Origin of the sequence: Photorhabdus heterorhabditis (assembly GCF_018448905.1) — a bacterium.
GTDB lineage: Bacteria > Pseudomonadota > Gammaproteobacteria > Enterobacterales > Enterobacteriaceae > Photorhabdus > Photorhabdus heterorhabditis.
On sequence record NZ_RCWA01000003.1, the window covers coordinates 173,015 to 218,707 of the forward strand.

Annotated in this window: 40 protein-coding genes, 3 tRNA genes, 4 pseudogenes and 1 other annotated feature; of the genes and pseudogenes, 29 read left to right on the plus strand and 18 right to left on the minus strand. The window is 40.5% G+C overall.

The genetic code is table 11. The annotated features are described in order from the left end of the window. The first annotated feature begins 237 nt into the window (after positions 1-237). Positions 238-337, plus strand: a sequence feature (Trp leader region). 26 nt (positions 338-363) lie between these two features. Genes EAE89_RS03140 through trpA form a run of 6 tightly spaced genes read left to right on the plus strand, consistent with a single transcriptional unit; the run spans position 364 to position 6,925 of the window. After that, positions 364-1,932, plus strand: a complete 1,569-nt coding sequence (locus tag EAE89_RS03140; RefSeq protein ID WP_054475322.1) for an anthranilate synthase component 1 — start codon at positions 364-366, stop codon at positions 1,930-1,932. Then, on the plus strand, positions 1,932-2,510 hold the full coding sequence (locus EAE89_RS03145) for a glutamine amidotransferase-related protein (RefSeq protein ID WP_054475319.1): 579 nt from the start codon (positions 1,932-1,934) through the stop codon (positions 2,508-2,510). The genes EAE89_RS03140 and EAE89_RS03145 overlap by 1 nt, the downstream gene beginning before the upstream one ends. Before the next feature lie 13 nt (positions 2,511-2,523). After that, complete coding sequence (trpD, locus tag EAE89_RS03150) at positions 2,524-3,522, plus strand: anthranilate phosphoribosyltransferase (protein ID WP_054475318.1); 999 nt, start codon at positions 2,524-2,526, stop codon at positions 3,520-3,522. A 2-nt stretch (positions 3,523-3,524) separates the two neighbouring features. After that, entirely contained in the window at positions 3,525-4,886 is a 1,362-nt protein-coding gene (gene trpCF / locus EAE89_RS03155; protein WP_214085361.1) for a bifunctional indole-3-glycerol-phosphate synthase TrpC/phosphoribosylanthranilate isomerase TrpF, read from the plus strand. Positions 4,887-4,928: 42 nt separating this feature from the next. Then, the gene (trpB, locus tag EAE89_RS03160; RefSeq protein WP_054475314.1) at positions 4,929-6,119 is read left to right on the plus strand and encodes a tryptophan synthase subunit beta; all 1,191 of its coding nucleotides are present in this window, start codon (positions 4,929-4,931) and stop codon (positions 6,117-6,119) included. Next, entirely contained in the window at positions 6,119-6,925 is an 807-nt protein-coding gene (gene trpA / locus EAE89_RS03165; RefSeq protein WP_149616478.1) for a tryptophan synthase subunit alpha, read from the plus strand. The genes trpB and trpA overlap by 1 nt, the downstream gene beginning before the upstream one ends. A gap of 59 nt (positions 6,926-6,984) precedes the next feature. Here the strand turns inward: trpA and ompW are convergent, their stop codons facing one another. Then, positions 6,985-7,626: an outer membrane protein OmpW gene (gene ompW, locus EAE89_RS03170; protein WP_054475312.1), complete on the minus strand. Its 642-nt coding sequence runs from the start codon at positions 7,624-7,626 to the stop codon at positions 6,985-6,987. 431 nt (positions 7,627-8,057) lie between these two features. Between ompW and EAE89_RS03175 the strand changes: the two genes are divergently transcribed. Beyond that, positions 8,058-8,822 carry a YciC family protein gene (locus EAE89_RS03175; protein ID WP_054475311.1) on the plus strand — a complete coding sequence of 255 codons (765 nt, stop codon included), beginning with the start codon at positions 8,058-8,060 and terminating at the stop codon, positions 8,820-8,822. Positions 8,823-8,900: 78 nt separating this feature from the next. On the opposite strand, the gene EAE89_RS03180 is transcribed toward EAE89_RS03175, so the two are convergent. From EAE89_RS03180 to EAE89_RS03190, 3 genes are all read right to left on the minus strand, one after another. Then, on the minus strand, positions 8,901-9,437 hold the full coding sequence (locus tag EAE89_RS03180; protein WP_214085362.1) for an Ail/Lom family outer membrane beta-barrel protein: 537 nt from the start codon (positions 9,435-9,437) through the stop codon (positions 8,901-8,903). A 487-nt stretch (positions 9,438-9,924) separates the two neighbouring features. Further along, a complete protein-coding gene (locus EAE89_RS03185) occupies positions 9,925-10,326 on the minus strand; it encodes an HVO_A0114 family putative DNA-binding protein (RefSeq protein ID WP_149616477.1) in 402 nt (133 codons plus the stop codon). Between the two features lie 450 nt (positions 10,327-10,776). Beyond that, positions 10,777-12,489, minus strand: a complete 1,713-nt coding sequence (locus EAE89_RS03190) for a SulP family inorganic anion transporter (RefSeq protein ID WP_214085363.1) — start codon at positions 12,487-12,489, stop codon at positions 10,777-10,779. 225 nt (positions 12,490-12,714) lie between these two features. Between EAE89_RS03190 and EAE89_RS03195 the strand changes: the two genes are divergently transcribed. After that, positions 12,715-13,251 (plus strand): septation protein A, encoded by a 537-nt coding sequence (locus EAE89_RS03195; RefSeq protein ID WP_149616476.1) that lies wholly within the window; start codon positions 12,715-12,717, stop codon positions 13,249-13,251. Between the two features lie 77 nt (positions 13,252-13,328). Next, the gene (gene yciA, locus EAE89_RS03200; protein ID WP_054475301.1) at positions 13,329-13,760 is read left to right on the plus strand and encodes an acyl-CoA thioester hydrolase YciA; all 432 of its coding nucleotides are present in this window, start codon (positions 13,329-13,331) and stop codon (positions 13,758-13,760) included. Between the two features lie 58 nt (positions 13,761-13,818). On the opposite strand, the gene tonB is transcribed toward yciA, so the two are convergent. Continuing rightward, positions 13,819-14,508: a TonB system transport protein TonB gene (gene tonB, locus EAE89_RS03205; RefSeq protein WP_214085364.1), complete on the minus strand. Its 690-nt coding sequence runs from the start codon at positions 14,506-14,508 to the stop codon at positions 13,819-13,821. A gap of 101 nt (positions 14,509-14,609) precedes the next feature. Next, positions 14,610-14,792, minus strand: a complete 183-nt coding sequence (locus EAE89_RS03210) for a YciY family protein (protein ID WP_214085365.1) — start codon at positions 14,790-14,792, stop codon at positions 14,610-14,612. Positions 14,793-15,144: 352 nt separating this feature from the next. On the opposite strand from EAE89_RS03210, the gene cls reads away from it, so the two are divergent. The 8 genes and pseudogenes from cls to EAE89_RS03250 all read left to right on the plus strand — a co-directional run bounded on the left by cls (position 15,145) and on the right by EAE89_RS03250 (position 22,373). After that, positions 15,145-16,605, plus strand: coding sequence for a cardiolipin synthase (gene cls / locus EAE89_RS03215; RefSeq protein WP_149616474.1), 1,461 nt, complete (start codon positions 15,145-15,147; stop codon positions 16,603-16,605). Between the two features lie 112 nt (positions 16,606-16,717). Continuing rightward, complete coding sequence (locus EAE89_RS03220; protein ID WP_054475296.1) at positions 16,718-17,047, plus strand: HI1450 family dsDNA-mimic protein; 330 nt, start codon at positions 16,718-16,720, stop codon at positions 17,045-17,047. 252 nt (positions 17,048-17,299) lie between these two features. Beyond that, positions 17,300-17,449, plus strand: a pseudogene (locus EAE89_RS03225) (IS4/Tn5 family transposase DNA-binding protein); the annotation flags it as partial. A 7-nt stretch (positions 17,450-17,456) separates the two neighbouring features. Continuing rightward, positions 17,457-17,846 (plus strand): annotated as a pseudogene (locus EAE89_RS03230) (transposase); the annotation flags it as partial. Positions 17,847-17,942: 96 nt separating this feature from the next. Continuing rightward, positions 17,943-18,328, plus strand: a pseudogene (locus EAE89_RS03235) (transposase); the annotation flags it as partial. A gap of 476 nt (positions 18,329-18,804) precedes the next feature. Then, the gene (locus EAE89_RS03240) at positions 18,805-19,314 is read left to right on the plus strand and encodes a ThiF family adenylyltransferase (RefSeq protein ID WP_214085366.1); all 510 of its coding nucleotides are present in this window, start codon (positions 18,805-18,807) and stop codon (positions 19,312-19,314) included. Positions 19,315-19,735: 421 nt separating this feature from the next. Continuing rightward, positions 19,736-20,620, plus strand: a complete 885-nt coding sequence (locus EAE89_RS03245) for an MFS transporter (protein WP_214085367.1) — start codon at positions 19,736-19,738, stop codon at positions 20,618-20,620. After that, on the plus strand, positions 20,610-22,373 hold the full coding sequence (locus EAE89_RS03250; RefSeq protein ID WP_149616471.1) for an ABC-F family ATP-binding cassette domain-containing protein: 1,764 nt from the start codon (positions 20,610-20,612) through the stop codon (positions 22,371-22,373). The genes EAE89_RS03245 and EAE89_RS03250 overlap by 11 nt, the downstream gene beginning before the upstream one ends. A 152-nt stretch (positions 22,374-22,525) precedes the next feature. Here EAE89_RS03250 and oppF read toward each other — a convergent pair whose 3' ends face one another. The 7 genes from oppF to EAE89_RS03285 form a co-directional block, all read right to left on the minus strand. Continuing rightward, positions 22,526-23,527, minus strand: coding sequence for a murein tripeptide/oligopeptide ABC transporter ATP binding protein OppF (oppF, locus tag EAE89_RS03255; protein WP_054480412.1), 1,002 nt, complete (start codon positions 23,525-23,527; stop codon positions 22,526-22,528). Next, entirely contained in the window at positions 23,524-24,522 is a 999-nt protein-coding gene (gene oppD / locus EAE89_RS03260; protein WP_054480413.1) for an ABC transporter ATP-binding protein, read from the minus strand. The genes oppF and oppD overlap by 4 nt, the downstream gene beginning before the upstream one ends. A gap of 9 nt (positions 24,523-24,531) precedes the next feature. Continuing rightward, on the minus strand, positions 24,532-25,440 hold the full coding sequence (oppC, locus tag EAE89_RS03265; protein ID WP_054480414.1) for an oligopeptide ABC transporter permease OppC: 909 nt from the start codon (positions 25,438-25,440) through the stop codon (positions 24,532-24,534). Positions 25,441-25,454: 14 nt separating this feature from the next. Beyond that, entirely contained in the window at positions 25,455-26,375 is a 921-nt protein-coding gene (gene oppB / locus EAE89_RS03270; protein ID WP_054480415.1) for an oligopeptide ABC transporter permease OppB, read from the minus strand. Positions 26,376-26,461: 86 nt separating this feature from the next. Then, complete coding sequence (gene oppA / locus EAE89_RS03275; protein ID WP_054480416.1) at positions 26,462-28,102, minus strand: oligopeptide ABC transporter substrate-binding protein OppA; 1,641 nt, start codon at positions 28,100-28,102, stop codon at positions 26,462-26,464. Positions 28,103-28,237: 135 nt separating this feature from the next. Then, the gene (locus EAE89_RS03280) at positions 28,238-29,875 is read right to left on the minus strand and encodes an ABC transporter substrate-binding protein (RefSeq protein WP_054480417.1); all 1,638 of its coding nucleotides are present in this window, start codon (positions 29,873-29,875) and stop codon (positions 28,238-28,240) included. A 565-nt stretch (positions 29,876-30,440) separates the two neighbouring features. Beyond that, positions 30,441-31,085: a YchE family NAAT transporter gene (locus EAE89_RS03285; RefSeq protein ID WP_054480418.1), complete on the minus strand. Its 645-nt coding sequence runs from the start codon at positions 31,083-31,085 to the stop codon at positions 30,441-30,443. 409 nt (positions 31,086-31,494) lie between these two features. Between EAE89_RS03285 and adhE the strand changes: the two genes are divergently transcribed. After that, positions 31,495-34,155: a bifunctional acetaldehyde-CoA/alcohol dehydrogenase gene (gene adhE, locus EAE89_RS03290; protein ID WP_214085368.1), complete on the plus strand. Its 2,661-nt coding sequence runs from the start codon at positions 31,495-31,497 to the stop codon at positions 34,153-34,155. 122 nt (positions 34,156-34,277) lie between these two features. Here the strand turns inward: adhE and EAE89_RS03295 are convergent, their stop codons facing one another. Beyond that, the gene (locus EAE89_RS03295) at positions 34,278-34,886 is read right to left on the minus strand and encodes a thymidine kinase (protein ID WP_054480420.1); all 609 of its coding nucleotides are present in this window, start codon (positions 34,884-34,886) and stop codon (positions 34,278-34,280) included. A 641-nt stretch (positions 34,887-35,527) separates the two neighbouring features. On the opposite strand from EAE89_RS03295, the gene hns reads away from it, so the two are divergent. After that, positions 35,528-35,932 (plus strand): histone-like nucleoid-structuring protein H-NS, encoded by a 405-nt coding sequence (gene hns / locus EAE89_RS03300; protein ID WP_054480421.1) that lies wholly within the window; start codon positions 35,528-35,530, stop codon positions 35,930-35,932. 297 nt (positions 35,933-36,229) lie between these two features. Here the strand turns inward: hns and EAE89_RS03305 are convergent, their stop codons facing one another. The 4 genes from EAE89_RS03305 to rssB all read right to left on the minus strand — a co-directional run bounded on the left by EAE89_RS03305 (position 36,230) and on the right by rssB (position 41,059). Further along, positions 36,230-37,243, minus strand: coding sequence for an NAD-dependent epimerase (locus EAE89_RS03305; protein WP_054480422.1), 1,014 nt, complete (start codon positions 37,241-37,243; stop codon positions 36,230-36,232). A gap of 8 nt (positions 37,244-37,251) precedes the next feature. Next, entirely contained in the window at positions 37,252-38,595 is a 1,344-nt protein-coding gene (locus EAE89_RS03310) for a UDP-glucose dehydrogenase family protein (protein WP_054480423.1), read from the minus strand. Between the two features lie 23 nt (positions 38,596-38,618). Continuing rightward, positions 38,619-39,542: a UTP--glucose-1-phosphate uridylyltransferase GalU gene (galU, locus tag EAE89_RS03315; protein ID WP_149616467.1), complete on the minus strand. Its 924-nt coding sequence runs from the start codon at positions 39,540-39,542 to the stop codon at positions 38,619-38,621. A 491-nt stretch (positions 39,543-40,033) separates the two neighbouring features. Beyond that, positions 40,034-41,059, minus strand: coding sequence for a two-component system response regulator RssB (gene rssB, locus EAE89_RS03320; RefSeq protein ID WP_054480425.1), 1,026 nt, complete (start codon positions 41,057-41,059; stop codon positions 40,034-40,036). Positions 41,060-41,217: 158 nt separating this feature from the next. On the opposite strand from rssB, the gene EAE89_RS03325 reads away from it, so the two are divergent. The 10 genes and pseudogenes from EAE89_RS03325 to EAE89_RS03370 form a co-directional block, all read left to right on the plus strand. After that, positions 41,218-41,679 carry a YchJ family protein gene (locus EAE89_RS03325; protein ID WP_054480426.1) on the plus strand — a complete coding sequence of 154 codons (462 nt, stop codon included), beginning with the start codon at positions 41,218-41,220 and terminating at the stop codon, positions 41,677-41,679. A 61-nt stretch (positions 41,680-41,740) separates the two neighbouring features. Next, positions 41,741-42,589: a formyltetrahydrofolate deformylase gene (gene purU / locus EAE89_RS03330; RefSeq protein ID WP_054480427.1), complete on the plus strand. Its 849-nt coding sequence runs from the start codon at positions 41,741-41,743 to the stop codon at positions 42,587-42,589. A gap of 268 nt (positions 42,590-42,857) precedes the next feature. Further along, positions 42,858-43,013: transfer RNA gene (locus EAE89_RS03335), tRNA-Tyr, on the plus strand. Between the two features lie 152 nt (positions 43,014-43,165). Continuing rightward, a tRNA-Tyr gene (locus EAE89_RS03340) sits at positions 43,166-43,321 on the plus strand. Positions 43,322-43,473: 152 nt separating this feature from the next. Further along, positions 43,474-43,558: transfer RNA gene (locus tag EAE89_RS03345), tRNA-Tyr, on the plus strand. A 9-nt stretch (positions 43,559-43,567) separates the two neighbouring features. Continuing rightward, the gene (locus tag EAE89_RS03350; RefSeq protein ID WP_280516004.1) at positions 43,568-43,864 is read left to right on the plus strand and encodes an NAD-binding protein; all 297 of its coding nucleotides are present in this window, start codon (positions 43,568-43,570) and stop codon (positions 43,862-43,864) included. After that, positions 43,861-44,385 (plus strand): annotated as a pseudogene (locus tag EAE89_RS03355) (four-carbon acid sugar kinase family protein); the annotation flags it as partial. The gene EAE89_RS03350 and the pseudogene EAE89_RS03355, both read left to right, overlap by 4 nt. Before the next feature lie 10 nt (positions 44,386-44,395). Then, positions 44,396-44,644: a class II aldolase/adducin family protein gene (locus EAE89_RS03360; RefSeq protein WP_479687597.1), complete on the plus strand. Its 249-nt coding sequence runs from the start codon at positions 44,396-44,398 to the stop codon at positions 44,642-44,644. A gap of 16 nt (positions 44,645-44,660) precedes the next feature. Then, positions 44,661-45,440 carry a 2-oxo-tetronate isomerase gene (gene otnI, locus EAE89_RS03365; protein WP_054480428.1) on the plus strand — a complete coding sequence of 260 codons (780 nt, stop codon included), beginning with the start codon at positions 44,661-44,663 and terminating at the stop codon, positions 45,438-45,440. Positions 45,441-45,451: 11 nt separating this feature from the next. Continuing rightward, a partial coding sequence (locus EAE89_RS03370) for a DeoR family transcriptional regulator (protein ID WP_214085369.1) occupies positions 45,452-45,693 on the plus strand: 242 nt, incomplete at its 3' end.

Sequence of the window (45,693 nt, forward strand, 5' to 3'; positions counted from 1 at the left end):
ACCCAATGAATTATTTAAAAGAATACGGACATGTTTACTTCCAGAGTAACGATGTTGCACTTATTATGTGAATCTACCTAATATTTTTTTCATCCCCCCTTGACATATCAACATCGCTCCAGTTTACTAGTACACAAGTTAAGGCAATGTCGTCTTATATACCCTATGGATTTGATGACGGGTATATACTCTCTCAATACTAAAGAGGCACTGAAAATGACTATATTTATGATGACTATCCGTTGGTGGCACAACTTCCCATTAAGGGCGGAATGGTCACGCACATAAATCATCAGTGCCAAATTACCAAAACCCGCCACAAGGCGGGTTTTTTGTATACGTAATTCATTATCAGGATAAAAAATGGCGGATAAACAACCAAAACTAATCATAATTGAGCAGGAAACCGCTTATCAGCCCGATCCTGCGCAGCTATTCAATCAACTCTGCGGTGAACGTCCGGCAACGTTATTGCTGGAATCTGCGGAAATTAACAGTAAAAAAAGCGTGAAAAGCCTACTAATCATTGACAGTGCCTTGCGTGTCAATGCAAATGGCAATACGGTCACTTTTGATGCTCTGACAGAAAATGGTCGAAATCTATTACCTTTTCTCGCCCAAAAATTTACCAAAAACATTCAAGCCGAAATTACGCGCGATTCTCTTCAATTAATCTTTCCTAAGACCAACCACAATATGATGGATGAAGATAATCGACTGAAAGCTATGTCAGTATTTGATGCATTACGCGCCCTTCTTTCTCTAATGGAAGTGCCATCACAATATAATGCAGAGGCTATATTCGTTGGCGGTCTTTTTTCCTACGATCTAGTGGCCGGGTTTGAACCGTTACCAACAGTAAAAACGGTTCAGCGCTGTCCTGATTTTTGCTTTTATTTGGCAGAAACTTTACTGGTGATCGACCACCAGAATAAAAATGCCCGTTTGCAAATTAGTCTCTTTAGTGATTCTCAAGAAGAAAATCAACGCCTTAAACAGCGTCTGAAAATACTCACAGAATTGATCACCGAACCCGCTCAACCTATAAAACAAATCGCTGTGCCTGCAATGAAAGTTTCGTGTAATCAGGATGACAAGATATATGCAGAAATAGTCGCACGGTTACAACAATCTATCCATCAAGGCGATATTTTTCAGGTAGTTCCATCACGACGCTTTTCTCTACCATGTCCAGCACCGCTTAATGCTTATCAAAAACTTAAACATCGTAATCCAAGCCCTTACATGTTTTTCATGCAGGACAAAGATTTCTGCCTGTTTGGTGCTTCCCCTGAGAGCGCTCTTAAATACGATGCATCCAACCGCCAGATTGAAATTTATCCTATTGCCGGCACACGCCCTCGTGGACGCGATGCCACCGGAGAATTAGATGCAGATCTGGACTGCCGGACAGAACTCGAGATGCGTACAGATCACAAAGAATTAGCTGAGCACTTGATGCTGGTTGATTTGGCTCGCAATGATTTGGCCCGTATTTGTGAACCCGGCAGCCGCTATGTCGCCGACCTGACAAAAGTGGATCGCTATTCCTTTGTTATGCATATGGTTTCCCGCGTCGTGGGAACACTACGCCATGACCTGGATATTTTTCATGCTTATCAAGCCTGTATGAATATGGGAACTCTCACTGGTGCACCAAAAGTACGGGCCATGCAACTTATCGCCCGTTATGAAAATGAACGTCGGGGCAGCTATGGTGGTGCTGTCGGCTATTTCACCAGCAAAGGTGATATGGATACTTGCATCGTTATCCGCTCTGCCTACGTGGAAGATGGCATAGCGACCGTTCAAGCTGGCGCGGGTGTAGTACTGGATTCTGTACCTTTGTCAGAGGCTGAAGAGACTCGCAATAAAGCGAGAGCCGTCATTCGCGCAATTGCGGAAGCTCATCAAGCAAAGGAGATTTTCTAATGGCAAATATTCTTCTGCTCGATAACGTGGATTCGTTCACCTATAACCTCGTCGATCAATTACGCAGCAATAATCATCAGGTTGTTATCTATCGCAATACCGTTGCAACCGAAATCATTATGGAACAATTCAGAATACTACCATCTCCGTTACTGATGCTTTCACCGGGACCCGGCAAACCGTCTGATGCAGGATGTATGCCTCAGTTACTCCAGCAAATAATCGGCAAAATTCCGGTGATTGGCATCTGCCTTGGACATCAGGCAATTATTGAAGCATATGGTGGAAAAATTGGCGCTGCTGATGAAATCCTACATGGTAAAGCCTCTCTGGCAGAACATGATAATCAGGCCATGTTCGCTAATCTGGAAAATCCTTTGCCCGTTGCACGTTACCACTCGCTGACAGGTAGCAGAATTCCATCTGAACTGACTATTTCGGCACGTTGTGGCAACACTATTATGGCTGTTCGCCACGACAAACATAAGGTTTGTGGATTTCAGTTCCATCCAGAATCTATTCTCACAACACATGGGGCCAGATTACTTGAACAAACTCTGACCTGGGCACTGAATTAAAAGGAGTGTGAAAATGCAGTTTATTTTCGATAAATTGTTCAGTGCGCAGATACTGACACAGCAAGAAAGCCAGCAACTGTTTTCAGCCATAATTCAAGGAAAATTAAGCGAATCACAACTTGCGGCTGTACTTATCAGCATGAAATTACGGGGCGAACAGCCAGAAGAGATCGCGGGGGCCGCTCAAGCGTTGCTGGAAAATGCCCTGCCATTTCCACGGCCCGACTACACTTTTTGCGATATTGTCGGAACCGGTGGTGATGGCACCAACAGTATCAATATATCGACCGCTAGTGCATTTGTCGCAGCGGCTTGTAATATCAAAGTTGCTAAGCATGGTAACCGCAGTGTTTCCAGCCGTTCAGGTTCATCTGATTTGCTGTCTGCATTTGGTATCGCACTTGATATCAGTGCAGAATGTGCACGCAACGCTCTGGATGAAATCGGCGTCTGTTTTCTTTTTGCTCCCCAATATCACATTGGATTCCGCCACGCAATGCCGGTACGCCAGCAACTAAAAACCCGGACTCTATTCAATGTGTTAGGTCCTCTGATCAATCCGGCACGTCCGCCGTTAGCATTAATTGGCGTTTACAGCCCCGACTTGGTTGACCCCATAGCCCGCACCTTGCAAGTTCTGGGTTATCAACGAGCAGCCGTTGTTCACAGTGGTGGAATGGATGAAGTTGCCCTACATGCACCAACAAAAGTTGCAGAGCTTAATGGTGAGGAAATCACCCGTTACCAATTAAATGCTGAAGATTTTGGTTTACAAAATCATCCAATGGATGCATTAAAAGGAGGTTCACCAGAAGATAACCGCGAAATGCTCAGTCTATTGCTACAGGGCCGAGGTGAAAAAGCCCATGCTGATGCTGTTGCCGCTAACGTTGCCCTTCTGATGAAAATTCATGGACAGGAAAATTTACGTCACAACACACAACAAGCTCTTGAAACTATTCATAGTGGCCGAGCTTATGAACGAGTCACTGCACTTGCAGCAAGGAGTTAACAATGCAAGCTACCGTTTTACAGAAAATTGTTAATGATAAAGCAGAATATCTTATTGGACGTAAGCGGCAACAACCACTGGAAAGTTTTATTGATTCCATTGTTGCCAGCAACCGCAGTTTTTATCAAGCACTAAGCAATAAACAGACCGTTTTTATTCTGGAATGCAAAAAGGCATCTCCTTCAAAAGGACTCATTCGCCAGAATTTCGATCCAATCCAGATAGCAAAAACTTATCAGCCTTATGCCGCCGCAATCTCAGTATTAACTGATGAAAAATATTTTCAAGGTCACTATGACTTCCTTCGGTTGGTGAGTGATGCTGTTCATCAGCCAGTATTGTGTAAAGATTTCATTATCGACCCTTATCAGATTTATCTCGCTCGTTATTATCAGGCAGATGCAATTTTATTGATGCTTTCTGTCCTTAATGACGAACAATATATTACGCTGTCTGAACTTGCACATAGCCTAAATATGGGCGTGCTGACTGAAGTTAGTTCAGAGGAAGAACGAAGCAGAGCTGTTACACTAAAAGCCAAAGTGATTGGTATCAATAATCGTGATCTGAGAGATCTTTCTATTGATTTGAACCGTACCAAACAACTTGCTCCACCATTACCGCAAGGAACCATTGTTATTAGCGAGTCAGGCATTCACCAACATCAGCAAATTCGTGAACTCAGTCATTATGTCAATGGTTTTCTAATTGGCAGCGCTTTGATGGCTCAGTCCGATTTAGATCTGGCATTACGCCAATTAATTCTGGGTGAAAATAAAGTTTGTGGGTTAACCCGTCCACAGGACGCCAAAGCCGCGCTACAAGCCGGTGCTGTATATGGCGGTTTGATATTTGTTGAACACTCCCCGCGTAAAATTAATATCAAACAGGCCCAACAAATCATCAATGCAGCTGCTCTCAAATATGTAGGAGTGTTCCAAAATCAATCATCTGCATTCGTCAGCCATACCGCCCATACCCTTTCTCTGACGGCGGTGCAATTGCATGGGGCAGAAGGCAAAATTTACATTCAAGAACTTCGAAAGATATTGCCTGAAAATTGCCAAATATGGAAAGCCATTGAGATGTCAAAAGATACATTCCACACCAAAATCGGAAACATTGATTGTTATCTGCTTGATAACGGCAAAGGTGGAACCGGCAAGACTTTTGACTGGCAATTAATTGACAAACAATCACTCAATAACATCATTCTGGCAGGTGGATTAAATGAGGAAAATTGCCAGCAAGCAGCAAAATATGGCTGTCTCGGACTTGATTTTAACTCTGGTGTCGAAAGCTCACCTGGCATCAAAAGCAGTCATAAATTGAATAAAGTTTTTCAACGTTTGCGCTGTTACTAAGTAGCAGCAATTTTCCGATTAATTACATGGATAAATAAAATAATGAGTAAACTTAACCCCTATTTTGGTGATTTCGGTGGACAATTTGTCCCACAGATCCTTATTCCAGCCCTTGATCAATTAGAAGCGGCATTTATTACTGCTCAGAAAGATCCTGAATTCCAACAAGAGTTTCAGAATCTCCTGAAAAATTATGCGGGTAGACCCACTGCATTAACTTTATGCCGTAATCTGACCAGAGGCACTAAAGCTCGCCTTTATCTGAAACGTGAAGATTTATTACATGGCGGCGCTCATAAAACCAATCAAGTACTTGGTCAAGCGTTACTGGCCAAACGTATGGGTAAAGATGAAATTATTGCAGAAACCGGTGCTGGCCAGCATGGCGTAGCAACCGCCCTTGCCTGCGCACTTTTAAACATGAGATGCCGTATTTATATGGGGGCTAAAGATGTGGAACGCCAATCCCCTAATGTCTTCCGCATGCGTCTGATGGGAGCCACCGTTATCCCGGTCTACAGCGGCTCTGCAACTCTGAAAGATGCCTGTAATGAAGCACTGCGCGACTGGTCTGGTAGCTATGACAAGGCTCATTATTTATTAGGTACTGCCGCAGGCCCTCATCCCTATCCAACGATGGTTAGGGAGTTCCAACGTATGATTGGTGAAGAAGCCAAATCCCAGTTTTTAGCAAAAGAGGGGCGTTTGCCCGATGCCGTGTTGGCCTGTATTGGTGGTGGTTCAAATGCCATTGGCATGTTTGCGGAATTTATTCCAGAAACCTCAGTACGGCTGATTGGTGTTGAACCCGCCGGACACGGTATTGAAACAGGTAAACATGGTGCCCCGCTGAAACATGGTAAGCAGGGTATCTATTTTGGTATGAAATCACCAATGATGCAGACAAATGAAGGCCAGATTGAAGAATCTTATTCTATTTCAGCAGGCTTGGATTTCCCTTCAGTTGGTCCTCAACATGCTTATCTAAATAGTATCGGGCGAGCTGACTATGTTTCTATCACTGATGATGAAGCATTAGAGGCATTCAAAACGCTTTCTCGCGAGGAAGGCATTATTCCAGCTCTCGAATCCTCTCATGCACTGGCTTATGCTTTGAAAATGATCCATCAATCTCCAGATAAAGAGCAATTATTGATTGTTAATCTATCCGGTCGTGGTGATAAAGACATATTTACTGTTCATGATATTTTAAAATCAAGGGGGGAAATCTAATGGAACGTTACAAGCAACTATTTAAAAAGCTGGAAAACCTTAAACAAGGTGCTTTTATCCCCTTTGTCACACTGGGCGATCCAAATCCAGAATTATCGTTGGAAATTATTGATGCATTAATTGCCGGAGGTGCTGATGCGCTTGAGTTGGGTATTCCTTTTTCTGATCCATTAGCTGATGGCCCAACAATTCAGAATGCCAATCTGCGTGCTTTCTCCTCAAACGTCACCCCCACCCTTTGTTTTGAACTACTCGCAAAAATCCGAGCAAAACATCCTGATATGCCAATTGGTTTATTAATGTACGCGAATCTGGTTTTTCACAATGGGATAGACGAATTTTATCGCCGCTGCAAAGATGCCGATATTGACTCGGTATTAGTTGCAGATGTTCCTATATCAGAATCACGGCCATTCCGTACCGCAGCAATGAAACATGGAATTGCCCCTATTTTTATCTGCCCACCCAATGCTGAAGATGAGTTATTATGTGAAATCGCTTCTCATGGTCGGGGATATACCTATCTATTATCCAGACCTGGAGTTACCGGTACAGAAAGACGCGCTGAACAGCCTTTAGATCATCTAGTCAATAAGCTACGAGAATATCATGCAGCACCACCATTACAGGGATTTGGTATTTCAGAACCCACGCAGGTAAAAGAAACGTTAGCCAGCGGAGCGGCAGGAGCAATTTCCGGATCTGCAATAGTTAAAATTATTGAAGACAACCTTTCTCAGCCAGAAATAATGCTGAAAAAATTGACTGAATTTGTATCAAAAATGAAATCTGCCACCCAAATTTAGCGCAAAAAATGGGGCAAAATTTGCCCCATAATTTCCATATCAAACAAACTCTGTTCTCATCAGAAATGATAACCCACACCAAACATAAATACCCACGGATCAAGCCGGGTGTCAATTTTATATTGCTGGTCACCTGCTTTGAATTTTACATCCGTTTCAACATTTACCCACCACACAGAAGCATTCAGCATCCAGTTCTGATCTAACTCATAATCCAGACCAACGTGTCCCGCAACACCCCAAGAATCTTTTAAATCTAGACTATGTAAGTTAATATCTTTAACAGCTGAATTACCATTGAATTTTTCATTAAAGAAAGTGGTATAGTTCAAACCAATACCAACATAGGGGCGAAATTGACTTTCTTTAGAACCGAAATAGTATTGTGCCATTAATGTCGGCGGCAGATGTTTTACCTTAGCAATATCACCAACACCCGGTAAACTTACCTGATGTTGGAACGGTGTCGCTGCCAGTAATTCAACACCTATATTATCGGTAATCATATAACTGAAGGTTAAACCCATCTGAGTATTATTATCCGCACTAAAAGAACCCACCCCTAATACATTATCTGAGCCAGTATTAGGTCTTAACGTCGCAGTACCCGTGCGGAAAATAAAATCGCCTGCTTCATGAGCAAGAACAAACGATGGTGCTAAAGTTGCCGCTGCCAATACAAATGCAGAAAGTTTTTTCATTATTCATCCCATTCCTGTTATTTAAAGTAGACCGAAATATACCGATATATTTCAAATTATGATCCAAGACAGATCACATCTTTTAAATAATTTAAGTAAGATCGCATACTTGCAATATTATTATTTCAAAAATAAATTATTTTAAATTGATACAAATCAATGTTTATTATTAATTAGAGTTTTTTCATACTTATATACCAATGCCAATATTTTACATTTCATCTAATTATATTTCCATTATGTTTTAACAAGGTTAAATTTATGTTTATTTTTATGTTGAAAATATCATATGAAGAACTCTTTTCTCTCATCAACCATTACAATCAGCTATTAATTTATCCATGTAATCTCCTTTCAACTATCCACATTTGTCCATACAGAGTACAATTGACCATTATGTATCATTGTTTAACCTGATGGGAGCTGTCTTCATGCCAATCACGGCGAATACCCTGTACCGTGACAGTTTTAACTTTTTCAAGAATCAACTGTTAAGTATTCTGACTCTGGCCATCCTTGCGGCCTTGGTTACTACCCTATTAGGGCATCTGTTTATCCCTGATAGCGAACAGATGAAGCTGCTAACAGAAGCAGAATTCACTTTTGCAACATCGGGCAAGGCAGGTATTCAGGATTTAGTGTCTCAGATGACACCAGAACAACAGTCAATGATTATGCGTGCGGGAATAGGAACTATTTTCTCAAGTATGATTGGTAATGTACTGCTCGCGGGTGGTGTGCTGACATTGGTCGCTGCAATTTCAGCCGGAAACCGTATCTCTTCATTACAAGCAATCGGTTTATCAGCAAGCCAATTACCGAAGTTGTTTCTGCTACTGCTGATATGTACCCTGCTAATTCAACTTGGTTTGATGGCAATGCTGGTGCCAGGAATTATTTTATCTATCGCACTGGCCTTGGCACCCGTTATTGTGACCGTTGAGCGTAGTGGTATTTTTGCTTCAATGAAAACAAGCTGGAAACTGGCATTTGCCAATATTCGTTTACTGATTCCAGCAATTCTATTATGGCTGACTGCAAAACTCTTGATAGCATTCATTATTGATCGTCTGACATTCATTCATAATGAGATGGCAGAAATCACTCTTGGCGTATTGAATAACTTGATCTCCGCTATTCTGCTGATCTACTTATTCCGCTTATATATGCTAGTTACTTCTTCACAGCAAAAATAAATATAAATTCCCTGTCACAAGACAGGGAATTTTTTCAAAATAGTGCTAACTAGGTTAAATATAAATTAGCAAATTTGATTAGAACCGATAACCAACACCAACTACCCAAGTGCCTACTTTCAAATCACCCAGATCTGCAAAGCCACCCAGTTTTGAATATTCATAGGACGTATCAATCGTCCAATTTGGCATAGGGTTAAATTGCAATCCCAGTCCATAGCTAATAGATGTCTTACTCTTTTCAGCGCTCACACCCAATAAAGACACTTTAGCCTTTCCATGTGCAGCACCAACCATACCATACACACTAACATATTCATTAAAACGATATGCAGGCCCAGCCATCAGGGAATAATAGTCTACATCAAATTTAACAGGATTTTCTTCTAAGCTCTTATGTGTATATGTAAATGAGCTAATAACACCAAAATTATTATCCAACTCGTAGCGGTACTTCAAGTTGAAACCCTTTGGATTGTCATCAAGCTTATCACTATTGAATTTAACATGACTCTGAGCATAGCCACCAGAAATAGTACTCTCACCCGCATTTGCTGCAAACGCGAATACAGATAAACTAACTGCTACCACTGAGGCTACCAATGTTTTTTTCATTGAAAATCCCTAATATTGTATAAATTATAAAAACAACTAATTGCGAGCCGGTATTGTTTATCAACCATTAATAGAAAACAACTAAATCCTGTTTATTGTTAATTTATCGTTTAATAAAGAGAAATACTATAATTGTGGTCATTTCAGCAGAAAACCGTATTTACTTATCATAGATAATTGATTTATTAGTAAGCCAACTCGCGAAATGGTCCCCACTACTACTTATATACCTTATAGTAGATATTCGCCAATATTCGCTTGCTGGTTTATACAATTCGATTATAACTGACCAAAAAATTATTATAGGTACTTATACTTGGGGATGCGTTCTCTTGCCGCCGCACTGCAACTTGAAATCTATTGGGTATATGCTAACTGCCTTTTCATAGCAAAAATAAACATAAAATCACTACCCAAACAAACCCCATAGTTATAAAAACTATGAGGCTGACAGGCCATAGGCTCACATTGTATTAGATGTGCTACTTCAAGCCGCTATATTCTTAGCTCCACAAGATGACATAACCCTTTCAACGGTTTCTTGCTCAATTTTTATTTCAAAATCAGTAAACAACGCCTTTGGTTTTACATTTCTGCCGTTTTTTTCCAAAGCCACAAAACCGTGTCGATTCAGCGTCTTTAATGTAGCTGACAAGTTGCTTGGCTGCCTTCCAGACAGCTTGGCCAGCTCTGCGATTGTCTCCGGTTTCTGTTCATTGATTAGACGTAAAAGAACAATATTATCACTACTAAGTACTTGAGCCAGAGCAATCATAGAGGTAAACCAAATCTTAGGTTCACCCGGCTGAATAACATATTCACCTTTAACTATAGCCAGTGTGCGCCTGCGTATAAGCTCTTCATTCATTACGCCAATGAGTGCTTTCATCGTATTACCCTCTTTTTTCGCGTTCAGCGATAATTTCATCAATTTTAGTAAAAAAATCCTCAATTAACTGATATGCAGAAGTAAATTCATACGGAACACCCTTATCTATAGAGTTCTATGAACATGGTCATACACTAATCGCCCCCGGTACTGATCTTTTCTTGATGGCGTAATTGCGTGCGCATTATCCATACCAAATACTCTTGTATTGTATTTGTCATGCAACGTTAAGTTATAACGGATACCATGCGGAATGAAATTCGTTGGCTGGACTGCCCACACCTCAATTTTCCACCAATAACCAATCCCTATTGACTCGCTGACCATGCAACTCAAGTAAGACGTTCAAACCTGAATCAAATTGCATTACTAAAAACCTCCCTGTTTATTATGACCTAATCATATGTTTTTATCCAATGAACTTCAAGTTCAGTGAACAATTATGAACCATTATCTTTTGATGTAATTAGAGTACCACTCAGGCTTACTTTGAATCATTCGTACCGCAAAATAGAGATCGGGCACCACAATCAGATCGTCGTCACTACTTTTCAGTTTGTTCTGCTTTATCCAACGAGTAAGTTCTGTCCGACGACCAGCGAGCACCAGTGTGATACCTTTCACTTTCAATTCAGTAATCAATTCATCAATAGCCGCAAATACACTGACATCATCATGGGTGAAACTAACAGCAGCATCGACAACTAACCAACCTGGACGTTTTTGCACTCTGTCAACATGCTGTAACAGCCGCTTTTTAAAATAACTGACATTGAAATAAGTCAATGGTGAGTTAAACCGGTACAACATCACACCGTCTATCGGTTTAATCTCATTACCCTGATTAATTGAATGGATCATCCCTTGTTCATTAACACCCAGGAGTTGATCTGTCGGGCGGAATATAATTCGCAAAAACTGCAATAAACCCAGCAGAACAGCAAAACCTACCCCATTAATCAAACCAACCACCACCACTGCAATCAGTGTAAATAATGACAGAGTAAATGCCTGACGATTTCGTTTCCTCAATGACAGAATCGCCCGCAGACTCAACAGTGACGATGCTGAATAAATAAGCACCACACCAAGAGATGACAACGGAATATAATTCAGGAAATCTGTCATAAACAACAAAACTAACAAAATAATAGAGGCGGCAATGACAGAAACCAGTTGAGTTTTCCCGCCTATAGCATCATTAACTGCGGTACGGCTGCTAGCAGCACTGACCGCAAACCCCTGCGATAAAGCAGAAGCAATGTTCGCAATGCCCAACGCCCTAAGCTCAGAATCCGCATCGATCTGATAGCCATTTTTACTGGCAAAGCTACGAGCAGTCATCATAAAACTAACAAAACTGATAACAGCGAGGTTCAGAGATGGAATAACCAGCTCACGCATAATTCCAGGCTGAAAATCTGGCACGGGTACAATGGGTAATCCCTTACCACTAACACTACCAACAATCTGGATACCATATTTTTCAAGCCCAAATTGCCAACTTATATAAGTCGTTAATACCATAGCCAATAGAGGCCCAGGCCAGGCAGGACGTAAGAAACGCACAGTTAATAAAATCAACACCGTTACAACAGACATTGCTAACGTTGGTAAATGCGTACTCATTAGTTTGGCTGGCAATGCTATCACCCGTTCAATCAACCCAACGGGTACGCCGGCAAAGCCAAAGACTTTAGCCAACTGATCCACAATGATTGTCAATGCAACACCGTTCATTAACCCTTTAAGGATCGGTCTTGAAAGAAAATCAGTAAATGCACCTAATCGAAAATGACTCGCGAGAACACACCATATCCCTGTCATTAAAGTCATCACGATCGTAAGCTGCCAACGTACATCTTCATTACCCAAAGCCAAAGGCGCAACTGCTGCTGCAATGACAGCGCACGTTGCTGCATCCGGCCCGACAATCAACTGTTTTGAAGTCCCAAATAATGCATACACGAACATAGGTAAAATACAGGCATAAAGACCTATAATTGCACTTATCTCCATTAATTCAGCATAAGCAATAGCAACAGGTAGAGCGACAGCAGCCACAGAAAACCCGGCTCTTAGATCATGACTAAACCACTCCTTACGATAATGAGAGAAATTGCCTAACCCTGGCATCCAACGCTGTAGTTTTTTCCACTGCATCTGGTTTATGCCCTCTTATTTTTCAATGGGTCTTGGTTATAATGCTGTGTTATATGTTTACTGACAACAGGAAGTTAATTACGCCGCCCTTTATGGTAAAATTGTGCGAAACGGATCGATAAATTTCTTTTTTTATTGATAATTAAAGTCATACTGTTGCCGCTTGGTACACTTAATCACCAACATCAGGCACAGTCAGATATCGGAATTACGATAGGTTCAAACATGAAACAACTTTTAGACTTTTTACCTTTAGTCGTGTTTTTTGTTGTATACAAAATGTATGACATTTTCTACGCTTCCGGGGCCTTAATTGCAGCGACTGGTTTAGCTGTAGCCATTACTTATCTCATCTACCGAAAAGTAGAAAAATCCTCCCTGATTACTTTTGTTATGGTTGCGGTTTTCGGCACCTTAACTTTGGCTTTCCACAGTGATCTATTTATTAAATGGAAAGTCACAGCAATTTATGGTTTGTTCGCATTAGCTTTGCTAGGCAGCCAATGGTTCATGAAAAAACCACTTATTCAGAAAATGCTAGGAAAGGAGTTGATTTTACCGGATTTTGTCTGGAATAAACTAAATATGGCGTGGGCGCTATTCTTCATTGCTTGTGCACTGGCTAATATTTATGTCGCATTCTGGTTACCACAAGATGTCTGGGTCAACTTTAAAGTATTTGGTCTAACTGCCCTGACTCTGGTTTTCACCGTGCTCAGTGTAGTATATATTTATCGCCATCTGCCACGCGAACAGAAGTAACCATATTCAAATGAATACCTGTCTTCTGTAATCTGTAGGCAGGTATTGTCTTTTCATCAAATAAAGTAAAGTTTTCAATGACACAACAACAATTACCCAACGGAGAGTTAGTACTCCGCACACTGGCTATGCCTGCCGATACCAACGCAAATGGAGACATTTTTGGCGGATGGTTAATGTCACAAATGGATATTGGGGGCGCAATTCTAGCAAAAGAAATTGCAGAAGGCCGCGTTGTCACTGTCAGAGTAAATGGTATTACTTTCCTAAAACCTGTCGCTGTTGGTGATGTAGTATGCTGTTATGCACATTGTCTCAAAACTGGTAACAGCTCGATTACCATTAATATCGAAGTCTGGGTGAAGAAAGTAGCATCTGAGCCTGTAGGTCAACGCTATCGTGCAACCGAAGCTGTATTCACTTATGTTGCTGTTAATGAGGATAATACTCCACGCCATTTACCAGAAGGTAAAACCCAATTCCAACTAGCCAGCAGCACTTGCGAATAAACCTGGTACGGATGAAAAAAGGAGCATCTTAATAATGCTCCTTTTTCTTTTCCAATAATCAGGATTGAGTTATACCAGTAATTCTAAATTCTACTGTTGTAATATAGCCAACAGCGGGTATTTTTTCATAGCGCCATTTTCTCATCGCTTTTTTTACTTCCCTGTCAAAAACATTCGGTGGATTGGCACCAATCACTTCTATATTTTTTACCCTGCCGTCTTCATCAATATCATATTTGACTTTAACATAACCTTCGGTCCCCAATGCTGAAGCTCTTGATGGGTAAATAGGCAAAGATTTACTTAATGCTTTTGGGCCTCTCTGCGGCTTAATCACCGTATCATTCCAACTATTATCGACACGGTCAGCCTGTGTATTCTGGTTGAACAATGGTTTTTCCGATTGATCTGCTTTCTTCTCAACGGGTTCAGATTGCTTTTTAACAACCTTTTTCTTCACTTCTGGCTTCGGTTTTTTCACCTCTGGTTTTAGGATCACCGGCTCTGGAACAGGTTCAGGTTCTGGTGGTTCCTCTGGTTCTGATACAGGTTCCGGTGCAGCAGGTTCTGATACAGAAACTTCTTCAGCAGCTAACTGAATCATAGCTACAGACATAGGTGCAACATCAGGCTGTCTTTCCGGTATCACAGTACCAAAAAGTGCGGCAGCAACAGAGATATGTAAACAAACTGATAAAAATACTGGCCAACGTATCCAGCGCATAAGAAAGTTCTTTATTAGCAGCATAATAGTCAATCCTCGAATAACTGCTATTTTAAATGCAAATAGCAATCATATTCAATAAAGATTGTAGATGAGCGTGAATATAAGGCCAAAAATACTATTTTTTAATGCATCCATTCACCATACTGAACGAATAATAAAGCACGACGTTGTTTATAACCATTTAATTTACGTAGTGAATAAATTCGCAAATTACGTCTTGATTGCCCCACCAGCCACCGGCGACGATGGTGGGAACTCTGGCGTAACATCCGCCACCTCCCTACTTCATTCCTGCTATGTCTCATAAAATACCCCTGTAAAAATAATCCCGCTCATTATATACCCAATAGATTTCAAGATGCATCGCGACGGCAAAGGAGCAAATCCCCGGGAGCATAGCAAAGAGTTCAGCCAACAAAGAGGCAACTTGAAAGATAACAGGTATAAGCCTTTAAAAATGATATCCAAGACGTATCTGGATAGTACTTTTTATATCAATAATGCGAAATGACTAATATCAAGTATGATGCTTGCAGTATATTTGCGGATTTTTTGGTAAATTCATCAGATTAATAGATCGTTTATATCCCGTGCCTCTGGGAAAACGAGTTAAACGCCACCAAAGATGTCTGAACAAAACAGGATTGATTGCCGAACATGACAACCTTTTATTCCGTCCTAAGTTGGCTTGCTATTTTCTTCTATTGGCTGATTATTGCCAGTATTACCTTACGCATTTTGATAAAGCGCCGACCTGTAACTTCCGCTATGACCTGGCTATTGATTATTTATATCCTACCTTTAGTTGGAATTATTGCTTACCTGTCATTTGGTGAGCTGCATTTGGGGAAACGTAGAGTTGAACAGGCAAAAGCCATGTGGCCATCAACAGTCACATGGCTTGAAGAATTGCGCAAATCTCGCCATATCTTTGCCACAGAAAACAGTGAAGTAGCAACACCTTTATTCCAGCTTTGCGAGCGGCGACAAGGGCTTGAAGGTGTTAAAGGTAACAAGATCCAACTGTTGACAACCTATGACACTTCATTAAAAACCATCATCAAAGATATTGATAACGCCAAACACAATATTGAGATGATGTTTTATATCTGGCAATCCGGCGGCTTGGTCGAACAAGTCACTGATGCCCTCATGGCCGCGGCACGCCGAGGGGTCAGATGTCGCGTCATGGTAGATTCAGCGGGAAGTTGGTTATATTGTCGCAGTCAATACCCAGACATCATGCGCCAAGCAGGAATTGAATTTGTTGAAGCTTTGCAGGTTAATATCTTCCGTTTATTTTTACGCCGGATGGATCTGCGCCAACACCGCAAAATCATCTTGATTGATGATTATATTTCTTACACTGGCAGCATGAATATGGTCGATCCACGTTTCTTTAAACAAAATGCCGGTGTTGGGCAGTGGATTGACATCATGGTAAGAATGGAAGGGCCTGTCACCACGACTATGGGGGTTATTTACGCCTGTGACTGGGAAATGGAAACGGGTCAGCGTATCTTCCCGCCATCACCAGATAACAACATTATGCCATTTGAACAGGCCAGTGGGCACACGACTCAGATTATTGCATCCGGTCCAGGATTCCCTGAAGAGTTGATTCAACAATCTTTAATGACCGCTATTTTCTCTGCCCGTAAGCAATTGATTCTGACTACCCCTTACTTTGTTCCCAGTGATGACCTCATGAATGCTATTTGTACCGCAGCCTTACGGGGTGTAGACGTCATTATCATCGTTCCCCGTAGAAATAATTTTTTCCTTGTCCGTTGGGCAAGTCGGGCATTCTTCTCTGAACTATTAAACGCAGGGGTTAAGATTTACCAATTTGAAGATGGTTTATTACATACCAAAAGCGTTTTGGTTGATGGTCAGCTCAGCATGGTTGGTTCAGTTAATCTCGATATGCGTAGCCTGTGGCTAAATTTTGAAATTACCGTGGTTATCGATGATGAAAACTTTGGCCATGACCTAACTCTGGTGCAATACGATTACATTTCCCGTTCTACATTGTTGGCAGCCAATGAGTGGGAGCAACGACCTCTGTGGCATCGAATTATTGAACGTATTTGTTACTTCTTTAGCCCGCTACTGTGATCAATCCCCTCGTCTTGTAAAGACGGGGGTACCAATCAATGCGTCATCATGTTTTAATTCCTCCTTCATGACTCACGCATAAATCAATATGGACAACAGGCCCCCGCAAACTATGAATTTAGATCTCAATAACCGAATGACAGAAGACGAAACTCTTGAAAAGGCGTATGACATCTTTCTTGAGCTGGCCCCATCCAATCTTGATCCTGCTGATATTCTGTTATTTAGCTTACAATTCGAAGTACGTGGCGGTGCCGAACTATTAAATCCTTCTGATGAATGGCTTGAACATGTAGATTTCGATCTGAACCCTGACTTCTTTGCCGAAGTCATTATCGGGCTAGCAGAATCTGAAGATACAGAGATTAATGATATTTTTGCCCGTATTCTTATTTGCCGGGAAAAATCTCACCAAATTTGCCATATTTTGTGGAAAGAATAGAAAAACAAAGTTAGTCATCTCTATCACGTTGCCCCACCTGCTCCCAATACAAAATACCGTTACAGCACAAATTTTACCGGCGAAAAACTTTCTGTATTATGTTTCAAAATAATAAACATTACTCAACAACCACCGACTAAAGTCGGCTGTCTTTTATACAGAAGTCCTTCACATGATGTGAAGGACTTTTTTTTAAACTAAATGCTTAGCTCACGATCAGATCCTTAACGGATTTAATTGAGGGTTTCTGAGATGATAAAAAGTAATAATGAATGGGCTAAAGAACAATTTGGGCACGCTAAACTTGGTGATCCAAGAAGAACGGCTAGGCTCGTTAAAATGGCGTCAGACTTAGCTCAGCATCCCGGTAAATCGGTAGTAAAATCATCTCCTTCACCAGCCAACAACGGATGACACCGCCCAGCGTCTTATGACCATCCCGGGTGTTGGTCCAATCACAACTAGCTTACTTTCTTCACAGTTGGGAGATGGCCGACAATATGCCAAAAGTCGTGATTTTGCCGCCTCAACGGGATTAGTCCCCAGGCAATACAGCACGGGAGGAAAAAATACCCTGCTGGATATCAGCAAACGAGGCAATAAGAACTTGCGCAGATTACTGGTGCAATGTGCATGAGTATTTATACAGCGATTGGATCATTATTCAGGAAAACTGGCTGACTGGGTCAGGCAGCAGTTTGAACGAAAACATTCCAATGTAGTGACCTGTGCACTGGCGAATAAATTTGCCCGGATAGCTTGGGCAATCACGACACAGCACACGATATTTGACGCCTGATTCTGCGTCATTATGAATAAATTTAAACGTTACCCCACTGGTTTTGCGAAGACTGATAATTGATGACATAAACGGCCTATCGGCCTGATGAGAAACCTTCTCAAGCAAAGTGGCAAGGTTTATACCCGGCTAATACCTAACGCGAAGTCCGATACGTTAATGCCGATAATCACGGCGAAAATCAAGCCTAACAGGCTGATCTACATAGACAATTTTGCCAACTATGATGTGTTAGATGTATCCGATTTTAAACACTATCGTATCAACCATAGTACAGAGTTTGTAGACGCTAAAAATAATCAAAATCATATCAATGGAATAGAGAATTTTGGAACCAGGCCAAACGTCATCTGCACAGATTTAATGGCATCCCAAAGGAGCATTTTGAGCTCTTTCTCAAGGAATGTGAATAAAGGTTTAATACACCGGGTGTAAAATACCAATTACATATTCTAAAACAAATAGTTAAAGGAAAAATATAATCGTTATCTAGGACAGCCCCAAAAACATTATTCACAACTTATATTCTGTAGTGACAAATTGATTCAAGAAAAGATATTTTCTTTGATTGATCTACATCTAAGACAGCAATGCGCATATATTCCTCCTTTTATTTTTCCAACAGGATATTTCTGCAAAAAAGACATATCCGAAGAAACTCTCATGACTATAGGTGAATATATAACACGGAAGGAAAATTTAAATGATATATAAACTTAACGCATCTGTAATAATGAAAAATAATTCATTGCTTCTTCATGGCAAGAATTCTTATGAATTAAAAATCCAATAGAAATCAGAGAAAATAATTTCTTTTATAGAGTTTTTAAGCAAAGGAATAGATGAAGAACATATAAAAAAACTTGTCAGCAAAGATAATTTAATCAAAAAAATTTATAATAAACTAAAAGATACAAAATTGATTATTTCATATTTGGATGATTATAAAGAAACATCAATGGAAAAAAGCCATGAATTTTTAAATTATCATTTATCCACTGTCGAAGCTCCCTTTAAATTTAAAAAAGACTTACACGCTCTTATTATTGGTTGTGGTGGAATTGGATCTCATATTGCTATCTGTCTTGCCACATCAGGTTTTAGTGAAATAACGCTGATAGATTATGACAAAGTTGATATAACTAATTTAAACAGACAATTCGCATTTGATAAATACGACATTGGTGAATTCAAGGTAACAGCACTTAAAAACAAACTGAAGAAAATAAATTCAGAATTAAAAACAAATATCCATATCAAAAAATTAGACTCAGAAGAATCCCTTGATTTTTTCTCAAAAAAGGTAGATATAATAATTTCAGCCATAGACACCCCTGTTATCATGTCTTCTATATATACAGCCGAATATGCATTAAAGCACAACATTCCAATTATCTATGGAGCAGTTGGTTATGATATCGTTAGTGCAGGGCCCTTGCTAGACAACACATCATCTATAGAAAATTAGATATCATCAATATCAGAATACAAAAAAATAAAAGCCACTACAATTAAAGGCTCTATCGCTTCAACTAATTCTTTACTTGCATCAATATTAGCGAATAGCATCATTAGCTATTTCTACCCTTTTGCTCCTGTAGAATTACTCAACAAAAGAAAAGTATTAAATCCTACGAGTTTAGAACTAATTGGAGAGCAATATTATGACTGTCACTAAACGCGAACTTTTTTCTATCATAATTAATAAATATGTGATAGATTTTCAGGTTGATCTCTGGAACAAATATCAGCAATCTAGCTTAAATTCAATTAATTGTGATACTGCTTTGCTAGATAATAAAGGAAAATAATGGAAAGAAAAAGTAAAATTATACTCATTAAAAAATAAGAGTAAATATGACCATATCATAAAATTAATCAGCAGTAATATGGTTGAACAAAATGATAGCTTATCACAATTCGAATATTGTGATAACGAATGGACATATAAAAAGACTCTAGTGGCAATAAATAACATTTGTATGAGTAATGAAAATTTATCTTATGCAATGAATTTGTATATTAATGATATTTTGATTGTGAAATGTGATAATTTTATCGCATCCTCTTCAATTAAATTTCTCGGAACCATTATTATAGCACCCAAGAAACACTGGAAAATAATTGATTATATGGAAAATTTAATTCATGAAATGTCTCATATTGATCTGTATATCAAACAATTAGTAGATCCATTAGTAATATCAAAAAATTTAATAAAAAGTCCATTTAGGAACTATAATAGGCCAGTAATAGGTGTATTAATTTTAATGACTGTTCCAATTTTGTTGGTTCCTTATACCAATGAAGTATTACATGCTGGTACAGATACGTTTGCCGCTCTCGAAGCACTGTATTCAGCTGGCGTTCTGCTTGGTGGCTTCTTCTCGCCTATTTTATGCCGCATAATATCCATGAAGAACACCATTTTTTGCCTGTTGGTAATAATGGCATTTTCATTATTTTTCTTATCAAAAAACTCAAACACCTTTTTGGCATATCCTATTTATTTCCTGGTTGGGTTTGGTTTATCCAGCTGGGCGCTATCAATTACCCTGGCTCAAATAATGAGTGATCCAGCCTATCAAGGGAGACTACAATCAACGTTCAATGGTCTATCCGGCATAGGCATATTAACCATATACTTATTAATGAATTACCAGGGTAAAAATATTGATGTCCAAAACATCTATTTTTGGGAATTCTTACTGGCTATTTTTGCTGCAATATTTGTGATTTTTTTCAGGAATAAAGAGGCTGTTCATGAAAAATAAGAATCAAACATTCATTACTGCTGAAAATATACATTACCACAGCTCAAAAAACGATCTGTTTAAGGGGTTGTCTGTATCGTTAAACCAGAATGATAAAGTAGGTCTGATCGGGTTTAATGGCTCTGGCAAATCTACTTTGCTAAAAATTATTTCTAAAAACCTTTCGCCTAATAGCGGTACAGTAACACATGCCAATAACCTGAAATTCTATATGATTGAGCAACATTTTCCCGATTCTTTATTGGATTTCAGTCTACTAGACGCTACATTATCCGTGTTGCCTTGTGATGAACGTTATTCCAGTGGCTGGAAAGCTGAAACTGTACTTACTGACATTGGTTTCAGAAGTGAGCATTTTCATATAAAATGTTCAAACTTGAGTGGTGGACAAAAAACGAAAATTTTGATTGCACGGGCTTTGCTTCTGGAACCAAATACTCTTTTACTAGATGAACCATCCAACCATCTTGATTTACCCACTATGCTTTGGCTTGAACAATTTTTATCAACCTGGAAAGGGTGCTTAATCACCGTGTCACATGACCGTAGATTGCTAGACAACGTAACAAATTGCAGCTGGATTATTTCCAATAATACCCTTTATAAATACGGCTATCCATGTAGCAATGCACTAATCGAACACCAAAAACTTGAAGACACCTTACAATTACAACATGCCGCTGAAGAGCAAGAGATACGCCGACTTGAATCAAGCGCAAAACAGTTGGCTATATGGGGTAAAAACTATGACAGTAACAGCCTTTCCAGAAAGGCTCAATCTATGTTTAAAAGAATTGATAAATTAAAAGAGCAACAATGCGAAACGATAGATGACTATCCTTGGTATTTAACATTCCTAGGGAGATCTCTCCCCGCCAACAAGATTATTGATATAAATAATTTTAATGTCCAACTTAAAAACAGCACATTAAAATTATTCAATATTACTGACTTTACCGCAGCATCAGGTGATCGTATTGCCATTCTTGGTGAGAATGGATGTGGGAAATCTACCTTTTTAGAATATGTTTGGCATAATTATGTTACTCTTGCTGATAATACTTCAGAAATCCAGATCCATCCTAAAGCAATAATGGCCTATTACGATCAGGCGTTAAACAGACTCGATGATAAATATTCATTAATTGATGCTTTAATAATGTACTGTGATTTTGCTGGCGTATCAGTTGATAATGAAACCTGCAAGAAAGCGTTAATAAAAGCCGGATTCACCTATAACCGTTTATTTTCCAAGATTGAAACATTAAGTGGTGGCGAAAGAGCTCGTGTCCTATTATTGGGAATATCTCTAATTGATAGTCATATCATTATGCTGGACGAACCAACTAATCATCTCGATTTTATTGGCAAAACTGAGCTGGCAGAACAACTTCGAGCATATCGAGGAACTCTCATTTTGGTTTCCCATGATCGTGAGTTTCTGGAAAAAGTGTGTAACCGTTTTTTTGTCATCAATAACGGTAAACTTATCGAGTACAACGATTCAAATTCAGCTTACAAAAGTATGTACTCAGACTCGTCTATCAATAATCACTACGAACCCCAAAATTCATCAGTTCAGTCTGTGCCAGTTAATGACAAGAACGACGATGAGTTATTAAAACGCCTTTTTGTGCTTGAAGAATTATTGCAAGAAGATAAAAGACGAAAGAATAAGCATCAAAAACCGGCTCTTCAAGCTATTTGGCATAAGGAAATCAATGAAATCAATAAATTACTGAATTTGAATTGATTACGGCTAAACCAGCGAGAGTTGCTAATCTAGATGTATGCCTGAATCCCAAGCAGAACCAAAAAAACAACTCTCATATTTATGGTTTATAGAGATGCCTCAATGTAAAACCCAGTGAGGCACACCATCTAATATGACAACGTCACCAACCATCACAATGGATCAACTTTCAAACAAGACACCGCATGGCGGAAACTTCCCTCCATCAATGGTCGGGTTTTAGCGCATTCAGGATCTGCCATCGGGCAACGTGTACGAAAAACGCATCCTGACGGCGGATTAATGGGTGATGGTAATTCTCCTTCCAACAGCTCAATGTGTTTATTTCGCTCTTTATCTGGATCAGGCACGGGTACCGCCGACATCAACGCTTTGGTATAAGGGTGCTGTGGATTATGATAAACCTCATCATAAGTTCCCAGTTCCACCGCATGCCCAAGGTACATTACCAATACACGGTCAGATATGTGTTTAACCACAGCAAGATCATGAGCAATAAAAATCAGCGACAATCCCATTTCACGCTGTAATTCCTGTAACAGGTTAACTACCTGAGCTTGAATGGATACATCAAGTGCGGATACCGGCTCATCACAAATCACTAGTTTAGGTTCAAGGATAAGCGCCCGTGCAATCCCGATACGCTGACACTGACCACCAGAAAATTCATGAGGGTAACGGTTAATCAGGTTAGGCAATAATCCAACCTTCATCATCATTGCGCTTACCCGGTCTTTGATTTCCAGCCTTTTCATCTTGGGATGATAAGTACGCAATGGCTCAGCGATAATATCGCCTATCGTCATTCTCGGATTCAACGATGCTAATGGGTCCTGAAATATCATCTGGATATCACTGCGAATATCTCGCCACTGCTTATCATTCATATCCAGCAGATTTTGCCCCAACCAAGTTACTGAACCACCAGAAGATTTAACCAATCCGATAATTGCACGAGCAAAAGTCGATTTTCCACAACCGGATTCACCAACCACACCAAGGGTTTCGCCTTCATACAGCCTCAATGTGACACCATCGACCGCTTTCAGCGTTTTTGCTGGTTGCCAGAACCATTGTTTACCATCTTTAATATCAAAGTGAACTTTCAGATCTGCTACTTCCAGCAGCACGCGTCTTTCTTCAATCGGATTCATACCAATTCTCCCGGTGCTTTAAAACAAGCTCGCAAGCGCCCGTTGCCAAAGGTTTCTAATTTTGGTTCACAATCCACGCAATGACTTACTGAAAACTGGCAGCGTGGCTGGAACGGACACCCTTTCGGCAACCGCAATAAGTTGGGCGGATTCCCCGGGATCGTTATCAATGATTCTTCATGACCATCAAGACGGGGAACAGCACCAAGAAGACCAATAGAATAAGGATGAGTTGGTTGATAAAACACGTCACGGGCTGAACCATATTCCATCGTTCTCCCTGCATACATTACGAGCACTTTGTCACAAATACCTGCCACGACACCCAAATCATGGGTAATCATAATAATCGCGGTATTAAATTCCCGTTTCAACTCATTCAAGAGGGTCATAATCTGAGCCTGAACCGTTACATCAAGTGCGGTTGTCGGTTCGTCAGCAATAAGTAATTTTGGTCGGCATAACAATGCCATTGCGATCATTACACGTTGACGCATACCACCAGAAAATTCATGAGGATACATGCTCATACGCTTACGCGCTTCCGGCATTTTAACCGCATCCAACATCCGAATTGACTCAAGATACGCTTCACTTTTACTCATATGTTTATGCAACATCAATACTTCTGTCAGCTGATCACTGACGCGCATATAGGGATTGAGAGAAGTCATTGGGTCCTGAAATATCATCGATATTTCTTCCGCTCTCATACGGTTTAGTTCTTTTTCTTGCAGATTAAGAATTTCCCTGCCATTAAAAATAGCAGAGCCGCCAGTTTTCCCGTTTCTGGCAAGCAATCCCATCAGAGCAAAAGCTGTTTGTGATTTCCCAGAACCAGATTCCCCTACGATCCCCAATGTTTCCCCGGCCCGTAAATCAAAATTTAACTTATTCACTGCGGTAACATCCCCTTCCGGGGTGCTAAAAGTCACGTTCAAATCTTTAACAACCAACAACGGCTCAGAGCTATTCTGGTTTTTAACGCTGTTCATGTTACCTCCTTAACGATCTTTCGGATCGAGGGCATCACGCAAGCCATCGCCGATAAAGTTAAAACAAAACAGTGTCACCACCAGAAAACCGGCTGGAAACAACAGCAACCACGGGGAAACTTCCATCGAATTCGCACCATCACTTAACAATGCTCCCCAACTGCTTAACGGTTCTTGAGTTCCCAATCCCAGAAAACTAAGAAACGACTCAAACAGGATCATGCTTGGTACTAACAAAGATGCATAAACCACCACCACCCCCAATACATTAGGGACGATATGGCGCAACACAATGTGACGGGTTGATACACCACACACCAGCGCTGCTTCAATAAACTCCTTACGTTTCAAGCTCAGCGTCTGACCGCGGACAATACGTGCCATATCCAGCCATGACACCATACCGATAGCGACAAATATCAGTAAAATATTCTGCCCAAAGAAAGTCACCAATAGGATCACAAAAAACATGAATGGAAATGAATTAAGAATTTCCAACATACGCATCATAACTGAATCGGTTTTTCCACCCAGATAACCGGATAATGATCCATATAAGGTTCCGACGACTACCGCAACCAAAGCGGCTGCCACCCCAACCATCAATGAAATGCGCCCCCCAATGGCAACACGCACCAGCAAATCACGACCGGAAGAATCTGTACCAAAATAGTGACCTGATTCAAAATCAGGTGGCATCGACATCATAGCCCAGTCAGTATCATCATAAGTAAATTGCGCTAACATCGGTGCCAGGATCACAAACAAGGTAATCAAAGATAACAAACACAAGCTGGCAATCGCCGCCCGGTTGTGAATAAAACGACGTCGTGCATCCTGCCATAAACTACGACCTTCAACTTCCAGTTGCTCAGAGAAATTTTCCAGAGCTTCGCTGTTTTGTTTATTTACTATCATTGCGCGCTCCAGTTTTAATAACGGATCTTCGGATCGATAACGGCATACAGCACATCAACAATCGCATTGAACAGAATAGTCAGGCCACCAACCAAAATAGTTAGGCTTAATACCAATGAATAGTCACGGTTCAATGCTCCATTAACAAACAACTGCCCTATTCCCGGCAAACCGAAGATCGTTTCAATGACCATCGAGCCAGTGATAATGCCGACAAAAGCAGGTCCCATATAAGAAATAACCGGTAACAATGCGGGCTTCAAAGCATGGCGGAAAATAATGATGCGCAATGGCAACCCTTTGGCTCGCGCAGTACGAATAAAGTTAGAGTGCAGCACTTCTATCATTGAACTACGGGTAATACGGGAGATACTGGCAATATAAGCCAAAGACAATGCCACCATTGGCAATATCATGTACTTCGGTGCTCCGCCATTCCAGCCTCCTCCCGGTAGCCATTTAAGGTGAATAGCAAATACCAGCACCAGTAACGGTGCCACAACAAAGCTTGGGATAACAACCCCCGTCATGGCGAAACCCATCACTGTATAATCCCACTTTGTATTCTGATTAAGTGCAGCAATCACCCCAGCACTGACTCCCAACACAACCGCCATAATAAATGCCGCAGCACCTAACCTGGCAGATACCGGAAATGCCACGGCGACCAGATCGTTAACGGTATAATCCTTATATTTAAAAGAAGGCCCAAAATCCCCCTTAGTAAGCTGGATTAAGTAATCAAAATATTGTTTATAAATTGGATCATTTAGATGATATTTCGCTTCAATGTTTGCCAGTACTTCTGGTGGCAACTTCCGTTCACCGGTAAATGGACTGCCTGGCGCCAACCGCATCATGAAAAACGAAATAGTAATGAGAATCAAAAGTGTCGGGATCGCCTCTAAACAACGACGTAAAATAAATTTAAGCATTGTCCGTTCCTATGTGTTGGCCCTTAACCCTGGCCTTAAAATAATCTGCCACTAAAAGCAGCCATTTCCAGGCTGCCCTACAACCATTAGTGTTTGATAATATAAAGCTCTTTGGTGCGTAAATTACCCAAAGGATCTTTCCCTGTATAGCCGCCAACATAGGGCTTCACTAACCGGGTATTCACATAGTAGTAAAGGGGAACAATAGCCGAATCTTTATCTAGTTGCTCTTCTGCTTTTTGGTAAACGGCGGTACGCTCATCATCAGTTTTTACTTGCAGGGATTCTTTCATCAGTTTATCAAATTCACTGCTCTTATAATGAGCCGTGTTATTACTACTATAAGAAATCATTGAATTTAAGAATGAAGAAGGTTCGTTATAATCAGCGCACCAGCCCGCACGAGCTACGTCATAATTGCCCTGATGTCGGGTATCAAGAAACGTTTTCCACTCTTGGTTTTCTAAACGAACATCAGCTCCTAAATTCTTCTTCCAAATAGAAGCTACCGCAATGGCGATTTTTTTATGTAGATCAGAGGTGTTGTAAAGCAAGTTAAACTTCAATGGATTATCTTTAGTATAGCCAGCTTCAGCCAGTAATTTTTTGGCTTCCTGGTTGCGCTGTTCCTGACTCCAACCAGTAAACCACACTGGCTTTATTTCTTTCATACCATCAGTAAACGGCGGTGTATAACCTGAAGCCGGGATATCACCCTGTGCTTTAACTTTATTGGTCACAATGTCTCGATCCATAGCCAATTTCAGTGCAGTACGGACGCGGAGATCATTAAATGGGGGTTTTTCGTTATTAATTTCGTAGTAATAAGTACATAAAAGTGGGCTAATGCGTAATTCGTCCGGGATCTCTTTCTTCAGCTTCTGGAATAGCTCAATCGGCAAGTTGGTATAAGTCATATCAATTTCACCACTGCGATAACGGTTTACATCCGTTACTTCTGAGGAAATTGGCAGGAAAGTGACCTGATCAATAATCGTATTTTTGTTATCCCAATATGTCGGGCTACGCTCCATCACAATACGCTCATTGACTATCCAGTTTTTCGGTTTGTAAGCTCCATTGCCGACAAAATTCTGTGGCTGAGTCCATTTCTCACCATACTTTTCCACTGTAGCTTTATGCACCGGCGACATGGGTGAATGAGCCAAAAGTTTTACCAAATAGGGAACCGCTTCGCTCAATGTTAGCTGTAATGTATAGTCATCTAGCGCCTTTACACCCAGAGTGTCCGGTTTCTTTTTACCACTGATAATGTCATCAATATTCATGATATGAGCATACTGGAGAAAACTTGTATAGGGAGAAGCCGTATTGGGATCAGCCAGACGTTGCCAACTGTAAACAAAATCCTGAGCAGTGACAGGGTCACCATTAGACCACTTAGCATCTTTGCGCATATGGAATGTCCAGACGGTGAAATCTTTATTTTCCCAACTGATTGCAGAACCCGGCAAAATTTCACCATTTGGTCCAACAACAGTAATGCCTTCGAACAGATCGCGAGACAAATGTGACTCTGGCACCCCTTCAATCTTATGCGGGTCCAGCGATTGCGGTTCAGAACCGTTATTACGAACTAAAACCTGTTTATCCGCTAATTGAACACCATCAGGCACTTGTGCAGCAAAGACCTGACTTGCCATTACCATACTCAGTGCAGCGCTAATGCTGGCAGTAAGTAATTTCTTTTTAGTTGTGTTTATCATCTTTTTCTACTCCAATTTTACATCGCCAGACTTTTATAAGTTGACGGCCCAGAAATAAGGGGCGGATTATCACCTGCATTCAAAAGGAACGATTTTGTTTGCAGGACCAGTAACTCTTTTGAGTAAAACTAGTGTCTAGTTTTTTATCATATACAGTCGCTTAATATCCATATAATCCAATGGGTCTTTCCCTGAAAACCCTCCCACTGATGGGCTGACAAGCCGTACACTCACCCGGTAATAAACGGGAATCAATACCGAGTCTTTATCGAGTTGAAATTCAGCCTGCTGGTATAATTTCTTACGCTCAACAGCATCTTTAGTGATTAACGCCTGCTCCAGATAGTCGTCGAAATTTTTATTCTGATAGAAAGTCGTGTTGTTACTGCTGCTTGAGAGCAGCATATTTAAAAATGCAGTAGGTTCATTGTAATCAGCACACCAAGTCGCTCTGGTCACCTCATAATTCCCCTCATGGCGGCTTTCGAGAGAGGTTTTCCATTCCTGATTTTGTAAAATCACATCAGCTCCCAGATTCTTTTTCCACATAGAAGCTGCGGCAATAGCCTGTTGTTTATTTTGATCCGATGTGTTGTATAACAATGTGAACTTCAGAGGATTTGCTTGATTAAAACCAGCCTGCGCCAATAATTCTCTGGCACGTTTATTACGCTGTTCCTGTGTCCAGTTAGCCCACTCTGGTTTAGAAAAATCGCCCCCCCCAATAAACGTTGGTGTAAAACCATAAGCGGGTATTTGCCCCTGCCCCATAATTTTTCTAGCAATAATATCTCTGTCGAGGCTTAACTTGACTGCTTCACGGACTCTCACATCAGTAAATGGTGGCTTTTTATTATTAATCTCGTAATAAAATGTACAAAGATAAGGACTAACGCGAACCTGATCAGAGATATCTTTCTTCATTTTCTGATACAGATTAGGAGGAATGGCGTTGTTGGTTATATTTATTTCCCCACTACGATAACGATTAATACCGCTAGTTTCCGACTGAAGAGGCAAAAGAGTAGCTTGTTCAATCACTGTCTTCTCGTTATTCCAATATTGTGGGTTACGCTCAAGTACTATTCGCTCATTCACCACCCACTCTTTCAACCGATATGCCCCATTTCCCACATAATTTTCTGGCAGTGTCCATTTATTGCCAAACTTTTCGACGATATCCTTTTTCACGGGTTTCATTGCTGTATGACTGAGCATATTGACAAAATAAGGCACAGGATGCGTCAAAATAACTTGTAAACGATGGTCATCTAGCGCTTTAACACCCAACTGATCGGGAGATTTTTTACCCTTCAGAACATCATCAATGTTTTCAACGTAAGCATATTGAAGGTAACTGGCATAAGGTGATCCCACATTTGGATCAGCCAATCGTTGCCAGCTATACTCAAAATCGTGTGCAGTGACCGGCGTTCCATCACTCCATTTAGCGTTATCACGCAGATAGAAAGTCCATACCGTGTCACCTTGATTTTCCCAATGGCTTGCAACTGCCGGAACGATTTCCCCTTCGGGACCGGTACTCACCAACCCTTCTAATAGATTAAGAATAATGTTGGTTTCCGGCACACCTTCAACTTTATGTGGATCAAGTGAGGCAACTTCTACGCCATTATCTACAGTAATCTGCTGTTGATCGGCAAGTTTCACCCCCTCTGGTACCTCAGCAGCAAACACCGCCGTAACAGGAAATGCCAATAATAAAAATATATTGGAAACAAACTTATATAATTTTAATTGTTTGATCTTCATTTCTTTCCTCCAGATTTAGTGAATCTTCTCATTCACTCTGCATATATCCCATAAAGACTGGCATCTTCGCGTTATACACCCCAAAGTAAAATACTTACGGATTAAATATTAAAGACTGCTTATCATACCAGTTGTTAAATATTCCTTTCATATTGCAAAGATTGACCTTACAAACAACTTATTACAACCTATTACATTAATTGGCAAAAGATCCCAAATCACACAACAATACATTGATATATAAAGATTTTTACACAATATGATTAACTAAAACAGGATATAAAGGTAAACCCAAATGAAAATAAACATAATTTTAACAAATTGCAATCAATGCAAATTAAAAACCTACATTCATCACAAAACCATGGTGGAAGCAGCCAGTTACACATTGTATAAACAGACCAGAATAATTTAAAAAATATTGGATTATTTGTATAAAATTCAGGAAGTACCGATAAAAAAAACGAGAAAAGATGATAAAACAAGCTTTATCATAAAAATGATAAGAATATTATAATTTATAATTTGACTAGAAAAAAATTCACCTCTTTTCTCGCAAGTCGTATCAGATTAGCCCCGGAAATAATGCCCTAATCCCTGTCACAATCAGCTCGATTCCTAAAGACATCAACAACAGCCCCATAATACGGGTGATAACGTTAATTCCCGTCTGCCCAAGGTATTTGACCACTAAAGGAGCGGCTCGAAATAATAACCAGCAGCAAAAAGCAAACAACGCGCTGGTTAGCGCAAGTCCAATAAAATTTTGCCACCCCTGGTAGCGAGAACTCCAAACAATACAAGAACTGATTGCACCAGGACCTGCCATTAACGGTAATGCCAATGGCACAACCCCGACACTCTCTCTGATCGCTGTTTCTGATTTTTCCTGCTTATTTTGCTTATCTTCCCCAAGCTTACCGTTAATCATCGACATAGCGATAGTCACAACAAGAATCCCACCAGCAATACGGAAAGAATCAATGGAAATACCAAACATACGCAGGATCGAATCACCTAACAGCAAAGCTGTCCATAAAATGATGGCAACAGAAATATTGGCTATAAAATTAGTTTTATTACGGGCAGATTGAGTCTGGTAATGAGTCATGCTAATAAAAACCGGCAAGATACCAACGGGATTAACTAGCGCAAACAATCCAACAAAAAACTTAATGTAACCAGGAAGATCCAGTAGCAAGTCACTCACAAATAACTCCTCATTGAGCTACGCAGTATTAGTAAGTCTGTTTCCATATGGTCATCCACCAGAATATTATGGAAAACTTAATTTTTTCTTTACATTATACCGATAAGATTTCGGTTTCTATCCACTATAACCCATTTTTTAATTAATAATTTCTTATATAAAAAGTTGTTTACTCGATATTTTCGCCAAGTTAATAACTTAATCTTATTCACTCTTTTGCCATTCAATTCATATTATCACCCATCAAAGCTGAAAGGAGTCAGCTTTGCATTTGTGTGATTAAGATCAATATATATTTAATACCAAATGGTAACCTGTAGCTATCATAAAATCACCAGACTAAATAGTCTGTAAAATACTTTTTTACCTAATATTAAAGATTTTTAATATTTATCAGGAGTCGTTTTTTATGACTGTAACTAATGCTACTGAACTGAATGAAATGGTTGCCAGAGTAAAAAAAGCGCAACGTGAATTTGCTAACTTCTCTCAAGAACAAGTTGACAAAATCTTCCGAGCTGCCGCTCTTGCGGCAGCCGATGCACGTATTCCTTTAGCAAAATTAGCCGTGACAGAATCGGGTATGGGTATTGTCGAAGACAAAGTCATCAAAAATCACTTTGCCTCCGAATACATCTATAACGCATATAAAGATGATAAAACTTGTGGCATTTTGTCCGAAGACCAAACATTCGGCACTATCACTATTGCTGAACCTATAGGCTTAATTTGCGGCATCGTGCCAACCACTAACCCAACATCTACAGCTATTTTTAAGGCGCTAATCAGCCTGAAAACCCGTAACGGTATTATTTTCTCACCACACCCACGAGCTAAAAAAGCAACCAACAAAGCCGCTGAATTGGTCCTACGTGCTGCAATTGAGGCTGGCGCACCTGAAGATATTATTGGCTGGATTGATGAACCCTCTGTTGAACTTTCTAATGCGTTGATGCACCACCAGGATATCAACCTGATCCTCGCTACCGGTGGCCCAGGTATGGTAAAAGCGGCATACAGCTCAGGTAAACCCGCAATCGGCGTTGGGGCGGGTAACACCCCCGTCGTCATTGATGAATCAGCTGATATTAAACGTGCCGTTGCATCTATTCTGATGTCCAAAACGTTTGACAACGGCGTTATCTGCGCTTCAGAACAGTCCGTTATCGTAGTGGATTCTGTTTACGAACAGGTACGTGAACGATTCTTTACTCACGGCGGTTATTTGTTACAAGGCAAAGAGCTGCAAGCTGTTCAGGATATTATCCTGAAAAACGGTAACCTGAACGCAGCAATTGTTGGTCAGCCTGCAACTAAAATTGCCAAAATGGCAGGCATCAATGTTCCTGAAAAAACCAAAATACTCATTGGGGAAGTCAGCCAGATTGATGAAACTGAACCTTTTGCTCACGAAAAACTGTCTCCACTGCTCGCTATGTACCATGCAAGCAGTTTTGAAGATGCGGTAGAAAAAGCAGAAAAACTGGTTGAAATGGGCGGTATTGGTCACACCTCCTGCCTGTATACCGATCAAGATAATCAAGCAGCAAGAGTCAAGTACTTTGGCGACAAAATGAAAACAGCACGCATCCTGGTGAATACACCCGCATCTCAAGGTGGTATCGGTGATCTTTACAACTTCAAACTTGCTCCATCTCTAACACTAGGTTGCGGTTCCTGGGGAGGAAATTCCATCTCCGAAAATGTGGGGCCAAAACATCTCATCAACACCAAAACCGTGGCGAAGAGAGCAGAAAATATGTTATGGCATAAACTTCCAAAATCAATTTACTTCCGTCGGGGTTCCCTACCTGTCGCATTAGGGGAAGTGGCAACCGATGGTGCAAAACGGGCCTTTATCGTAACAGACCGTTTCTTATTCAATCATGGTTATGCTGATCAAGTCACTGATGTGCTGAAATCCCACGGGATAGAAACAGAAGTTTTCTTTGAAGTTGAAGCTGACCCGACATTGAGCATCGTTCGTAAAGGTGCTGAACAAATGCATTCATTCAAACCAGATATCATTGTTGCACTAGGGGGGGGTTCTCCAATGGATGCCGCCAAAATTATGTGGGTAATGTATGAACACCCTGAAACGCATTTCGAAGAATTAGCCCTGCGATTTATGGATATCCGTAAACGCATCTACAAATTCCCGAAAATGGGCATTAAAGCTAAAATGGTAGCAATTACCACAACTTCCGGCACAGGCTCTGAAGTGACACCATTTGCCGTTGTCACTGATGATACCACCGGTCAAAAATATCCATTGGCTGACTATGCCCTGACTCCAGATATGGCTATCGTTGATGCTAATCTGGTAATGGATTTACCAAAATCACTGTGTGCTTTTGGTGGCTTGGATGCTATCACCCATTCTCTAGAAGCTTATGTATCTGTGCTGGCAAACGAATACTCTGACGGACAAGCACTTCAAGCACTAAAACTACTAAAAGAATTCCTTCCAGCCAGCTATCACGAAGGTGCAACTAATCCTATTGCCCGTGAACGGGTTCATAATGCTGCAACCATTGCTGGCATTGCATTTGCTAACGCCTTTCTGGGCGTATGTCACTCTATGGCACACAAACTGGGTTCTGAGTTCCATATCCCGCACGGCCTTGCTAACGCATTGCTGATTTGTAATGTTATCCGTTATAACGCTAACGATAACCCAACTAAACAGACTGCATTCAGCCAATATGACCGTCCACAGGCACGCCGTCGTTATGCTGAAATTGCAGATCATCTTGGCTTATCTGCTACCGGGGACCGTACCGCAACAAAAATTGAAAAACTGCTAGCATGGCTGGAAGAGATGAAATCTGAACTGGGTATCCCAACCTCTATCCGCGCCGCCGGTATTCAGGAAGCGGACTTTTTAGTAAAAATTGATAAATTGTCTGAAGATGCTTTCGATGACCAATGCACTGGCGCGAATCCTCGCTATCCTCTGATTTCTGAGCTGAAACAACTCTTGTTGGATTCATACTATGGACGTGAATTCACAGAAACAACTGTCACACAGGAAACAACAGAGCCAGCACAAAACCCGGGCAAAAACTAACCATCAACTAACTTAATATCACTTAAAGGGTGCTGATATCAGTACCCTTTAACTCATGCCATAAAAACGCCGACTCAATCCTAATAAGCCCTCAAACGTCCTCTGGAAGCTTTAAAAAATTATTAACTACCGCTGTATTTTCGTTTTTCCTTAGCTTCATTGATAACATCCGTATAGTGTTTGCGGCAAACAGACACATATTTTTCATTACCCCCGATATCAATCTGCTTACCATCATAAATGGCCACACCTTCACTATCAAAACGTAATACACGGCTTGCTTTACGTCCACAATGGCAAATAGTTTTCAGCTCAACCAACTTATCAGCCCATGCCAAAAGATATTGGCTACCGCTAAAAAGCTCCCCTCTAAAATCAGTTCTCAACCCATAACATAGGGCAGGAATATCATCGTAGTCAGTCACTTTACACAGCTGTTCAACCTGTTCTTTTGTAAGAAACTGACATTCATCAATCAACACACAATGCACTTTCTCCCGCTTATTTTCATTTCTGATCAACTCACCTATATCCGTCTGTTGGCTAAACAGGAGTGCACCAGCGGATAATCCAATCCGAGAACTGACTTTTCCTTTTCCAAACCGAGTGTCAATTTCTGCGGTAAAAATCAGCGTCCTCATCCCCCTCTCATTATAGTTATATGAAGACTGCAACAGAGATGTCGATTTTCCAGCGTTCATTACAGAGTAATAAAAATAAAGTTGAGCCATAGGCCCTACCCCTTAACAAAATTTATAAAGCCATATAGTCAGATGAGTTTACCATAAACTTTAGTAGTGATTATCCATCTCAGTAAGCTACATCCGTTGATATCGTAAAATATTTAGCTTAGTGATGTCTTAATCATTCATGATCATTATTACATCACATGGGCAATTAAGACTCATCTGCGTGGCAAATGCTCATGTTTAAATTAAGCAAATGAAAGATTGATTGATTTGTTGCATATTGTATGCAAATTAATAAACTGCGTGATTTACTGTCAGAAAATGACAACAGAAAATCAAGGATAACTCATGGATTAGTCATAAGTTTTTTTAAACTTAGTATTATTCTTCCTTAACTGGTATGATAAGAAACAGTTAAAATTACTTACCGATTTAGTATATAGATGGTTTATAAATTAGAGAGATAATCATGTACCCTCTTAAAGGTACTTTGAACATGTTATTGGTGAATGACAATCAAAATAGCTGTATAAAAAGCGCTATATAACTTTTGTAAAGAAATTACGTTTAAAAAAAAGAGTCATTTTATCGGAATATGAGAAATTGACTATTGCAGAAAATAAAATAGCATTCTATTATTATATCCACATCAGCCATCATCATTATAATTTGAGACCAGGACAATGAGCGATTTAAAAACCTTAAATAACATCCGTACTTTACGAGCTCAGGCAAGAGAATGTGACCTTGAGTTCTTAGAAGAAATACTAGAAAAACTGACCGTCGTTGTTGAAGAACGCCGTGAAGAAGAAAGTCTGGTACAAGCGGAATTAGAAGAACGCACACGTAAATTGGAAGAAGTTCGTAAAATGATTCTTGAACAAGGAATTGATCCAAGCGAATTGCTCCAAACAATGAGTACTGGCAAATCTGCTGGTAAAACAAAACGTGCTGCACGTCCAGCTAAATATCAATATGTTGATACAAACGGTGAAACTAAAACCTGGACTGGCCAGGGACGTACACCAGCTGTTATCAAAAAAGCAATTGAAGAGGAAGGTAAAACTCTGGAAAGCTTCTTGCTGTAACTTGTTGTTTTTGAATTGATTTAATTAAAAACACCCTTTCAAAATAGAAGGGTGTTTTTATTATTTAAATTGTTTAAATAACAAAAGAATTAACAGCTATCATATCAATTTGTTTGAGTATCATTGACAAGGATTTAATCAAGTTGTGCGTTTTTGTATCATTCTTTTGTGATAAAGCAGAGCTAGTTGTAACCTAGCTAATGCCAAGGCAAATAATAATCAAACAGACACAACTATTTACTTCTTTTGGTAACTGTCGTTGATCCAATAGAAAAGGAGCCAACTGGCTCCTTTTCCTTATTTAGATTTATGATAAAAACTCAAATACCACTCTACGAACTGCTTCACACCATGCCTGACCGAAGTATTGGGTGCAAATCCTATTCTTTGAAAAATGTCACTGGAATCGGCACAGGTCGATAGAACATCACCATCTTGCATAGGCATAAAATTTTTCTTGGCCTGAATGCCTAATGACTCTTCTATCGCTTCAATAAAATCACCTAATCTAGTTGGTTGACCATTACCAATATTATAAATACAGTAAGGAGCAGAACTGGTAGATATTTGCCCATCCTCAACCACCCAGCTCTCATTTGGCACAGGAATGATGTCTTGTAATCTGATTATTGATTCAACGATATCATCTATATAAGTAAAATCTCTAACCATATTGCCGTGGTTATACACATCAATAGGATGCCCTGATAACATAGCCTTAGTGAACTTAAATAAAGCCATATCAGGACGCCCCCATGGGCCATATACGGTGAAAAAACGCAAACCTGTCGTTGGCAACTGATAAAGATGAGAATAACTGTGAGACATTAATTCATCTGATTTTTTAGTTGCCGCATATAACGAAATTGGATGATCAACAGAATCGTTTGTAGAAAACGGTTGCTTTCTATTTAGCCCGTAAACTGAACTGGAAGAGGAATATAATAAATGCTCAACATTATTATGACGACAAGCTTCCAGTATATTGATATGCCCTATTATATTCGAATCAATGTAAGCCATTGGATTCTGCAATGAATAGCGAACACCAGCCTGAGCCCCCAGATGGATAACCCGCTGAAATTGATGTCGCTCAAAAAGATCGGGAATAGCTATTCTGTCAGCTAAATCCAGTTTTTCAAATTTAAAACCTGGCTTGCCAAGTAATAGGTCTAACCGTGCCTGCTTGAGATTCACATCATAATAGTCATTAAGGTTGTCGATACCTACAACCTCATACCCCATTTGCAATAACCGCTGACTCACATGGAAACCAATAAAACCAGCAGCACCTGTCACTAAGAGTTTCATCGTATTACTCAGATAACTGGGTTAATGGATGCACCACGACCAATCCCATAATAAATAAAACCTCGGGATTGCAGGCGTTCAGGATCATAGAGATTCCGGCCATCAAAGATAACCGGGGTCTTAAGAGACTCTTTGATGACATCAAAATCCGGTGCACGGAAACTTTGCCATTCAGTACAAATAATCAGGGCATCCGCTCCCTTAAGAGCCGCCTCTTTAGTACCCATTAATGACAAATCATCACGTTGACCATAAATACGTTGGGCTTCCTGCATAGCTTCAGGATCGTAAGCCTGTATTTTTGCACCGCCCTGCCACAATGTTTCCATCAAAACACGACTTGATGCTTCACGCATATCATCGGTATTCGGTTTGAACGCTAATCCCCAAACAGCAAATGTCTTACCGGATAAATCTTCACCAAAGTGACGTTTTACAAAAGAAGGTAATTTACTCTTTTGCTGTTCATTCACTTGTTCTACCGCATGAAGAATTTTAGGCTGATAACCAATTTGCTCCGCAGTACGAATTAACGCCTGTACATCTTTCGGGAAACAGGAGCCACCATAACCACAACCCGGATAAATAAAATGATAACCAATACGAGAATCAGAACCAATTCCTTGACGAACATGTTCAATATCAGCTCCCAGCATTTCAGCTAAGTTAGAGATCTCATTCATAAAGCTGATTTTTGTTGCCAACATACAGTTTGCGGCATATTTCGTCAGTTCTGCGCTGCGGATATCCATCACAATCATACGATCATGATTACGGTTAAATGGTTCATACAATTCACGCACCAGATCAATGACTCTTTCGTTATCACACCCAATAATGATTCGCTCAGGACGCATACAATCTGCAATAGCGGCCCCTTCTTTCAGGAATTCTGGATTAGAAACCACATCAAATGGAATATCAAGATTGCGCTGACGCAGACTCTCATTGACAACAGCATTAACTTTATCGGCGGTACCAACAGGAACCGTGGATTTATCGATAATAACTTTATAACTCTCCATGTACTCCGCTATAGTACGGGCAACAGCGGTTACATATTTCAAATCTGCTGAACCATCTTCATCAGGAGGCGTTCCTACAGCAATAAACTGTAATTTACCGTGTGCAACACCGGCCTTTGCATCTGTACTAAAATTCAGACGGCCTTCTTCATAATTCTTCTTAACCAGCGGTGCCAAGCCAGGTTCAAAAATAGGGATCTGACCATTTTTCAAGTTTTCAACTTTATTTGCATCTACATCAATACAAAGTACATCATGCCCTACTTCAGCTAAAACCGTAGCCTGCACCAAGCCAACATAACCAATACCAAATACCGTAACTTTCATATGATACCTAAATTTCCGCAAAATTATTCTTTAGTCTGATTCTGTAAAGCCACTAGCCCTAACCAATCAGTAAACTCTTTGCCTAACTCATAGTGTTTCATACCATACCGAACAAACGCCTGCATATATCCAAGCTTATTGCCACAATCATGGCTTAAACCCTGCAAGTGGTATGCTTCCACGGGTTCCTCTTCCATTAACATAGCAATCGCATCGGTAAGTTGAATTTCATCGCCGGCCCCTGGTGCTGTTTTTGCCAATAACGGCCAAATTCTTTCAGACAGCACATAACGGCCAACAATAGAAAGGTTTGATGGTGCTTCTTCCGGTTTAGGTTTTTCAACTACACGTTTGATTGGCTTACTATCACCTGGTTGAAGACTTGCTCCCTGGCAATCAACAACACCATAACTGGAAACTTCTTCATGAGGCACAGGCTCTACTAATATCTGGCTGGCACCGGTTTCATTATAACGAGCCAACATCTCACTCAGATTATATTTAGTTAGGTCTGTACTATACTCGTCAAGAATAACGTCAGGGAGTATCACAGCAAAAGGTTCATCACCAATTAAAGGCTTCGCACATAACACAGCATGTCCTAACCCTTTAGCAATTCCCTGCCGGGTTTGCATAATAGTGACATGGCTTGGGCAAATAGACTGAACTTCATCCAATAACTGACGTTTCACCCTTTTTTCAAGGATCGCTTCCAGCTCAAAACTGGTATCAAAATGGTTTTCGATTGAATTTTTCGATGAATGAGTAACCAAGATAATTTCATTAATGCCAGCGGCAATACACTCATTAACAACGTACTGAATAAGGGGCTTATCCACTAAAGGTAGCATCTCTTTAGGAATCGCTTTCGTGGCGGGTAACATTCTGGTTCCTAATCCCGCGACGGGAATAACGGCTTTCTTAACTACTTTGTTTACTGATGGCATTAATCTTATCTCCTGCTGTTTTTGGTTGAAACAAATCCGTCTTCAACTCAAAATCAGTGCTAACTCTTTCAGAACCTATTCCAATAAAGCATTATTATCTCTCACATATACCTGTTACCTTTCAAGTTGCCTCTTTGTTGGCTGCACTCACTCACCCCAGTCACAGAGTTATCTATGCTCCTGGGGATTCGCTCCCTTGCCGTCGCGATGCATCTTGAAATCTATTGGGTATAGTACGCCGCTTCACTCGCTCTTTTTGGACTAGATTAAGCACGTCCAAAAGCCAGTGCTTTTATCTAAGCACTAGCAAATCCACTTTTTACTACAAAGAACAGCCAATAAATATAGCCTAATGAGATAGGTTCCAGACGTAATGGGCTGAGTATACCAGCTAATTCTATCCGATAAACAGCACCGTAATGTTTAATTACATCACCGTGACTTGATGTTTAATATCTGCTTTTTTAAGCAAAATGTCACTCTGGTAATATTCATCTGGAACACATTGAAGAAAGCATCAATTTTATTTGACTATCTGTATTCCAAATCCGGCATTGCCATTCAGCACTATGAGAACAAACTTGGTTCGAACAAATCGTTCGCAATGTTCCAAGCGGAACACCACTATCTAATTGAATTTGGCGATTACCCGATTTAATACTGGCATGTAACCCCGCAGAAGTAAGCAAAACCGTTTTATTAACGGTATGATAATACCCGAGCAACAGTGGAAATTGCCCTTGTAGCCCTGCATTCTCCAACAAGTTATTAATCCTGTTCAAAATACCTGCCATGCTGGGTAAACGCCGAGAATGATGGATGATATGTTCTTGTAATAAGCTATTAAATACAACTCTTAGTAATAATGCTGAAATCACACCATACTCTTTTGAACGGCTAATATCCAGACAATAAAAAGCTAATTCATTATCAGACAATGCAGCCATATCGAGAATTAACCCTGGTTTATCAATCATATTTAATTTTCGGTAATTGACCCTACAGTGAGCAATCACCTGTGAAACCGGGGGTTGCAACTGCTTAAGCATATTTAATGCTTCATCTGAATTATGTTTTAACGTTAACCAATCTTTATTCAAATTATTCTGCTCAATCGCACCGGACATAAAGACCGCAGGATGCAAATAGGCCAACACAGCCTTTTTGATCTCATTGAGATCTGAAACGGGTTTTAATAAAACATCTTTTGCACCTAAACGAAGTACTTCATCAACTTCTGCCATCTTGTTGGTTGCTGAAATAATAATAACTGGAATACTCACACCCTCATTAGTCAATTTGGCAACAAATTCAATACCATTCATAACCGGCATATCTAAATCACATAAAATAAGTTCAATATGCGCTTCGCTTCCCAGCATCTGTAATGCAACAGCACCATTAGATGCAACCAACACCCTAGCACCCAACGTTCGCAAATACCCTGCCAGCAAAGAACTAAAAACAGGTTCATCCTCTACAATCAAAATTTCTTTGCCTGCCAGTGCTTTTTCCATAAACGCGCTCCCTTACCTTAATATTGCGACTTTCACCTTTATCTTAGGTACTATCAATCATATTAGTTCAATTGAGTGACTATCATTTGTTCTCTTACGTTTCTTTGCAATAGAAAACGCATAAAATGGTATTTCACCCTTAAAAAATTGGAGTTATTTTGACAGAATTATGTCCTTGTGGTAGTGCAATAACTTTTGCAGATTGTTGTTCTCCTTATCTGCAAAACATAAAATTTGCTGCCAACGCTGAATCATTAATGCGTTCCAGATACAGTGCTTATGTAAAACACAATGTCGATTATCTTATTACCAGTTGGCATCCTGACTGTCAGGCTGAAAAGTGGCGTTTAGATATAGAACAAAGTTTTATTGCAACTCAATGGATCGGGTTAAATGTAATCGCGACTGAAAAAGGCAAAGACGACAACGAAGCCTATGTTGAATTTTCAGCTTGCTTTCTTGATCAGAAAGCTCAAGATAAACAACTTATCCATGAACGCTCACGTTTTCTTCGTATAGATCGGCGTTGGTACTATATTGATGGTGTAAAGCCTCAAACTGGCCGTAATAATCCTTGCCCATGCGGTTCGGGTAAAAAATACAAAAAATGTTGTGGTTAAAAACCACAGACAAAAACCAGATAAACAAGAAACGAAAAAGATTTAAGGAATCATCTCATTCATGCCACACCAAAATATACAAAAGAAAATTCTGCGTACTATTTGCCCTGATGCGAAAGGATTAATCGCTAAAATTACCAATATCTGCTACAAACACCAACTGAATATAGTTCAGAACAACGAATTCGTCGATCATTGCACTGGCCGTTTTTTCATGCGCACTGAACTTGAAGGAATCTTCAACGATGAAACATTTCTGGCTGATTTAGATGACGCACTTCCGGTTGGATCTCAACGGGAATTAAACTCTGCGGGTCGTCGTCGGATCGTTATTATGGTGACAAAAGAAGCGCATTGTCTTGGGGATTTACTCATGAAAAGCGCTTATGATGGACTTGATGTTGAAATTGCGGCAGTTATTGGCAACCACGCAACATTGCAATCATTAGTTGAGCAATTTGGTATTCCTTTTCATTTAATCAGTCACGAAGATTTAACCCGTGAACAACACGACGAAAAACTGATTGCCCAGATCGATCAATACAAACCTGATTACGTGGTACTAGCCAAATACATGCGGGTACTGACACCAGAATTCGTTCAACATTATCCAAATCAGATCATTAACATTCACCACTCCTTCTTACCTGCATTTATAGGGGCCCGTCCTTATCATCAAGCTTACGAGAGAGGTGTAAAAATCATAGGAGCAACAGCTCACTACGTGAATGACAATCTGGATGAAGGTCCAATTATTACTCAGAACGTCATTAACATAGACCATACATACACAGCGGAAGACATGATGAGAGCGGGCCGAGACGTTGAAAAAAACGTCCTAAGTCATGCTTTATACTGGGTTCTTGCTCAACGTGTTTTTGTTTATGGGAACCGCACTATAATTCTTTAAAATTAAATCAATTGGGACATAAGAGCAGCATTCAATAATTTAATTTTCAAACATATGTTTTACAGCGGCGGTTCATTTGATATGACTCCGCCCGTTGTAACCGACAATGATACATTTCAAAACTTGATGGGGTTCTATTTGTTCATAGGCTCAATATAAGGATAAAAAAACGGCATACGGTCACTTATTTTCAAAATAGACTTTACAGCAGCAGCTCATTTGATGTGATTCTGCCTGCTGTCATCAACAGTGATACATTTCAAAACTTGGTGGGATTCCCGGACGGCCAAAGGGAACAGACTGTAAATCTGCCGTCACAGACTTCGAAGGTTCGAGTTGAGCGCAGCGAAACAACAATGCGGCGCTTGCGACGCGTTGGCCCGCAGGGCGAGGAACGCAGTGACGAGTCATCCTTCCCCCACCACCGGCAAACAGACTCCTTATTTGCTCACAACCGGACCAATTAAGGATAAAAAAACGGCATACGGTCACTTATTTTCAAAATAGACTTTACAGCAGCAGCTCATTTGATGTGATTCTGCCTGCTGTCATCAACAGTGATACATTTCAAAACTTGGTGGGATTCCCGGGCGGCCAAAGGGAACAGACTGTAAATCTGCCGTCACAGACTTCGAAGGTTCGAGTTGAGCGCAGCGAAACAACAATGCGGCGCTTGCGACGCGTTGGCCCGCAGGGCGAGGAACGCAGTGACGAATCATCCTTCCCCCACCACCGGCAAACAGACTCCTTATTTGCTCACAACCGAACCAATTAAGGATAAAAAAACGGCATACGGTTACTTATTTTCAAAATAGACTTTACAGCAGCAGCTCATTTGATATGATTCTGCCCGCTGTAATCAACAGTGATACATTTCAAAACTTGGTGGGGTTCCCGAGCGGCCAAAGGGAGCAGACTGTAAATCTGCCGTCACAGACTTCGAAGGTTCGAATCCTTCCCCCACCACCACCGCTTAATATGCACTCAAGCATTCCAAAGAAACTAATAACAGCATATTCCCCATTCAGGGGAAGGTCGAGAACCTTCGCCAAGGTTCGAGTTGAGCGCAGCGAAACAACATCCTCCGTAGATATTTTCGTCAAAGATCTGGGATTAGTATTAGAGACAGGCAAGGCATTGAGATTCCCATTACCTCTATCAGCCACAGCACATCAAATGTTCCTTGCTGCTACTAACGAAGGTTTTGGTCAATGGGATGACAGCGCAGTTATCAAAACTTTTAAAGGTATCACTTTACCGGAGAAAGAATTATGACCATTAAATTAGGTGTTATTGCCGATGACTTTACCAGCGCAACCGATATCGCAAGTTTTATGGTGCAAAGCGGCTGGCGGGTTGTTCAGTTACTGGTTGCACCTGATGAAAATACAGTCGTCCCACAGAATATTGATGCCATTGTTATCAGCCTAAAAAGCCGCTCTTGCCCGGTAGATGAAGCGGTGAACAACTCACTAAAATCCTGCCGCTGGTTACGCCAAAAAGCAGGCTGTCAGCGAATATTCTTCAAATACTGCTCAACATTTGATTCCACCAGCAAGGGTAATATCGGGCCAGTAACAGATGCTCTGATGGGGGAACTGAACACAGATATCACGCTGATCTGCCCTGCACTGCCGGTTAATGGGCGTACCGTTGTGCATGGACATCTGTTTGTTAACGGGCAACGGGTCAATAAAAGTGGTATGCAACACCACCCAATAACACCCATGAAAGACGCTAATCTAATACGCCTGATGGAGCAACAGGCCCAGGGAAAAACAGGTCTGGTAGATCTGACTTCCTCTGGTGAAATATCTACCACCAGGCGACGAGAAAATCGGTGAGGAAATTGCGAAGCTGGCCGCAAAACACAACGCAATTCTGCTTTCTAACCACGGACCTGTTGTCGGTGGCAAAACTTTACGGCAAGCTTTTTTCAATGCGGAAGAATTGGAAGATACTGCCCGGTTGTATCTGACATTATTACCATACGGTTTCACCACCTTAAATAAAGGGCAAGTGCAGGAACTTGAAACTCGTTATCCCAAAAACTGAATAAAAGGAATTCATCATGGCTGAATTTGCGGCAAACCTAAGTACGATGTTTAACGACGTTCCTTTTAAAGAACGTTTTGCCCGCGCAGCCAAAGCTGGATTTAAAGGCGTTGAATATCTGTTTCCTTATGAAGAAACCGCTGAAAACCTGGCTGTCCTGTTAAAACAGCATCAATTAACACAGGTTCTGTTCAACATGCCTGCCGGAAACTGGGCGGCGAACGAAAGAGGGATAGCCTCTGTTCCTGGTCGTGAAAAAGAATTTGCCGAAGGTGTACAGACCGCTCTGAAATATGCATTGGCTCTGAACTGTAAGCAAATTCATGCTATGGCAGGAAAACTGGATGAACAATTTACACCAGAACAACAACGTGAGTGTTATATCAGAAATATTCAACATTCCGCTGATGTGATGGCGGAACATAACATTAACGTATTAATTGAACCGATTAATAATCGTGATATGCCAGGTTATTTTCTGACAACTCAGCATCAGGCTGAAATATTGCTTAAAGAAATTAACCGCCAAAATGTTTTTATTCAGCTAGACCTTTATCACTGCCAGATTATGGAAGGTGATTTACTTCGCACCATTGAACGTTTATGGGGAAAATTCAGTCATATCCAGATTGCCTCCGTACCGGAACGCCATGAACCTGATAGTGGCGAAGTGAACTACCCATGGTTATTTAATAAACTGGATGAAATGGGCTATCAAGGCTGGCTAGGTTGTGAGTATCACCCCATCGGCTACACTGAAAATGGTCTGGGTTGGTTGATCAAGGCACAGAAATAACCGGAAAAAATATGCTCCCATCAGAGCGCAGAGACTTTATTTATCGCTATGTACATGAATATCGCACAATTTCCATCAGCGCCTTGGTTGAACTGATGAACGTTTCGCATATGACAGTACGGCGGGATATCCGCACTCTGGAAGAGGAAGGCAAAGTCATTAATGTCAGTGGCGGTGTGCAACTCAGTGATGTTCTACGCCAAGAATTACCCTGGAATGAAAAAGCCCAACTTAATCATCGGCATAAACGAGA

Bases quoted from the DNA above. Each gene is read 5' to 3' on its own strand.
- EAE89_RS03140 (WP_054475322.1), top strand. From the start codon at position 364: ATGGCGGATAAACAACCAAAACTAATCATAATTGAGCAGGAAACCGCT.
- EAE89_RS03145 (WP_054475319.1), top strand. From the start codon at position 1,932: ATGGCAAATATTCTTCTGCTCGATAACGTGGATTCGTTCACCTATAAC.
- trpD (WP_054475318.1), top strand. From the start codon at position 2,524: ATGCAGTTTATTTTCGATAAATTGTTCAGTGCGCAGATACTGACACAG.
- trpCF (WP_214085361.1), top strand. From the start codon at position 3,525: ATGCAAGCTACCGTTTTACAGAAAATTGTTAATGATAAAGCAGAATAT.
- trpB (WP_054475314.1), top strand. From the start codon at position 4,929: ATGAGTAAACTTAACCCCTATTTTGGTGATTTCGGTGGACAATTTGTC.
- trpA (WP_149616478.1), top strand. From the start codon at position 6,119: ATGGAACGTTACAAGCAACTATTTAAAAAGCTGGAAAACCTTAAACAA.
- ompW (WP_054475312.1), bottom strand. From the start codon at position 7,626: ATGAAAAAACTTTCTGCATTTGTATTGGCAGCGGCAACTTTAGCACCA.
- EAE89_RS03175 (WP_054475311.1), top strand. From the start codon at position 8,058: ATGCCAATCACGGCGAATACCCTGTACCGTGACAGTTTTAACTTTTTC.
- EAE89_RS03180 (WP_214085362.1), bottom strand. From the start codon at position 9,437: ATGAAAAAAACATTGGTAGCCTCAGTGGTAGCAGTTAGTTTATCTGTA.
- EAE89_RS03185 (WP_149616477.1), bottom strand. From the start codon at position 10,326: ATGAAAGCACTCATTGGCGTAATGAATGAAGAGCTTATACGCAGGCGC.
- EAE89_RS03190 (WP_214085363.1), bottom strand. From the start codon at position 12,489: ATGCAGTGGAAAAAACTACAGCGTTGGATGCCAGGGTTAGGCAATTTC.
- EAE89_RS03195 (WP_149616476.1), top strand. From the start codon at position 12,715: ATGAAACAACTTTTAGACTTTTTACCTTTAGTCGTGTTTTTTGTTGTA.
- yciA (WP_054475301.1), top strand. From the start codon at position 13,329: ATGACACAACAACAATTACCCAACGGAGAGTTAGTACTCCGCACACTG.
- tonB (WP_214085364.1), bottom strand. From the start codon at position 14,508: ATGCTGCTAATAAAGAACTTTCTTATGCGCTGGATACGTTGGCCAGTA.
- EAE89_RS03210 (WP_214085365.1), bottom strand. From the start codon at position 14,792: ATGAGACATAGCAGGAATGAAGTAGGGAGGTGGCGGATGTTACGCCAG.
- cls (WP_149616474.1), top strand. From the start codon at position 15,145: ATGACAACCTTTTATTCCGTCCTAAGTTGGCTTGCTATTTTCTTCTAT.
- EAE89_RS03220 (WP_054475296.1), top strand. From the start codon at position 16,718: ATGAATTTAGATCTCAATAACCGAATGACAGAAGACGAAACTCTTGAA.
- EAE89_RS03240 (WP_214085366.1), top strand. From the start codon at position 18,805: ATGGAAAAAAGCCATGAATTTTTAAATTATCATTTATCCACTGTCGAA.
- EAE89_RS03245 (WP_214085367.1), top strand. From the start codon at position 19,736: ATGGTTGAACAAAATGATAGCTTATCACAATTCGAATATTGTGATAAC.
- EAE89_RS03250 (WP_149616471.1), top strand. From the start codon at position 20,610: ATGAAAAATAAGAATCAAACATTCATTACTGCTGAAAATATACATTAC.
- oppF (WP_054480412.1), bottom strand. From the start codon at position 23,527: ATGAATCCGATTGAAGAAAGACGCGTGCTGCTGGAAGTAGCAGATCTG.
- oppD (WP_054480413.1), bottom strand. From the start codon at position 24,522: ATGAACAGCGTTAAAAACCAGAATAGCTCTGAGCCGTTGTTGGTTGTT.
- oppC (WP_054480414.1), bottom strand. From the start codon at position 25,440: ATGATAGTAAATAAACAAAACAGCGAAGCTCTGGAAAATTTCTCTGAG.
- oppB (WP_054480415.1), bottom strand. From the start codon at position 26,375: ATGCTTAAATTTATTTTACGTCGTTGTTTAGAGGCGATCCCGACACTT.
- oppA (WP_054480416.1), bottom strand. From the start codon at position 28,102: ATGATAAACACAACTAAAAAGAAATTACTTACTGCCAGCATTAGCGCT.
- EAE89_RS03280 (WP_054480417.1), bottom strand. From the start codon at position 29,875: ATGAAGATCAAACAATTAAAATTATATAAGTTTGTTTCCAATATATTT.
- adhE (WP_214085368.1), top strand. From the start codon at position 31,495: ATGACTGTAACTAATGCTACTGAACTGAATGAAATGGTTGCCAGAGTA.
- EAE89_RS03295 (WP_054480420.1), bottom strand. From the start codon at position 34,886: ATGGCTCAACTTTATTTTTATTACTCTGTAATGAACGCTGGAAAATCG.
- hns (WP_054480421.1), top strand. From the start codon at position 35,528: ATGAGCGATTTAAAAACCTTAAATAACATCCGTACTTTACGAGCTCAG.
- EAE89_RS03305 (WP_054480422.1), bottom strand. From the start codon at position 37,243: ATGAAACTCTTAGTGACAGGTGCTGCTGGTTTTATTGGTTTCCATGTG.
- EAE89_RS03310 (WP_054480423.1), bottom strand. From the start codon at position 38,595: ATGAAAGTTACGGTATTTGGTATTGGTTATGTTGGCTTGGTGCAGGCT.
- galU (WP_149616467.1), bottom strand. From the start codon at position 39,542: ATGCCATCAGTAAACAAAGTAGTTAAGAAAGCCGTTATTCCCGTCGCG.
- rssB (WP_054480425.1), bottom strand. From the start codon at position 41,059: ATGGAAAAAGCACTGGCAGGCAAAGAAATTTTGATTGTAGAGGATGAA.
- purU (WP_054480427.1), top strand. From the start codon at position 41,741: ATGCCACACCAAAATATACAAAAGAAAATTCTGCGTACTATTTGCCCT.
- EAE89_RS03350 (WP_280516004.1), top strand. From the start codon at position 43,568: ATGCACTCAAGCATTCCAAAGAAACTAATAACAGCATATTCCCCATTC.
- otnI (WP_054480428.1), top strand. From the start codon at position 44,661: ATGGCTGAATTTGCGGCAAACCTAAGTACGATGTTTAACGACGTTCCT.